Origin of the sequence: Pseudomonas sp. RIT411 (assembly GCF_003057735.2) — a bacterium.
In the GTDB taxonomy this organism is placed as follows: domain Bacteria; phylum Pseudomonadota; class Gammaproteobacteria; order Pseudomonadales; family Pseudomonadaceae; genus Chryseomonas; species Chryseomonas oryzihabitans.
This window is the reverse complement of sequence record NZ_QBIZ02000025.1, coordinates 1-56,812: the sequence shown is the minus strand read 5'-3', so window position 1 is coordinate 56,812 and position 56,812 is coordinate 1. Positions and strand designations below refer to the sequence as shown.

The following is a 56,812-nucleotide window of genomic DNA, read 5'->3' as shown; positions in this document are numbered from 1 at the left end:
CAGCGGGTGGCATCCACGGATTCGTTGACGGCATCGATCACCTGGGCGACATGGATACCGCCCATGTCGCGCGCCAGCTGATAGCCGCCGCCGGGACCGCGTACGCTGTTGACCAGCGAGCCGCGGCGCAGCCGGGCAAACAGCTGCTCCAGATAGGACAGCGAAATACCCTGCCGCTCGGAAATGTCGGCCAGCGACACCGGGCCCCGCTGGGCATGCAGCGCCAGGTCGAGCATGGCGGTTACGGCATAGCGGCCTTTGGTGGTCAGTCTCATGACGAACTCGAGCGGGTTGCATCGGATGACCCCGATTATCGGATTCCCGACAAAAAAGGTCAACTTTAAAACCGACCAAATCACTCAGGCATTATCTATCGGGGGGATAGTCCGCGGATGAGATTCGCCCCGGGCGGCCTTCTGGGTTTCGGTGAGAATGCCGCGCAGGATGTTCATCTCCAGCTTGCTGATGCCGGCCCGGCCATAGAGGCGGCGGAGGCGACTCATCAGGTGACGCGGCTTGGCCGGATCGAGGAAGCCGATCTCCACCAGGGTCTGCTCCAGGTGCTCGTAATAGAGCTCCAGCTCCTCCACCGTCACCGGCTGGGTGTTGAGCATGGCGGTGGCCTCGACCTTGTTCATCTTGGTCGGCTGGTTCTGCGCCGCGAGCCAGGCCATGCGCACCTCGTACACCAGCACCTGGACCGCTGCGGCGAGGTTGAGCGAGCCGAAGGCCGGGTCCGAGGGGATGTGCACATGGTAGTGGCAGCGCTGCAGCTCCTCGTTGGTGAGGCCGGCGTATTCGCGACCGAACACCAGGGCTACCTCGCCACCCTGCTCCACCTGGGCCAGGGAGGTGGTGGCGCATTCGCGCGGATCCAGCAGCGGCCAGGGGATGCGGCGATCGCGGGCGCTGGTGCCCAGCACCAGACTGCAGCCGGCCAGGGCCTCTTCCAGGGTGTCGACGACGATGGCGGCGTCGAGCACGTCGTTGGCCCCGGAGGCGCGGGCATTGGCCTCGCCGCTGGGAAAGTCCTCGGGATCGACCAGATAGAGGCGCGACAGGCCCATGTTCTTCATTGCCCGGGCGGCACCGCCGATGTTGCCGGGATGGCTGGTATTGACCAGAACGACGCGGATGTTGTTCAGCACGTGGCTATCCTCGAGCGGACGCGGGAAATCGGCGCCGTATACTACGCCCACACGCGCCCGCTTGCCACGAATACCCCTTCCAGTGCCGCGAAGTCTGCTATCATTGCCGGCTTTCCTTATACAACCCAGGTGATTTATCCATGCAGCCCATGCTGAACATCGCACTGCGCGCGGCCCGCAGCGCCGGTGAACTGATTTTCCGTTCGATTGAGCGCCTGGACGTGATCGCCGTCGACGAAAAAGGCGCCAACGACTTCGTCTCCGAAGTCGACCGGGCCGCCGAGCAGACCATCCTCGCCACCCTGCGCAAGGCCTACCCCACCCATGGTTTCTACGGTGAGGAATCCGGCTACCTGGCGGGCGAAGGCGAAGGCGCCGACTACGTCTGGATCGTCGACCCGCTGGACGGCACCACCAACTTCCTCCGTGGCGTCCCGCACTTCTCGGTGAGCATCGCCTGCAAGTACAAGGGCCGCCTGGAGCACGCCGTGGTCCTGGATCCGGTGCGTCAGGAAGAATTCACCGCCAGCCGTGGCCGCGGTGCCGCCCTGAACGGTCGCCGCATCCGCGTCACCAACCGGCGCAGCCTGGAAGGTGCCCTGCTGGGTACCGGCTTCCCCTTCCGTGCCAATGACGTCGATCACCTGGACAACTACCTGGGCATGTTCCGCAGCCTGATCGGTCAGACCGCCGGCATCCGCCGCGCCGGCTCCGCCGCCCTGGACCTGGCCTATGTCGCCGCCGGTCGTTTCGACGCCTTCTGGGAAATGGGTCTGTCGGAGTGGGACATGGCCGCAGGCGCCCTGCTGGTGCAGGAAGCCGGTGGCCTGATCGGTGACTTCAACGGCGGCCACGACTTCCTCGAGAAGGGCCACATCGTCGCCGGCAACCCCAAGTGCTTCCGCGGCCTGCTGACCCAGATCCAGCCGCACCTGCCGGCCTCGCTCAAGCGCTGAGTCCGCCTGGCTTACGAAAAAGCCCCTGCCGGCCATGCCGACAGGGGCTTTTTCTTGCGTGCCGCAAAGAGACTTCGCAGCAGGCCGGCGGGGATCACTTGACCACTTTCAGACTCGGCCGCGCCGGTGCCGGCTTGGGCGCCTCGGGCTTGCTGCCGCCAGTGTCCGGACCCTGGTCATCCGGCGGGCTGGGCTCGCTGTCGAAGACCATGCCCTGGCCGTTCTCCCGGGCGTAGATGGCCAGGATGGCGCCGATCGGGACGTAGAGGTTGTAGGCCACGCCGCCGAAGCGGCCATTGAAGCTCACCGCCTCGTTGTCCATGTGCAGGTCGCGCACGGCACTGGGCGAGGCGTTCAGCACGATCTGGCCGTCGTTGGCATAGCCCGGCGGCACGCGCACCTCGGCGTAGTCGGCATTGACCAGCAGATGGGGCGTGCAGTCGTTGTCCACGATCCACTCGTAGAGCGCGCGGACCAGGTAGGGGCGACTGGAATTCATGGGGTTCTCCTCTAGCGCATCTCACGCTCGGTGACCGAAAGACTGGATCGGAAACTGTCGCGCGCGAACATGCGATCCATGTAGTCCTGCAGCGGCTTGGCGGCCCGGGGCAATTCGACGCCCAGGCGCGGCAGGCGCCACAGGAGGGGGAGCAGGCAACAGTCCACCAGGGAAAAGTCGTCGCTCAGGAAAAAGGGTTTTTCCGCGAAGATCGGCGCCACGCCGGTCAGGCTCTCCCGCAATTCCTTGCGTGCAGTGGCGAGGTCGGCGCCCGGCGCGGCCTGCAGGATGGCGTCCACCAGGCTGCACCAGTCACGGCCGATGCGGTGCATCAGCAGTCGCGACTGGCCACGGGTGACCGGATAGGCGGGGAGCAGCGGCGGATGCGGATAGCGTTCCTCGAGGTACTCCATGAGTACCTCGGTGCCATAGAGCACCAAGTCGCGATCCATCAGCGTCGGCACGGTGCCATAGGGATTGTGCTCGGCCAGCTGCCGTGGACACTCGCCCCGGCGTACGGCGATCAGCTCGCACTCGACGTTCTTTTCCGCCAGGATCAGACGGATCCGGTGGCTGTAGTGATCCTCGGGATCATGGAAACAGGTCAGGCGGGTTATGGCGCCCATGGGTCCCTCCCCCGTTGGGGGCGAAGCTGCAAAGAAGGGATTATCTCGCACCTTGCCGCCCGCCACCTAGTCTCATCGCTCACTGTCGGGCAATCGCCGCCAGAATTCGCGCTTGAGCCAGAAGGCCAGGACGGCGAACAGCAGCAGATAGCCCAGCACCCAGGGCGCGAGGCGCCAGGCCAGGCTGCGCTCGGGCGCGGCGGAATAAGCGAGGTAGGCGACCAGATCGTCGACGGTGCGCGCGAACTGCTCGGGCGTCTGGGCGCCGCTGCCGGGTTCCAGGCGCAGCACGCAACGTCCCGCGCTGCAGTCGCGCACCTGGCGGCCGCGCAGGGCGGCCAGGACGTCGGGCATGCGCGTGCCGGGTGCCCTGAGGTTGTCGACCCCGAGCGGCCGCCCGGGCGCCACATAGAATTCCTGCAGAAAGGCGCGCAGCCAGGCCTCGCCGCGCACCGCGGCGATCAGGGTGAGATCCGGCGGCACGCTGCCAAAGGCACGCCGGGCGTCCTCGGGCTTGAGCAGCCCGAGCATGGGCGCGCTGGGGGTGCGCCCGGGCGCCCAGCTGGCGAGGTCGAGGTGAAGATCGGCGGCGACCCGGTCGAAGCGCTGGTACTCCTGGCCATGGCAGGCCAGGCAATAGCGGCCGAAGCTGATGGCACCGGCCCGGGGATCGCCTTCGGTGCCCATGGCCAGACCACTGCACAGCAGCAGGACCAGCAGCAGAACGCGACTCATGACCGGGACTCCGCTGGCGTACGCGGACGACCCAGACTGCTGTACCAGGGCATGCCCAGCAGGCCGATGAAATAGACACCCGCCGCCAGACGCGCCAGCAGCAGGCGCCCATCGGTCAGGGCGACCACGCCCAGCACGCCCAGGGCGACAAAGGCCAGGCAGGCCAGGTACAGCCCCAGTCGCGCCGGCCAGGCCTTGCGGCGGACCGAGCGGACCGGACTGCGATCCAGCCAGGGCAAGACGAACAGCAGGGCGATGGCCAGAGCCGCCAGGCCGAGACCGCCGGCCTTGCTCGGCACCGCGCGCAGCAGCGCATAGAAGGGGGCCAGGTACCAGGGCGGCGCGATGTGCGCGGGGGTCACCAGCGGATCGGCCGGCTGCTGGTTGGCCGGCTCCAGCACCAGACCGCCCAGGTCCGGCGCCAGCAGCACCACGGCGAGAAACACCAGCAGGAAGACCGCCAGGCCGCAGAGGTCCTTGAGCGTCAGATAGGGATGGAAAGGCACCCCGGCGGCACCGCTGACATCGCGCTCGTCACCCTCGGGATTGTTCGAGCCGGTCTGGCGCAGGGCGACGACGTGCAGGCTCACCAGCGCAAGGATCAGCAGTGGCAGCCCGACCACGTGCAGGGCCTGGAAGCGGCGCAGGCTGGCATCGGACAGCACTATCCCGCCGCGCAGCAGGTCGGCCAGGGTCGGGCCGATCAGGGGTACGGCCTCGACGGCACTGAGGGACACCTGGGCGCCCCAGTAGGAAAGTTGTCCCCAGGGCAGCAGATAGCCGAAGAAAGCCTGGGCCAGCAGCAGCAGATAGAGCAGCACGCCGAAGCTCCAGACCAGCTCCCGTGGCGCGCGATAGGAGCCATAGACCAGGCCGCGCAGCATGTGCAGATAGAGGCAGACGAACAGCGCCGAGGCGCCCACCGCGTGCAGATAGCGGATCAGCCAGCCGAAGGGCACCTCGCGCATGAACAGCTGGACCGAGGCGAAGGCACCCTTCACGGTGGGCTCATAGCCGAACAGCAGCCAGAGTCCGGTCAGCACCTGCAGCGCCAGGATGAAGAGCAGCAGCGAGCCGAACAGATAGAAGACGTTGAGATTGCGCGGCACCCGGTAGTCGCCGAGGTGCCGGCGCCAGAAGGCGCCGATCGGCAGCCGTCGCTCCAGCCAGCCGGGCTCCCTGTCCCTCATGCCACGCCCTCCCCGTCGCTGCCGATCACCAGCAGGCTCTCGCCTTTGAAGTGATAGGGAGGCACGGCCAGATTCAGGGGTGCCGGCTGGTCGCGATAGACGCGCCCGGCCAGATCGAAATGGGAGCCATGGCAGGGACAGAGATAGCCCTTGTTCGTCGCGGCCGCCGTGTCCAGGGACGGAATGCAGCCGAGGTGGGTGCAGATGGCGGTGACCACGAAGATGTCCGGTCGCCGCGATCTCAGCCGTGGATCGACGTAGGGCGGCTGGCTGGATTCCTTGGAGTTTGGATCGGCGAGTCCGGCCTGGTCGGCCAACAGCCGGGCCTGGTCGGCCGCGCTGCGGCGCAGCACGCAGACCGGCTGGCCGCGCCACTGCACCGTGAGTTGCTCGCCTTCGCGCAGGGTTTTGAGATCCACCTCGACCGGCGCCGCCGCCACCTCCGCCGAACGACTGGGCCGCAGGGCGCAGACGAAGGGCACGCTACCCGCCACCAGCCCCAGGCCGCCGACGGCGGAGGTGGTGGCGATCAACAGGCGGCGGCGTTGGGCATCGGGGGCGTCGTCGGTCACGTCAGGCTTCCCGGCTCCATCTCCAGCGTCACGCCGAAGCGCTCGCGCACCGAGGCGCGGATGCGCTCGGCCAGGGCCAGGACGTCGCGACTGCGGGCGCCGCCGAAGTTGACCAGCACCAGCGCCTGGGCGGCATGCACCCCCACGGCGCCATCGCGATGACCGCGCCAGCCGGCCTGGTCGATCAGCCAGCCGGCGGCCAGCTTGACGCTGCCATCGGCCTGCGGATAGGTCGGCAGACCTGGATAGCGGCCCTGCAGCGCGGCGGCTTCGGCAGCGGTCACCACCGGATTCTTGAAGAAGCTGCCGGCATTGCCCAGCACCGCCGGGTCGGGCAGTTTGCTCTGGCGGATGCTGCAGATGGCCGCGCTGACGGCCTCGGGGGTCGGCTGCGTGACGCCCGCCTCGGTCAGGGCCTGGCGCACCGGACCGTAGTCCAGCACTAGCTGCGGGCGCCGACTGAGATGGAAGCGCACCCGCAGCACGATCCAGCGTCCGGCCTCGGCCTTGAAGCGACTCTCGCGGTAGGCGAAGGCGCAATCGGCCGGGCTGAGGTCATGGAGTTCGCCGCTGTGGCGATCGAGCGCCGTGACGCCCGCACATCTGTCCTTCAATTCGACGCCATAGGCGCCGATGTTCTGGATCGGCGAGGCGCCCACGGTGCCCGGGATCAGGCTGAGATTTTCCAGGCCGTACCAGCCGTTGGCCAGGGTGGCCATGACGAAGGGGTGCCAGGGCTCGCCGGCTTCGGCTTCCACCAGCAGGGCATCGCCCTCCTCCGCCAGCAGACGGATGCCGCGCGAGGTCAGCCGCAGCACCAGGCCCTCGACCCGTTCGGGCAGGACCAGGTTGCTGCCACCGCCCAGCACCCGCAGGGGCACGCCCAGCTGTCGGGCCAGCGCCAGGGCTGCGCGGACCTCGACGTCACTGGCGGCTTCCAGATAGCGGTCGGCTTCTGCCACCAGGCCAAAGGTATTGAGGCCCTGCAGCGGGACCTGCTGTTGCAGCTCAGCGACCATGACGGGCAGCCACCTCGGCGACCAGGCCATCGCAGGCGCTTTCCAGCAGGTCGAGGACCCGCTCGAAGCCGGCTGCGCCGCCGTAATAGGGATCGGGCACCTCGTCCACCGCCAGGCCCTGGCGCGCCAGGAAGAGTTCGGGCACGGCGCCCTCGTCCGGACGCAACTGTTCCAGCCAGGCGAGGTTGTCCTGGTCCATGGCCAGGATCAGGTCGAAGCGCTGGAAATCGTCCTCAGCGACCTGGCGCGCGCGCAGGTCGGCGATGTCATAGCCGCGACCGGCCGCGGCCTGGATGGCCCGGGAATCCGGTGCCTTGCCGACATGCCAGTCGCCGGTGCCGGCCGAGTCCAGCTCCACAGCCTCGGCAAGGCCGGCGGCGTCCAGCTTGGCCCTGAGGATGCCTTCGGCGGTGGGCGAGCGGCAGATGTTGCCCATGCAGACGAACAGGATGCGCAGGGTCATCTAGGCTCCCAGCAGGCGACGGACGCGTTCGAGATCTTCCAGGGTATCCACGCCGGCCTGGGGCGCTTCCAGGGCATCGGCGACATGGATGCGCACGCCGTGCCAGAGAGCGCGCAATTGCTCCAGGGCTTCGGTCTCTTCTAGGGCGCAGGGGCCCCAGCTGACGAAATCGGCAAGGAAGCCGGCGCGGTAGGCGTAGATGCCGATGTGGCGACGATAGGGAAAGCCCTGGGGCAGCTGCGCGCGATCGCTGGCGAAGGCGTTGCGCGCCCAGGGCAGCGGTGCCCGGCTGAAGGTCAGTGCCAGGCCGTTCACGTCGGTGCTCACCTTGACCACATTGGGATTGAACAGGCTATCGACGTCACTGATCGGCTCAGCCAGGGTGGCTACCCCGGCTTCGGGATGGGCGGCGAGGTTGGCCGCCACCTGGTCGATCACCGCCGGCGGAATCAGCGGCTCGTCGCCCTGGACGTTGACCACCAGGGCGTCGCTGGCCAGGCCGAGCAGCTCGGCCACCTCGGCCAGGCGATCGGTGCCCGAGGCATGGTCGGCGCGGGTCAGCAGGACCCGGGCGCCAAAGCCTTCGCAGGCACGCTGGATGTCGTCGTGGTCGGTCGCCACCACCACCTGCTCGGCGCCGCTGCGGCGGGCCTGCTCCCAGACGTGCTGGATCATCGGCTTGCCGGCGATGTCGAGCAGCGGCTTGTTGGGCAGCCGGGTGCTGGCCAGTCGTGCCGGAATGACGACGGTGAAGGCGGCGCTCATTTATCCAGACGCTCGTCCGTGGTGATGATGCGCGCCTCGCTTTCCAGCATCACCGGGATGCCGTCGCGAATCGGGAAGGCCAGGCCGGCGGCCTTGCTGATGAGCTCGGTCTTGTCGTCGCTCAAGATCAGCGGGCTCTTGGTCAGGGGGCAGGCGAGGATGTCCAGCAGCTTGAGATCCATGGGCAGAGGCTCCGTCAGTGAGAGTGTTCGGGCAGGAGTCGGTCGAGACGCCCGCCCAGCCAGGCGACGAAGGCGGCCGAGGGCTGGGCGTCCACCGCCAGGTACCACCAGTCGGCGGCGGCGAAGGACCGGCACTTGACCGCGTCCTTCTCGGTCATCACCAGCGGCAGCGCGGGGGTGAAAGTCAGGTCCGCGGCGCTGTAGGTGGCGTGATCGGCGAAGGCATGGGGCAACGGCTGCCAGTGTAGTCCTTCGAGGGTGGCGAAGAAACGCCCGGGGTTGCCGATGCCGGCCAGGGCGTGCAGGCGCTGCCCCGGCGGAAAGAAATCCAGCGGTCGCGTCTCGCCGCTGCGCAGATTGACCAGGGCACTGGGCTGCAGGGTCAAGCCGAAGCCGTCGGCCGGATCGACCGCGGCGCCGTTGTGGATCACGGCGTCCACCTCGGCCAGGCGCTCCAGGGGTTCGCGCAGGGGGCCGGCCGGCAGGCAGCGACCGTTGCCGAAGCCGCGCGCCGCATCGACCATCACCAGCTCCAGGTCGCGGGCCAGGCGATAGTGCTGCAGGCCGTCGTCGCTGAGGATGACGTCGAGCGATTCTTCGGCGAGCAGGCGTTCGACGGCGCGACCGCGGTCGGGATCCGTCACCAGCGCCACCCCGGTGCGCTGCACGATCAGCAGCGGCTCGTCGCCGGCGACGGCGGCGGTGTCGCTGGCCCGCACCCGCCAGGGCAGACTCGGCGGCGTGGCGCCATAGCCGCGGCTGACCACCCCGACCTTGAGCCCACGGGCGCGCAGGTGGCCGATCAGCCAGAGGATCATGGGCGTCTTGCCGGTACCGCCCACGGTGAGATTGCCCACCACGATGACCGGTACCGGCGCGCGATGGATGCTGCCCTGCCCCGCCAGGAAACGCTGGCGCTTGCGCCGGGCGACCCGGCGATAGAGGGCTTCGAGCGGCGCCAGCAGGCCCAGGGCCGGATGCCCCTGGTACCAGGCGCGGACCAGGCGCTCGCCCAGGCTCACGGCCGTTTCGCCTGGGCCTCGAGGGTGGTGATGCGCAACTGGCTGAAACCCAGCTTGCCGGCGGCGTCCATGGCCATGACCACCGCCTGGTGGGTGGCGCGGCCATCGGCGGTGATCACCAGCGGCAGGCTGTTGTCGCCGCCGGATTCCCGCTGCAGCGCGGTGGTCAGGCCGGTCAGGTCATTGCGCGCCAGGGTCTGGCCGTTGAGCGCCATCTGGCCTTCGGCGGTGATGCTGATTTCCAGGAGCTTGCCCTGATTGGCGGCCGCGGCGGCGCTATCGGCCTCGGGCAATTCGATCTTCAGCTGGCTGGGCTTGCTGAAGGTGGCGGTCACCACGAAGAACAGCAGCAGGACGAAGATGACGTCGATGAAGGACGCCAGGTTGATATAGACCTCTTCGCGAGCGGCGCCCCCGGCGCGGCGACGGAATTTCACGCCGGAACTCCTTCGCGGACGTCCACCTCGCGATCGCCGTGAAGGATGTCCACCAGCTTGACCGCTTCCTGCTCCATGCCCACCACCAGCTCATCGACCCGGCGCAGCAGGTAGCGATGGAAGAACACCGCGGGAATCGCCACCAGCAGGCCGGTGGCGGTGGTGACCAGGGCCTTGGAGATGCCACCGGCGAGGATGGGCGCATTGGCCATGCCGTCGTTCATGAAGGCGCTGAAGATGTCGATCATGCCGAACACCGTACCCAGCAGCCCCATCAGGGGCGCCAGGGCGGCGATGCTGCCGAGGGTGTTGAGGTAGCGCTCGAGGTCGTGCACCACGCGGCTGCCGGCTTCCTCGATGGCTTCCTTCATGATGTCGCGGCCATGGCGGGAATTGGCCAGGCCCGCGGCGAGGATGTCGCCCAAGGGCGATCCGGCGCGCAATTCGCGCAGCCGCTCGGCATTGAGCTGCTTGTCCTGGATCCAGCGCCAGACCTGGGCGAGCAGCGTCGGCGGTGCGACCCGGCTGCGCCTGAGGGTCCACAGCCGCTCGGCGATGATGGCCGTGGCCAGGATGGAACTGAGAATGATCGGCAGCATCATCCAGCCGCCCGCTTTGACCATTTCGAACACGAGACCGTTACCCCTGCCGCAAAATGCGGCCACTCTAGCACGAACGCCGGAGAGCCTGTTCAAGGGCTCGCGAGCTAGAGACAAACAAGGCGACAAGACCTGAGGAAGCGGAGTTTACGAATGGTAAATGAGCATTCCGAAGGTCTTTTCAACGCGGTTTGGCCGACGCGCAGCAGCCTTTGAATAGGCTATCAGGGTGTCGGTGGGCCTATCCGCCACCAATGCCGCACCTGGCGTTGCCCGCTTGGTACCTCCCAGCGACCCAGGGTCCAGCTCAGGGCGCCCCGCTCGGCGGTGTCGTAGGGCAGCACGCCGCGCTCGCGATAGCGCGCCAGTACCTGGGGATGGGGATGGCCATAGCGATTGTTCAGCCCCCGAGAGATGAGCACGCCACGTGGCTGGACGGCGTCGATGAAGGCGGCGCTGGAGCCGCTGCGACTGCCGTGGTGCGGCGCGACCAGCCATTCCGCCGCCACGGGCACACCGCTGGCCAGCAGTTCGGCTTCACGGCGGGCGTCGATGTCGCCGGTCAGCAACAGGCGCTCGCCCCTGGCCTCGACGCTGAGCACGCAGGAGGACGCGTTGGAATCCGCAGCGGGATGCCACCAGGTGATGAATGCGACCTCGTTCCAGCGCCACTCGGCCCCATCCGTGCAGTCCCGGGCGTGCAGTTCCGGCGTGAGGCGTCCCGCCTCGCCACTGAGCACCTGTCCTGGCGGCAGTTCCCTGGCCAGGGCCGGCGCACCACCGGCGTGGTCGGCATCGGCATGACTGAGCAGCATGACGTCCAGGCTGCCGATGCCGAAGGCCTTCAGGTTGGGCAGGACGACCCGGGCGCCGCTGTCGTAGCTGCCCTGGCGCGGACCGGCATCATAGAGCAGTGCATGGTCACGGGTGCGCACCAGCACTGCCAGGCCCTGCCCCACGTCCAGCACGGTGATCCGTGCCAGGCCCTCCGCGGGTAGCGGTGGCGGGGGAAACAGCCCCGGCAGCATCAGCAGCGCGCCGAAGACTCGCAGCGGCACCCCCGCGGGCAGCAGGGCCAGCAGCGCGCCCAGCCCCGCCAGCCATAGCGCCCAAGTCGGTGCCAATACCGGTTGCCAGGCCGCCCCCAGGTGCGCCAAGCCGCCCAGCAGCCAAAGCAGTCCCTGCAGCAGGCCACCCGCCAGCAGCAAGGCCGGAGTTCCCAGCGGCGACCAGAGCAGGGACAGCAGCGTCCCCGCCAGGGCCAGGGGCACGATGGCCAGGTCCATCAGCGGCACGGCCAGGGCATTGGCCAGCGGGCCGCTCGGACTCAGGGGCAGGCCCAGCGCCAGCAGCAGCGGCGCCAGGCCCACGGCCATGCACCACTGGGCGCGTCCGAGGGTGAGCCACCAGGGCAAGCGGCCCAGGCGGCCAGCAAAGCTCCACAGCAGCAACAGCACGGCGCCAAAGGACAGCCAGAAGCCGGGCAGCAGACTGACCAGCGGATTGGCGGCCAGCACCAGCACCAGGGCCAGCAGCACGGCATCCGCCAGCCGCACCTGCTGGCGCCCGAGTTGCCAGACCAGGCCCAGGGTGACCATGACGCAGGCCCGCTGCACCGGCACCTCGAAGCCGGCCAGCAGTCCGTAGCCCAGCGCGGTGGCGATGGTCAGCACCGCCGCGGACAGGCGCCAGGGCAGCCGGCGCGGCCAGCAGCCATGCCGCGCCAGGAGGACCACTCCGGCGTAGACGCCCAGGGCGATCAGGCCGATGTGCTGCCCGGAGATGACCATCAGGTGCACGGTGCCGGTGTCCTGGAACAGCTGCCACTGGGCATCGGTGATGCCCGAGCCGTCGCCCACCACCAGGGCGGCGAGCAGCCCACCCTGCCCGGCCGGATCGCGCCTCTGCAGGTATTGCCGGATGCCGTCGCGCCAGGTCGCCAGGCCACTGGCGGCGGCCAGGCGCTGGCCATCCTTGACGCTGCCGGTGGCGCCTATGCCCTGGGCCAGCAGCCAGGCTTCGCGGTCCTGGCCGAGGGGGTTGACCAGGCCCGCCGGGCCGCGCAACTCCGCGGCCAGGCGCCAGCGTTCGCCGGCCAGCGGGCGCGGCCCGCCGTGCCAGCTCAGGCGGATCCGCGCCGGCAGCTCAAGCGCGCGGCGACTGGTCGCCCCGGCGAGCACGAAACTCACCGAATCGGCGTCCACCGTGGGCAGCCCGCTGATCTGGCCGTCGATCCACAGCACCCGCTGTTCCAGCGCCGGATCCAGGCGATCGTCCAGCGCCCAGTGGCCATTGAGCAGCGCCCAGGCCAGACCCAGCCCGAGGGCACCGAGCGCCAGGAGGCGGGTGAACAGCAGCACCAGGGCCACGGCCGCGAGGGCCGCCAGCAGCGGTAGCGACGGCAGCGTGGCGAAGGCGCGCAGGAGCAGCACGCCCAGGGCAAAGGACAGCAGAGCGGCGCGCATCAGGACTCCATCCATGGAGAGCCGAAAGGGCTTCAGAAGCGCGGATTAGAGCAGTTTGGACACCACAGGACCAGGGGCATGGCGCCACCTGGCCCGGCAGGAATCAGTCGTAGCGCAGGGCTTCGGCCGGTGAGGTGCGCGAGGCGCGCCAGGCGGGATAGAGGGTCGCCAGGAAACTCATGCTCAGGGCGGCCACGGCGATCAGCACCACGTCTTCCAGCTCCAGCCGCGACGGCAGGTTGCTGATGAAGTACATGTCGCCGCCAAACAGCTTGTGGCCGACCAGGCGCTCCAGGGCGGCGATCCAGCTGCTGACGTTGAGCGCCGCGATGACGCCCAGCACGCCGCCGATCAGGGTACCGACCAGGCCGATCACCGTGCCCTGCACCATGAACACCGCCATGATCTGCCCGGGCGTGGCGCCCAGGGTGCGCAGGATGGCGATGTCGGCCTTCTTGTCGGCCACCACCATGATCAGGGTGGCGATGATGTTGAAGGCGGCCACGGCGACGATCAGCAAGAGCAGCAGGCCGATCATGGTCTTTTCCATCTGCATGGCCTGGAACAGGCTGCCCTGGGAGATCGTCCAGTCGCGCGCCTGGTAGCCGTCGCCGAGGGCCTTGGCCACGTCACGGGAAATGCGCGGCGCCTGGAACAGATCGTCCAGCGCCAGGCGGATGCTTTCCACCTGGCCCGGCTGCCAGCCCTTGAGCGGCGCGGCATCGGCGACGTTGATCAGCGCCAGGGAGGCATCCAGTTCGGCGCCGACCTTGAAGGTGCCGACCACGGTGAAGCGCCGCAGCCGCGGGGTGATGCTGCCGGTGGCGCCGACCTCGGGGATGATCACCGTGACCTGGCTGCCCAGCTCCAGCTGGAAGCGCCGCGCGGCGATCTCGCCCAGCACGATGCCGAATTCGCCAGGCTTGAGGGCGTCGAGACTGCCCTGGGTCATGCGGTCGCCGACGATGGACACGCGTTTTTCCTGGGCGGGATCGATGCCGTCCACCAGCAGCGGCTGCATGCGCCCCCGTACCGAGAGCATGCCCTGCAACTGGGTATAGGGCACCGCCGCCAGCACATGGGGCTGCTGCTCGGCCTTGGCCGCCAGCGGGCGCCAGTCGTCCAGCGGCTGGGCCGCGCTGATGAAGGCATGGGGCACCATGCCGAGGATGCGGCCACGCATTTCCTCCTGGAAGCCGTTCATCACCGACAGCACCAGGATCATGGCCAGCACGCCCAGCGCCAGGCCGAACATGGAGACCAGCGAGAAGAAGGAGATGAACGACTTGCGCCGCTTGGCGCGGGTGTATCTCAGGCCGATGAACAGCGAAAGCGGTCTGAACATGGCGACCTCAGACCTGCCGGGCCGGCGTGGCGTCGACCAGATGGCCTTCGTCCAGGCGCAGCATCCGGTCCATCTGGCCGGCCAGCACCTGGTCGTGGGTCACCACCAGGAAGGCGGTGCGCAGCGAGGTGGACAGCTCCAGCATCAGATCCTGGATGCCGTGGGCGGTGTGCTGGTCGAGGTTGCCGGTGGGTTCGTCGAGCAGCACCAGCTTGGGCTGGTTGACCAGCGCCCGGGCGATGGCCACGCGCTGGCGCTCGCCACCGGACAGCTCGGCCGGCTTGTGGCCCAGGCGATGGCCGAGACCGACCCGCTCCAGCAGCTTGGCGGCGCGCTCGCGGGCCTCGCCGATGGAGGCCTTGCCGATCAACAGAGGCATGCAGACGTTTTCCAGGGCGCTGAATTCGGGCAGCAGGTGGTGGAACTGGTAGACGAAGCCCATGGCGCGATTGCGCAGGAGGCCGCGGGCCTTCTCGTTGAGCGCCGACAGCTCCTCGCCGTCGAGCCAGACACTGCCGCTGCTGGGGGTATCCAGGCCGCCGAGCAGGTTCAACAGGGTGGTCTTGCCCGACCCCGAACTGCCGACGATGGACACCCGCTCGCCCGGTTGCAGGGTCAGCTGGACGTTGCTCAGCACCTCGACGGTCTGGGGGCCTTCCTCGTAGCGCTTGCCCAGGTCCTGGCAACGCAAAACGGCTCGATCATTCATAACGCAGGGCCTCGGCGGGTTGGGTACGGGCGGCGCTCCAGGAGGGATAGAGCGTGGCCAGGAAGCTCAGGGCAAAGGACGCGCCGCAGACCAGCAGGACGTCGTGCAGCTGCAGCTGCGCCGGCAGGTAGTCGATGAAATACACCTCGGCGTTGAGGAACTGGTGGCCGGTGACCCGCTGCACCCAGGCCAGGGCGGCGCTGACGTTGAGTGCGGCGAGCACGCCCAGCAGGCAGCCGATGGCGGTGCCGATGACGCCGATGAAGGTCCCCTGGACCATGAATACCGCCATGATCTGCCGGGGCGTGGCGCCCAGGGTGCGCAGGATGGCGATGTCGGATTTCTTGTCGGTCACCACCATCACCAGGGTGGAGACGATGTTGAAGGCGGCCACGGCGACGATCAGCAGCAGGAGCAGGCCGATCATGGTCTTTTCCATGCCGATAGCCTGGTAGAGATTGCCGTGGGTGCGGGTCCAGTCGCGGGCGTACCAGTCGTTGCCCGGCAGCTGGCGAGCGATGTTCCAGGACACGTCGGGCGCCTGGAACAGGTCGTGCAACTTGAGGCGCACGCCCTGCACCGCGTTCGCCGGCCAGCGCTGCAGCCGCGCGGCGTCCTCGATGTCGATCAGGCCCACCGAGCCGTCCAGCTCGCCGGCGCCGACGCTGAAGATGCCCACCACGGTGAATCTCTTCATGCGCGGAAACATGCCGGCCGGGGTCACGGCCACTTCCGGGGCGATATAGGTGAGCTTGTCGCCGACCTTGACGCCCAGTTTCTCGGCGGCCAGGGAGCCGATGATGATGCCGAATTCGCCCGGCTTGAGGTCGTCGAGCCGGCCCTCGCGCATGAAGCTGGGGATGATCGAGACCTTGGGCTCCTCGGCCGGATCGATGGCGTTGAGCAATACCGTCTGCACCGCCTTGTCGTGGGCCAGCATGCCCTGCAACTGGGTGAAGGGCGCCACCGCGGCCACCTGGCTGTTCTGCAGCGCCAATTCGCGCACGCTGCGCCAGTCGTTGACCGGCTGGTAGGACTCCACCGTCGCATGGGGAATCATGCCGAGGACGCGATCGCGCATCTCGCGGTCGAAGCCGTTCATGACCGACAGCACCACGATCATCACGACCACGCCGAGGGCCAGGCCGATCATGGAGGTGAGCGAGATGAAGGAGACGAAATGGTTGCGGCGCTTGGCGCGGACGTAACGCAGGCCAAGGTAGATCGGCAGGGGTCTGAACATAGGCTCGCTTGCACGGCGGAAAGACGTAGGCGCCCTGCGGGTTGGACGGCGACACCGTGCCGGCTCGCCGGCTACACTCGGGGCCATCACCCACGGAGCGGCCCGACATGACCACCCCAGACGCGCGTGAACGGCGGGAATACTATCGCATCACCGACCGTATCGCACTGCAAATCAGCCCTGCCGACGGGGTCCCCGGCGAGACCGCGCCGCTGTTCGCACTCCTGAGCGAACTGCATCAGCTGGAATTCGAATCCCGTCATCTGCTGCGCAATCTGGACGAGCGCGACCGCGCCGTCACCGCCTGCCTGCGCCTGGTGCACAAGCGCCTGGACCTGCTCGGCCAGGCCTTTACCTGGAATCTCCTGCACGACAGCGGCGCCACCCGCGACGTGGTGCTGTCCGAAGGCGGCCTGGCCTTCGTCGATGCCGAGCCCTATGCCCTGGGCACCCGCCTAGACCTGCGCATGGCACTGCCGCCCCAGGGCCTGGGCCTGCAGGTGCTGGCCGAGGTGACCGGCTGCCAGGCCGTCAAGGGCGGGTACGAGATCGGCACCAGTTTCATCGACCTGGAAGACGCCCAGCGCCAGCTGCTGGCGCGCCACGTCTTGCGTCAGCAGGCCCGGGTGCGCCGCGCCGACCGAGGAGACGAGGCGTGAAACGCCCCTGGCTGGCGCTCCTGCTGCTCGGCGCCGCCCTGCCCGGCTTGGCCGAGACCCTGCAGATCCCGCTGGGCCAGCAGGGCGATGGCAGTACCCCGCTACCCCTGCGCGGCGACAGCCGCAGCCAGGTCCTGGAACGCTTCGGCCTGCCCGATCAGGAGCACCCGCCGGTCGGTCGGCCGCCCATCCGCCGCTGGGACTACAGAGATTTCAGCGTCTATTTCGAAAACGACCGGGTGCTGGACGCGGTACGCGAACCGCGGCGCCCGGTCCCCTCACCCTAGCGCCAAGGAGCCCTCATGACCCTTATTTACGGACACCGCGGCGCCCGCGGCGAAGCCCCGGAAAACACCCTGGCTGGTTTCGAGCTGTGCCTGGAACTGGGCGTCACGCGCTGCGAGCTGGACCTGCACCTCTCCCGGGACGGCGAGCTGGTGGTGATCCACGACCCGACCCTGAAACGCACCACCGGGCGTGGCGGCAAGGTCAGCGAAAAGGCGGTCGCCGATCTGGTCGCCCTGGATGCCCGCCAGGGCGGACCGGTGTGGCCGCGCCCCTGCCCCATCCCGACCCTGCGCGAGCTGTTCGAGAAGTGTTCCTTCGAACACTGGCAGCTGGAGGTGAAGAGCGCCTCGCGAGTGCGGGCGGCGCAGACCGTGAGAGCCATCGCCCAGCTGGTCGAGGAATTCGGCCTGCAGGACAAGGTGACTGTGACCAGCTCCTCGCGCGAAGTCCTGCGCGCCCTGCAGCGCGACACCCCACAGCTGGCGCGTGGACTGGTGGCGGAATACGCCTGGCTGGATCCGCTCAAGGTGGCCGCTCACTACGACTGCCACCTGCTGGCGCTGAACTGGACGCTGTGCACCCCGGAACGGCTGCTCAAGGCTCAGCGTCAGGGCCTGCACGTCTCGGTCTGGACGGTGAACGACGCCAGCCTGATGCGCCGCCTGGCCGACTTCGGCGCGGACAGCCTGATCACCGATTTTCCGAGTCTGGCGCGACGGACGCTGGGGTAGGCTCCTGCCTGCCCGAGCAGTCGCGGCCATGGGGTCCGTCGCTGCGGCCGCCTCTGCGGGGCTCTGATGCTTCACTGATCGCGGCCATGGGCCGCTCCTACAGGCTCGATGTAACCGTAGGAGCGGCCCATGGCCGCGATAAAGACCGCGCTCCTACCTCTAGGCAAACACCCGTAGGAGCGGCCGCAGCGGCGGACCGCCTGGGCAGTGATGCGAGCCGACTCCGTAGCGTGGAAAACGGCGCAGCCTTTTCCACTGGAGACTGCTACGGGGAGCACCCTCACCCCAGCCCTCTCCCGAGGGGAGAGGGGGCTAGCCGAGCGGACATTCGCCTCCGTCCGCTCAACCTGGGCCGACTCAGAACAACCGATTCAAGCCGTCGAAGGCCGCTACCCGGTAGGCCTCGGCCATGGTCGGGTAGTTGAAGGTGGTGTTGACGAAATAGCGGATGCTGTTCGCCTCGCCTTCCTGGTTCATGATCGCCTGGCCGATGTGCAGGATCTCCGAGGCCTGGTCACCGAAGCAGTGCACGCCCAGCACCTGCAGGGTCTCGCGGTGGAAGAGGATCTTCAGCATGCCCACCGGTTCGCCGGAGATCTGCGCCCGCGCCATGCTCTTGAAGAAGGCCTTGCCGACCTCGTAGGGCACCCGCTCCTGGGTCAGCTCGCGCTCGGTCTTGCCCAGCGAACTGATCTCGGGAATGGTGTAGATGCCGGTGGGGATGTCGTTGACCACCCGCCCGTTGTTGTCGTGCAGGATATTGTCCGAGGCCGAACGCCCCTGGTCGTAGGCGGCACTGGCCAGACTCGGCCAGCCGATGACGTCGCCCGCCGCGTAGATGTTGGCGACCGAGGTCCGGTAGTTCTCGTCGACGGTGACCTGGCCCCGGCTGTTGACCGAGATGCCCACGTTCTGCAGGCCCAGCTGATCGGTGTTGCCGGTCCGGCCGTTACACCACAGCAGGGCATCGGCGCGCAGCTTCTTGCCGGACTTCAGGTGCAGGACGACGCCGTTTTCCTGGCCTTCGATGCGCTCGTATTCCTCGTTGTGACGAATGAGCACATTGTTGTTCTGCAGGTGATAGCTCAGGGCGTCCGAGATCTCGTCGTCGAGGAAGCTGAGCAGCTGGTCGCGGTTGTCGATCAGGTCCACCAGCACGCCGAGGCCGCTGAAGATGGAGGCGTACTCGCTGCCGATCACCCCGGCGCCATAGATGATCAGCCGGCGCGGGGTATGGGTCAGCGACAGGATGGTGTCGCTGTCGTAGATGCGCGGATGGCTGAAGTCCACGTCCACCGGGCGATAGGGTCGCGAGCCGGTGGCGATGACGACCTGCTTGGCCACCAGGCGCTCCAGGTCGCCACGCAGGTTGACGATCTCGATGGTGTTCTCGTCGGCGAAGCTGGCGGTACCGAAGAACAGGTCGACGCGATTGCGCGCGTAGTAGCTGGTGCGGGACGACACCTGGCGGGCGATCACCCGCTCGGCGCTGCGCAGCACGTCGGGAAAGGAGAACCAGCGCGGCTCGCCGATGGAGCGGAACATCTCGTTGGTGTTGAACTGGATGATCTGCTTGACCGAATGGCGCAGCGCCTTGGAGGGAATGGTGCCCAGGTGGGTGCAGTTGCCGCCGACCACCTGGCGATTGTCCACCACCGCCACGCGACGGCCATTCTTGGCGGCGTTCATCGCCGCGCCCTCGCCTGCCGGTCCCGAACCCAGTACCACCACGTCGTAGCTATAGACCGCCATGCTTTCTCCTCAGAAGGTTAGCCGTCCGCAGGCGACGGCTGGAGCCGGACCGCCTCGCGAGAGGTCGGATCCGGCGCGAGATCGCCCCAGGGGGCTGCGACCTCTTGTCACGGGTCGCTATTGTGGCGCAAAACCCGGTCAAAACGAAAACGGGAGCCACGCGGGCTCCCGTTTTTTCTTGCAAGTCAGCCTTGCCTAGGACGCAAGACTCAGGCCGGGAAGGCCGGCGGATTGACACCCGCCATCTCTTCCAGCACCCGCACGACCTGGCAGCTGTAGCCGAACTCGTTGTCGTACCAGACATAGAGGACGACACGGTTATCGCTGACGATGGTGGCACCGGCATCGACCACACCCGCATGACGGGAGCCGACGAAGTCGCTGGACACCACTTCCGGCGAGTTCACGAAGTCGATCTGCTTGTGCAGCGGCGAATGCAGCGCCATCTCGCGCAGGTACTCGTTGATCTCGTCCTTGCTGGTGGCGTTTTCCAGGTTCAGGTTGAGGATCGCCATGGAGACGTTGGGCGTCGGCACGCGGATGGCGTTGCCGGTTAGCTTGCCAGCCAGTTCCGGCAGCGCCTTGGCCACGGCCTTGGCGGCGCCGGTCTCGGTGATGACCATGTTCAGCGCGGCGCTGCGGCCACGGCGATCGCCCTTGTGGAAGTTGTCGATCAGGTTTTGGTCGTTGGTGTACGAATGCACGGTCTCGACGTGACCGTTGACGATGCCGTACTTGTCGTTGACCGCCTTGAGGATCGGCACGATGGCGTTGGTGGTGCAGGAGGCCGCGGTGACGATGGTGTCTTCGGCGGTGATGGTGTCATGGTTGATGCCATGCACGATGTTCTTCAGGCTGCCCTTGCCGGGTGCGGTCAGCACCACGCGGGAGACGCCCTTGCACTTGAGGTGCTGGCCCAGGCCTTCGGCATCGCGCCACTTTCCGGTGTTGTCGACCACGATGGCATCCTGGATGCCGTACTGGGTGTAGTCGACGGTGGTGGGATCGTTGGAGTAGATCACCTTGATCAGGGTGCCGTTGGCACACAGGGTGCTATTGGCTTCGTCGACGGTGATGGTGCCGTCGAAGGAACCGTGCACGGAGTCGCGACGCAGCAGGCTGGCACGCTTGACCAGATCATTGTCGGCGCCCTTGCGCACGACGATGGCGCGCAGGCGCAGGCCGTCGCCGCTACCCTGGTGCTCGATGAGGATGCGCGCCAGCAGGCGGCCGATGCGACCGAAGCCGTAGAGGACGACGTCCTTGCCCTTGCGCTGCTCGACGCCCTGCTTGCCGACCACGGCGGACAGCTCGCTGCGCAGGAAGTCCTTGAGGTCGCGACCGGCGCCTTCGGCCTTGAATTTCAGGCTCAAGCGGGCGAGGTCGATGGAGGCGGCGCCCAGTTCCAGCTCGCTCAGGGCCTTCACCAGCGGGTAGGTGTCCTGCACGGACAGCTCGACGTTGTCGATCTGGCGGGCGAACCGGTGGGCCTTGAGAATGGAGATCACTGAACGGTTGACCAAACCGCGACCGTAAATGGAGGTCACAACATTGTTGTTACGGTACAGCTGACCAATCAGGGGAATCATGGCCTCGGCGAGCGCTTCGCGATCGATCCATTCTTCAAGGCACTGCTCAGGCTTCTGACTCACGACAAATCCTTCCCTATGTAGGAGCTGAAAAAAGGAACTACATTATGACCGCGCTGCCTGTCCCAGGCAATCTACGCGCGTCGCTGCACTGACAGCGTGAAAGCCCGGTCGTTACAATCCCAACCCTCCCGAAATCCACCGGAGTTCCGCCCGCGTGTCAGTTTTGCGTACCCCGTCAATTCCTGAAACCGCCGGCCGCCAGCAGTGGGGCAATCTGCCCGGCGCCGCGCTAGCCCTCGCCATCGCTGAAGCCGCCAAGGCCGCGACCCGCCGCTTCACCCTGCTGATCACCCAGGACAGCCAGACCGCTGATCGCCTGGAGCAGGAACTGCGCTTCTTCGCCCCTGAACTTCCGGTACTGAATTTTCCCGATTGGGAGACGCTGCCCTACGATGTCTTCTCGCCCCACCAGGACATCATCTCCCAGCGTGTCGCCACCCTTTATCGGCTGCCGGAGCTGTCCCACGGCATTTTGGTAGTCCCTCTGGCGACTGCCCTACACCGCCTGGCGCCCACGCGCTTCCTGCTCGGCAGCAGCCTGGTGCTGGACGTCGGCCAGCGGCTGGACGTGGAAGCCACCCGCGCGCGCCTGGAAGCGGCCGGCTATAGATATGTGGATACGGTGTACGAACACGGCGAATTCGCCGTGCGCGGCGCCCTGATCGATCTCTTTCCCATGGGCAGCAACCTGCCTTACCGGATCGACCTGTTCGACGACGAGATCGAGACGCTGCGTACCTTCGATCCGGAAACGCAGAGATCCATCGACAAGGTCGACAGCATCCGTCTCCTGCCGGCGCGGGAATTCCCGCTGCATAAAGAGGCGGTGACCGGTTTTCGTGCGCGGTTCCGCGAAAGATTCGACGTGGACTATCGCCGCTGCCCCATCTATCAGGATCTGGCCAGCGGCATTACCCCGGCAGGCATCGAGTACTACCTGCCGCTGTTCTTCGACGAGACCTCGACCCTCTTCGACTATCTGCCGGCCAACACCCAGGTGTTTTCCCTGCCGGGTATCGAACAGGCCGCCGAGCAATTCTGGACCGATGTCCGTAATCGCTACGAAGACCGCCGGGTCGATCCGGAGCGGCCGCTGCTGCCGCCGGCCGATGTCTTCCTGCCGGTGGAAGACTGCTTCGCCCGGCTGAAGGCCTGGCCGCGGGTGGTCATCGGCGCGGACGACCTGGAAGCCGGCGTGGGCCGCGAGCGCTTCGCCGCACGCGCCCTGCCGGACCTGGCCATCGACGCCAAGGCCAGCCAGCCGCTGGCGTCCCTCGAGCACTTCATCACCGATTTCCCCGGTCGCGTGCTGTTCACCGCGGAAAGCGCCGGTCGCCGCGAGGTGCTGCTGGAGCTGCTCGCCCGACTGAACCTGCGCCCTGGCCAGGTCGACGGCTGGGCAGCCTTCCAGGCCAGCGCCGAGCGCATCGCCATCGCCCTGGCGCCGCTGGACGAAGGCCTGGTGCTGGATGACGCCGGGGTCGCCCTGATTCCGGAGAATCCGCTGTTCGGCCAGCGCATCATGCAGCGCCGCCGGCGCGAGAAAGGCCGTGACGCCGGCGAGAACGTCATCAAGAACCTCACCGAGCTGCGCGAAGGCGCGCCGGTGGTGCACATCGACCATGGCGTCGGCCGCTACATGGGCCTGATCACCCTGGAGCTGGACGACCAGCCCCAGGAATTCCTGCTGCTCGAATACGCCGACGACGCCAAGCTCTATGTGCCGGTGGCCAACCTGCACCTGATCGCCCGCTACTCGGGCACCGACGACGCCCTGGCGCCGCTGCACAAGCTGGGGTCCGAGACCTGGCAGAAGGCCAAGCGCAAGGCCGCCGAACAGGTGCGCGACGTGGCTGCCGAACTGCTCGACATCTATGCCCGGCGTGCCGCGCGCAAGGGCTATGCCTTCAAGGACCCGGCGGCGGACTACGCCACCTTCTCCGCCGGCTTCCCCTTCGAGGAAACGCCGGACCAGCAGGCCGCCATCGAGGCGGTGCACAAGGACATGCTGGCGGGCACGCCCATGGATCGCCTGGTCTGCGGCGACGTGGGCTTCGGCAAGACCGAGGTGGCCATGCGCGCGGCCTTCATCGCCGTGCACGGTGGCCGCCAGGTGGCGGTGCTGGTACCCACTACCCTCCTCGCCCAGCAGCACTACAACAGCTTCCGCGATCGCTTCGCCGACTGGCCGGTACGTGTCGAGGTGATGAGCCGCTTCAAGTCGGCCCAGGAAGTCGCCGCCGCCGCACGCGAGCTGGCCGAGGGCAAGATCGACATCATCATCGGCACCCACAAGCTGTTGCAGGGCGACGTGAAGTTCAAGGACCTGGGCCTGGCCATCATCGACGAAGAGCACCGCTTCGGGGTACGCCAGAAGGAGCAGCTCAAGTCGCTGCGCAGCGAGGTGGACATCCTCACCCTCACCGCCACGCCGATCCCGCGCACCCTGAACATGGCCGTGGCCGGCATGCGTGACCTGTCCATCATCGCCACCCCGCCCGCGCGGCGCCTCTCGGTGCGCACCTTCGTCATGGAGGAGCAGAACGCGGTGATCAAGGAAGCCCTGCTGCGCGAACTGCTGCGCGGCGGCCAGGTGTACTTCCTGCACAACGAGGTCAAGACCATCGAGAAGCGGGCCCGCGAACTGGCCGAGCTGGTGCCGGAGGCCCGCGTCGGCATCGGCCACGGACAGATGCGCGAACGCGATCTCGAACAGGTGATGAGCGATTTCTACCACAAGAGATTCAACGTGCTGGTGGCCTCGACCATCATCGAGACCGGCATCGACGTGCCCAATGCCAACACCATCATCATCGAGCGCGCCGACAAGTTCGGCCTGGCCCAGCTGCACCAGCTGCGCGGCCGGGTCGGCCGTAGTCACCACCAGGCCTATGCCTATCTGCTCACCCCGCCGCGCAAGGGCATGACGCCGGACGCCGAGAAGCGCCTGGAAGCCATCGCCGGTGCCCAGGATCTGGGGGCCGGCTTCATCCTGGCGACCCACGACCTGGAGATCCGCGGCGCCGGCGAACTGCTCGGCGAAGGCCAGAGCGGCCAGATCCAGGCGGTCGGCTTCACCCTCTACATGGAAATGCTGGAGCGCGCGGTCAAGGCCATCCGCAAGGGCGAGCAGCCCAACCTGGAACAACCCCTGGGCGGCGGTCCGGACATCAACATGCGCGTGCCCGCGCTGATCCCGGAAGACTACCTGCCCGACGTCCATGCGCGGCTGATCCTCTACAAGCGCATCGCCTCGGCGGCGGACGAAGACGCCCTCAAGGAATTGCAGGTGGAGATGATCGACCGCTTCGGGCTCCTGCCGGAACCGACCAAGAACCTGGTGCGCCTGACGCTGCTCAAGCTGCGTGCGGAAGGCCTGGGCATCGTCAAGGTGGATGCCGGGCCTCAGGGCGGACGGCTGGAATTCGCCGCCGACACCCAGGTGGATCCGCTGGTGCTGGTGAAGATGATCCAGGCGCAGCCGAAGAAGTACCGGCTGGAAGGCGCGACCCTGTTCAAGTTCCAGGTACCCATGGAGCGGGCGGAGGAGCGCTTCAACGTCCTGGAAGCCCTGTTCGACCGCCTGACGCCCGCCGCCAGCTGATCGAAGAGCCGCTCCCGGTCAATCCCGGGAGCGGCTTGAGCGCTATCAGTCCGCCAGCACCTCGGCCAGCACCTGCCGCACCTCGTCGATGCCGCTGGCCAGGACGGCTTCGATCTCGGCCATGGTGATTTCCCGCTGCACCTTGCCGGCCGCCGGATTCACCACCAGCGCCAGGCAGGCGTAGGGCAGGCCCAATTCGCGGGCCAGGGCCGCCTCCGGCATCCCGGTCATGCCGACGATGTCGCAGCCGTCGCGCTCCAGCCGGACGATCTCCCCCGCCGTCTCCAGGCGCGGCCCCTGAGTCGCGGCATAGACGCCATGGTCGCTGTGCGGCAGCTGCAGCCTGCGCAGTGCCCCGAGCAGACGCTGCCGCAGGGGCTCATCGTAGGGAAAGCTGAAGTCGATGTGGGTGACGTGCTCGAGGTCCGCGCCTTCGAAGAAGGTATGGCCGCGCCCCCAGGTGTAGTCCACCAGTTGATGGGGCACGCACAGATGACCGCTGCCCATGGCGGCATGGATACCGCCCACGGCGTTCACCGCGACGATGGCCTCGGCACCGGCCTCCTCGAGCGCCCAGAGATTGGCGCGGTAGTTGACCTGATGCGGCGGAATGCGATGGGGATGGCCATGGCGCGCCAGGAACAGCACCGGGCGCCCGGCATAGTGGCCGCGCTGCACGGGCGCCGAGGGCGCGCCCCAGGGCGTCTCGAAGGTCTGAGCCTGGTCCAGCTCCAGACCCGCGAGCGCGGTGAGGCCGGTACCGCCGATGATGGCGTAGGTAGTCATGGGAATGTCCTTTAGATGAGGTCAGCCTGGCGCAACCGCCGCAGGGCAAAACTCCACTGCGGTTGCTGCCGGTAATCGAGATCGACGTGGCGGCGGGCCCTCATGCTGGCCAGCCGCGGCGCGGGCGAGACGCCCAGCTGCTGCACCCGCGTCAGGGCCAGCTCAGCCGCTGCGCGGTCATTGCACACCAGCCCCATGTCGCAGCCGGCGCTGAGCGCGGCCTCGACGCGCTGGCCGGCATCGCCCGCCACGTGGGCGCCCGCCATCGACAGGTCGTCACTGAAGATCACGCCCTGGTAATCCAGTTCGCCGCGCAGGATGTCCTGCAGCCAGCGCCGGGAAAAGCCGGCCGGCTGGGGATCCACCGCGGGATAGATGACATGAGCGGGCATCACCGCACCCAGGGTCGGCAACAGGGCCTGGAAGGGGCGCAGGTCGGTGTGCAGCAGGGTGTCCAGATCGCGCTCGTCGGTGGGAATGGCATAGTGGGAATCGGCTTCGGCCCAGCCATGCCCGGGGAAATGCTTCCCGGTCGCGGCCATACCGGCGTCGCCCATGCCGGCGATGAAGGCACCACCCAGCTCGATCACCTGCTCGGCCTTGCCGAACGAACGTGCGCCTATGACCTGACTGCGCCCATGGTCGACGTCCAGCACCGGGGCGAAGCTGAAGTCCAGCCCCACCGCCAGGATCTCGGTCGCCATCAGCCAGCCGCAGAGGCGGGCCAGTTCCGCGCTGTCCGCGCGACCGCCCAGTTGCCCCATGGCCGGCAGCCGCACCACGTCACGGCGCAGGCGCTGCACGCGACCGCCTTCCTGGTCCACGGCCAGCAGTAGTTCCGGCCGCAGGGCGCGGATGGCACGGCATAGCTCGCGAACCTGGCCCGGGGTTTCGATGTTGCGGGCGAACAGGATCAGTCCGCCCACCTCCGGCTGACGCAGCAGCTGGCGATCCTCGGCGGTGAGCCAGGTGCCAGCGATATCGACCATCAGGGAGCCTTGCATGGGTACCTCGTCCGAATGCTCCGGCGCACGGCGCCGTGAAAGGGACGCAAGCTTACCCCAGCCACCCTTGATGCCGCAGCCTAGTAGGTCTCGGCCGTCTCCACGGCGACCGGCCGCCGCGGCCGATACTGGGCCTGGGCCAGTTCCGGTGCGTGCATCGCCGTGGGCGCCCGCATGCCGGTGGCGAGAAAGGGCACCATCAGCCGCAGCACCTGATCGGTATGGGTATCGACGCCGAAGTCGTTCTCGCCGATCGCCCGCAGCGCCTTGATGCCGGACATGCTGAACACCGCTGCGCCGAGCATGAAGTGGGCGCGCCAGAACAGCTCCAGGGGCGGAATCTCGGGAACGGCCCGATTCACCAGCAGCAGGAAGCGGCGGAAGGCACGGCCATAGGTCTGCTCCAGGTATTTGCGCAGGTGGCCCTGGCTCTGGCTGAACGCCAGTCCCAGCAGCCGCATGAACACCGAGAGGTCATTGCCATGCCGTGGCTTGATGGCCAGGGAGTGATCCACCAGCAGATTCAGCAGCGCCTCCAGGCTCACCTCCTCGCCATTCCTGGGCTGCCACTGATCCAGATCCCGCTCCAGATTGAAGCAGAAGGGATCGAGAAAGCGCGAGAACACCGCCTGGATCAGGGCCTTCTTGGAACCGAAGTGATAGTTGACCGCCGCCAGGTTGACCCCGGCTCTGGTGGTGATGAGTCGCAGCGAGGTCTCGGCAAAGCCGCGCTCGGCGAACAGTTGCTCGGCCGCATCCAGAATGCGCTCCACGGTATCCGACTGCGCCATGACCTTCCCCGGTAGATGAATTCCGTTTGAAACATATGTTTCAAACGCTATCGAAGTCAATCGCGGTTCGGCCGGCGAGCGGCCAGCTGATGGCCTGGAAGCCGCGTCTTTCCACCCTCTGCGGGCGTTTGGTCACGATCGCGGCCTGTCGTCCGAAGTCGAGGTCGGCGGCCTTGCCTACCACCCGGAGTTACTGTATATAATCACAGCATCATTAGACGACGCGACGTGCATCATGCTGAAACTGACACCGCGACAAGCCGAGATCCTGGCCTTCATCAAGCGTTGCCTCGAAGCCAATGGCTTTCCGCCTACCCGCGCGGAGATCGCGCAGGAGCTTGGTTTCAAATCGCCGAATGCGGCCGAGGAGCACCTCAAGGCGCTGGCCCGCAAGGGTGCCATCGAGATGACGCCGGGCGCCTCCCGGGGCATCCGCATCCCGGGTCTGGATACCTCACGCAAGGCCGACGAGAGCCTGCCGGTCATCGGTCGGGTCGCTGCGGGCGCCCCCATCCTGGCCGAGCAGAACGTCGAGGAAAATTGCGCCATCAACCCGGCCTTCTTCCAGCCGCGTGCCGACTACCTGCTCAAGGTCAAGGGCATGAGCATGAGAGACGTCGGCATCCTCGATGGCGACCTGCTGGCCGTCCATGTGACCCGCGAAGTGCACAACGGCCAGATCGTCGTGGCCCGGGTGGGCGACGAAGTCACCGTGAAGAGATTCAAGCGCTCGGGCAACCAGGTCACCCTGCTGGCGGAAAATCCCGAGTTCTCCCCTATCGAAGTCGATCTTTCCACCCAGGAATTCGCCATCGAAGGGTTAAGCGTTGGCGTCATCCGCCGCTAACGTCTAAGGCTGGCCTTCGGGCCAGCCGTTATCACGCCTTTATGCCTTACGCCGAAGTCTTGATCGGGGGTATCTGTTCGCGCTCCGGAAAGCGCTCAAGACCAGGCTGAGCACAGTGACGTCATGTATCCGTGGTACATGATCTCGAGTGGATTTGATCGAGTCGCCTCCAGGAGGTCGCCATGCAATTTCCCCTGATGTTCGATGCGCCGCGCTCGTCGGTTCAAGAGCTGGATCTGGCACCGGAGTTCCTGCTGCAGGAGCTGACCGCCTTTCTGCCCAAGCCCGGCAAGCAGGCCCGGGAACTGCCCGCCGCTCCACTGCCGGACACCTTCAGCGAGATGTCCCTGCACGGCAGCCAGGAACAGTGTCTGCAGTTGCTGGCGCCCATCCTGCGCCAGTTGAGCGACAAGGACGATGCCCGCTGGCTGACCCTGGTCACCCCGCCGTCGCTGCTCAGCAACGCCTGGTTGCGCAGCACCCATCTGAATCCGGAGCGTGTGCTTCTGCTACAGACGCCGAGCGCTGCCAAGACGCTGCAATTGGCCTGCGAGGTGCTGCGCAAGGGGCAGAGCCATACTGTGATCAGCTGGTTGCACGACCTGAGCGATGCGGGCAAGCAGCAGCTGGCACGTGCCGCGGCCCAGGGCAACAGCCAGAGTCTGAACGTCAGATTCGCGTAGGAAGCAGGCGGCGGGACGGGATGTAGCGGCGGCATTCCAGGACGGAATGCCGGATCTGGAAAAGAATCAGTGCAGGACGCGCGGTTGATCGTCGCGCTGGAGGCTATCGCCTTCGGCCAGGCGCCCGGCCATCTGCACACCCAGGTTGAACATGGCCTTGGCCACCTCTATCTGCTGTCCATGCAGGAAATCCTTGGCATCGCTGGAAAACTCCAGGGTAACGAGGGCTTCCTCGTCGTCCGCACGGCGCAACACGATGCGACCATCGGAGAGTTCAACGATTTCCAGGTAGGCAGTAGTCATTCAGTATCTCCACAGCTAAGCGGACAGTGTAACAGCGTGGGGTCTGAGAGGCTGACTTGCCTGAGCCTTTTTCGACGGTCTGCAAGGCCATCGTCCTGACGGCCTCTATGGCATTGTAGTGAGAACTACCCTACCACTCGGTCATGGCGCCACGGAATCTGAGCGCCGTCTGCTTGAGGCTTTCACGCCAGGCTTCCACCTCCTCGAGACCCAGCTCCGGCTCGGCCGGCTCCAGGCTGACCGCCTCGATCAAGGGCAGCGTCGGATCCTGCTTGGGTCGCCGGGGTGCCTGGGGCGGCTGCAGCAGCCGCTGGTACTCGGCGATCAGTCGCGCCAGCCAGGTCTCGGGGTTGCCGGCCAACTCGATCAGTTCGCCCATTTCCGCGCTGGGCGCTTCGTTGAGCGCCTCGGGGGCGAGCAGAACCGCCAGCGAGGTGGCCTCCATGGTGGGGTGGCGGTAGAAGCCCGCCACTTCCTGGCAGAGTCCCAGCAAGGCGCCGTGCAGGTGGAACAGGCACGCTTCCCGCTCGGCCATGATCCGGCCCTGGCTTTGCGCGGCGGGCGCAGCCTGGGCCAGGCGCCAGCTTTCCAGGGCCAGACCGGCAAAGTACAGCTTCTGGTTGGTGCGGGTATAACGCTCGTTGGCCATGCCCTTCTCCTGGAGCCGGCTCACGCCGGCCTCCTGTCTGCAGTTGGCGCCAGAGACGCTAGCGCTTTTCTTCCACCTGCCACTTTTTGCCGTCGTAGAAGGCCTTCCAGCCGGTGGGCTTGCCCTCGACCTCGGTCTGCACGTACTGCTCCTTGGTCTTGCGGCTGAAGCGGATCACCGCCGGACGGCCTTCAGAGTCCTTCACCGGGGCACTGAGCAGATAATGGTACTTGGGATCGATCTCGTCGCGATGGGGCAGCAATTCGCTGACCAACGGCGCACGGGTCTCGCGATTCTTCGGGAAGCCGCTGGCGGCCAGGAACAGCCCCGAGGCGCCATCGCGCAGCACATAGGTGTCGTCGACCTTTTCGCAGCGCAGCTCCGGCATGGGCACGGCGTCCATCTTCGGCGGAGCCGGCTCGCCGTTCTTGAGCAGCTTGCGGGTGTTCTTGCAGGCCGGATTGGTGCAGCCGAAGAACTTGCCGAAGCGCCCGGTCTTGAGTTGCATCTCGCTGCCGCACTTGTCGCATTCCAGCGACGGGCCCTCGTAGCCCTTGATGCGATAGCTGCCCTCTTCGATCTCGTAGCCCGGGCAGTCCGGGTTGTTGCCGCAGACGTGCAGCTTGCGGTGCTCGTCGATCAGGTAGGCATCCATCGCCGTACTGCAGATGGGGCAACGGTGCTTGCCGCGCAGGACCAGGGACTCGGATTCGCCCTCGTCGTCTTCGGCGATCTCGTCGCCCGGCACCAGGTTGATGGTGGCCTTGCAGCGTTCCTTGGGCGGCAGGGCATAGCCCGAGCAGCCTAGGAACACCCCGGTGGACGCGGTGCGGATCATCATCGGCCGGCCGCAGACCTGGCAGGGAATATCGGTCAGGGTGGGCTGGTTGGCCCTCATGCCCTTCTCGCCGGCCTCGGCGGTCTCCAGCTTCTGCTTGAAGTCGCCATAGAATTCGTCGAGCAGGTTCTTCCAGTCCCGCTCGCCCTGGGCAACGTTGTCCAGGTTGCCTTCCATGTTGGCGGTGAAGCTGAAGTCCATCAGGTTGGCAAAGCTTTCGTTGAGGCGATCGGTGACGATGTCGCCCATCTTCTCGGCATAGAAACGGCGGTTGTGCACCGTCACGTAGCCACGATCCTGGATGGTGGAAATGATGGCCGCGTAGGTGGAGGGTCGGCCGATGCCGCGCTTCTCCAGTTCCTTGACCAGGCTGGCTTCCGAGAAGCGGGCCGGCGGCTTGGTGAAGTGCTGGCTCGGGTCGAGCTTGACCAGGCCGAGGTCCTCGCCCTGCTTCATCTCGGGCAGGACGTCGTCGTCGCCCGGCTTGCTCTGCTGCGGCAGGACGCGGGTGTAGCCGTCGAACTTGAGGATGCGGCCGCGGGCACGCAGCTCGAAGTCACCCGCCGCGGCGGTCACCGTGGTGGACAGGTACTCGGCCGGCGGCATCTGGCAGGCCAGGAACTGGCGCCAGATCAGTTCGTACAGGCGCTCGGCGTCACGTTCCATGCCCGACAGGCTGTTGGGCTTGACGTTGACGTCGGACGGGCGGATGGCCTCGTGCGCCTCCTGGGCGCCTTCGCGGCTGCCGTAGACATTGGCCTTTTCCGGCAGGTACTGCTTGCCGAATTCGCTCTCGATATAGCCGCGGGCCATGGCGATGGCATCGCCCGACAGGTTGGTCGAGTCGGTACGCATGTAGGTGATGTAGCCGGCCTCGTAGAGACGCTGGGCCATCATCATGGTCTTCTTCACCCCGAAGCCCAGGCGATTGCTCGCCGCCTGCTGCAGGGTGGAGGTGATGAAGGGTGCCGAGGGCCGGCTACTGGTCGGCTTGTCTTCGCGCTTGGCGATGCGATAGGCGGCCTTTTCCAGCTTGGCCAGGGCGGCCTTGGCCTGGGCTTCGTTCAGCGGCTTGAAGGCTTCGCCCTTCTCGCGCACCACTTCGAAGCGCACCTGGGCCTTTTTCGGCGTGGCCAGTTCGGCATGGATCTCCCAGTATTCCTCGGGGACGAAGGCGCGGATCTCGCGTTCGCGCTCCACCACCAGCTTGACCGCGACGGACTGCACCCGACCGGCGGACAGGCCGCGGGCGATCTTCGACCACAGCAGCGGCGAGACCATGTAGCCGACCACGCGGTCGAGGAAGCGCCGCGCCTGCTGGGCGTTGACGCGATTGATGTCCAGCTCGCCGGGCTGGGAGAAGGCTTCCTGAATGGCCTTCTTGGTGATCTCGTTGAAGACCACGCGCTTGTAGCGCGAGTCGTCACCACCGATGGCTTCCCGCAGGTGCCAGGCGATGGCCTCCCCTTCGCGGTCCAAGTCGGTTGCGAGATAGACGGTGTCGGCGTCCTTGGCCAGGCGGCGCAGCTCCTCGATCACCTTTTCCTTGCCGGGCAGGATCTCGTAGTGGGCCTTCCAGCCGTGCTCGGGATCGACGCCCATGCGGGCGAACAGCTGGCGCCGGGCCTTTTCCTTGGGTGACAGCGCGGGCGCCTCGGCGGCGGTCTTGCGCGTCTTGGCGGCGGGCTCCTTGGCGGTGCCGGCGCCGCTGGTGGGAAGGTCGCGGATGTGGCCGATGCTCGACTTCACCACGTACTGGTTGCCCAGGTACTTGTTGATGGTCTTGGCCTTGGCCGGGGATTCCACGATGACCAGCGATTTACCCATGGGAGAGTCAGATTCCTGCTTGAAAGCGATGAGCGAGCGAAAGGCGAGCGCCGGAACGGCGAATGGAGGACCAGAACGTCTTCAGTCTGGTGCGCCGGGGGCGGTCGGCCAACGCGGCACCGCTATATATAGTGGCGATGTCGGCAAGGTCAAGGCTGCGGCGTGGCATCCAGACCCAAGGGATCGGCTTCGACGCTGATCAGCGCGAAGCGCGGCACCTGCTCGCCATCGACCTGGACGCTCTCGCGAAACATGCTCAGAGGCCGGGCCCAGAGTCCGTATTCGCCGTACAGCGCCTGATAGATGACCAGCTCTTCCTCGGTCTCCGAATGCCGGGCCACGCCCAGTACCCGATACTGCTGCCCCTTGTAGTGCCGGTAGAGTCCCGTCTGCAATGCCATGTTCCACCTCGAAAAAAGAAAACCGGGGCAGCCCTGGGGGCGCCCCGGTCGGATGACGCACGCTGCGGCGGATCAGCGCAGGCGTTCGAACACCGTGGTGATGCCCTGGCCGAGACCCACGCACATGGTGGCCAGGCCGAAGGTGCCGTCATTCTGTTTCATGACATTTAACAGCGTGCCTGAAATTCTGGCGCCAGAGCAACCGAAGGGGTGACCCAGGGCGATGGCACCACCATGCAGATTGACCTTTTCCTCCATCTTGTCGAGCACCTTGAGGTCCTTGAGCACCGGCAGGGCCTGGGCCGCGAAGGCTTCGTTGAGTTCGATGAAATCGATGTCGGCGATGGTCAGACCGGCGCGCTTGAGCGCCTTCTGCGAAGCCGGGACCGGACCGTAGCCCATGATCGCCGGATCGACACCGGCCACGGCCATGGCGCGGATCCTGGCCAGCGGCTGCAGGCCGAGGTCCTGGGCGCGCTGGGCCGACATGACCAGCATGCAGGAGGCGCCGTCGGTGATCTGCGAGGAGGTACCGGCGGTCACGGTACCGCCCTTGGGGTTGAAGGCCGGCTTCAGCGCCGCCAGGCCTTCGAGGGTGGTTTCCGGACGGATGGTCTCGTCATGGCTGAAGACCTTGAGGAAACCGTTCTCGTCGTGACCTTCCAGGGGAATGATCTCGTCCTTGAATTTGCCTTCCTGGGTGGCCTTCCAGGCCAGCTGGTGCGAGCGATAGCCGAACTGGTCCTGGGCCTCGCGGGTGATGCCGTGCATCTTGCCCAGCATCTCGGCGGTCAGGCCCATCATGCCGGAGGCCTTGGCGGCGTGCAGCGACAGCTGGGGATTCGGGTCGACGCCGTGCATCATGCCGACGTGGCCCATGTGCTCCACCCCGCCGACGACGAAGACGTCGCCGTTGCCGGTCTGGATCGCCTGGGCGGCGGTGTGCAGGGCGCTCATGGATGAACCGCACAGGCGGCTCACCGTCTGGGCGCCGCTGGTGTGCGGGATGCGGGTCAGCAGCGACGCCATGCGGGCGATGTTCCAGCCCTGCTCCAGGGTCTGGTTGACGCAGCCCCAGATCACGTCTTCCACCTCGGCCGGATTGACCTGGGGATTGCGGTCGAGGACCGCGTCGATCAGCCGCGCGGACAGGGTCTCGGCGCGGGTGTTGCGGTGCATGCCGCCCTTGGAACGACCCATGGGCGTGCGGGCGAAGTCGACGATGACGACGTCTCTCGGATTCAGACTCATTTCTTTACTCCAGGCTCAACCGAAGAAGCGTTGGCCAGCGGCGGCCATTTCGCGGAGTTTGGGGGTCGGGTGGTACAGCGGCCCGAGGTCGGCGTACTTGTCGGCCATGGCGACGAATTCGGCCACGCCCAGGCTGTCGATGTAGCGCAGCGCACCGCCGCGGAAGGGCGGGAAGCCGATGCCGTAGATCAGGCCCATGTCGGCCTCGGCGGCGCTCTCGACGATGCCGTCCTCCAGGCAGCGAACGGCTTCCAGGCACAGCGGCACCATCATCCGCTCGACGATCTCCTCGTCGGTGAATTCACGCTGCTCGTAGGTGACCGGTGCCAGCACCTCGGCCACGGCCGGGTCGGCGACCTTCTTCGGCTTGCCCTTCTTGTCGGTCTCGTAGACATAGAAGCCCTTGCCGTTCTTCTGGCCGAAGCGCTGGGCTTCGTAGAGGGCGTCCACCGCGGTCTTGCGGCTTTCCTTCATGCGCTCGGGGAAACCCTCGGCCATGACGTCGCGGGCGTGGTGGGCGGTGTCCATGCCGACCACGTCCATCAGGTAGGCCGGACCCATGGGCCAGCCGAACTTCTCCATCAGCCGGTCGACGCGCTGGAAATCGGCCCCCTGGGCCAGCAGCGCGGCGAAGCCGCCGAAGTACGGGAAGAGGATGCGATTGACCAGGAAGCCGGGGCAGTCGTTGACCACGATGGGGTTCTTGCCCATCTGGCGGGCATAGGCCACGGTGGTGGCGATGGCCTTCTCGCTGGTCTTCTCGCCGCGGATCACCTCGACCAGGGGCATCATGTGCACCGGGTTGAAGAAGTGCATGCCGCAGAAGTTTTCCGGACGCTTGAGCGCCTGGGCCAGCAGGCTGATGGAAATGGTGGAGGTGTTGGAGGTGAGGATGGCGTCCTCGCGCACCTCGCCTTCCACCTCGGCCAGCACGGCCTGCTTGACCTTGGGATTCTCGACCACGGCTTCGACCACCAGGTCGACGCTCTTGAAGTCGCCATAGGACAGCGTCGGGCGGATGCGATTGAGCGCCTCGGCCATCTTCGCCGGCTCCAGGCGGCCCTTCTCGACGCGCTTGTTGAGCAGCTTGCTGGCTTCGCTCAGCCCCAGCTCCAGGGCTTCGTCGCGAATGTCCTTCATCAGGATCGGGGTGCCCTTGAGCGCGGACTGGTAGGCGATGCCGCCACCCATGATGCCGGCGCCCAGCACGCTGGTCAGCTTGACCGGCGCGGCCTGCTTCTCCAACACCTTGGCCTTGCGCTTGAGCGCCTGGTCATTGAGGAACAGGCCGACCAGGCTGTCGGAGACCGAGGTCTGGGCCATCTTGGCGAAACCGGCGCCTTCGACTTCCAGTGCCTTGTCGCGGCCGTAGTTGGCGGACTTCTGGATGGCCTTGATGGCTTCCAGCGGTGCTGGATAGTGCGGACCGGCTTGGCTGGCGACGAAGCCCTTGGCCGATTCGAAGGCCATCATGGCTTCGATGGCATTGAGCTGCAGCTTTTCCAGCTTGGGCTTGCGCTTGGCGCGATAGTCCAGCTCGCCGGCGGCGGCGCGGCGGACCAGGTCCAGGGCGGCGTCGAACAGGTGCTCGGGGGCGACCACGGCATCGGCCACGCCGACCTTGAGAGCGGTGGCGGCGTCGTTTTCCTTGCCGGACGCGATCCACTCGATGGCGTTGTCGCTGCCGATCAGGCGCGGCAGGCGGACGGTACCACCCCAGCCCGGATAGATGCCCAGCTTGACTTCCGGCAGGCCGATGCGCGCTGCGGTACTCAGCACCCGGTAGTCGGCGGCCAGGGTCATCTCGCAGCCGCCACCCAGGGCGATGCCGCCCACGGCGGCCACGGTGGGCACCGGCAGGTCTTCGAAATCGTTGAAGATGCGGTTGATCTCGGCGATGCCGGCCTGCAGCTCTTCGGTCGGCCGACCGAACATCTCGACGAATTCGGTGATGTCGGCGCCGACGATGAAGACGTCCTTGCCGCTGGTGACGATGACGCCGCGCAGGCCGGCGTGGGCTTTCAGGGCATCCACGGCCTGGCGGAATTCGCGCAGGGTGATGGCGCTGAACTTGTTGACCGATTCGCCTTGGAGGTCGAAGCGAAGTTCGGCGATGCCGTCCTCCACGTCGCGCACCGAAAGGGCTTTGCCTTCGAAAATCATCAGCGGGTCTCCCTTGAGTCCTGGTCGCGAAGCGGGCGGCGGCTTGGGTGGAAGCCGAGAATCGCCAGCCCCGATATTGTTCTGTGGAGGGCACCGGCCGGGCCGGGGCGAAAATTCATACAACCGTTTGAACGGCTCGCACAACCTTCTGGCAAAAGCGGGCGCTTGTCAATTGGGACGCACGGGGAAAGCGTGAGCGGGGGTTCGCGTGGCGGGCGCTTGAGCTTGGCGCGCTTCTGTGCAAGATAGCCGTGGAGCTATCCCCGACTCCTGGAGTCGAAACTACAAGTGGGCTAGAGCCTGCGAATCGAGCGCCAGCCACGGTACGGTCTGGCGCCCCATCATGAAGGAGAGATGTGTATGGCCTACCAACACATATTGGTTGCCGTCGACCTGACCGAAGATTGCCAGCCGGTGATCCGCCGTGCGGTTGCCCTGGGTCAGTGCTGTGGCAGCAAGGTGTCGCTGGTGCACGTGGTCGAGCCCATGGCCATGGCCTTTGGCGGTGACGTGCCCATGGACCTGTCGTCGCTGCAGCAGCAGCAGATCGAGCAGGCCCGCGAGCGACTGGACGGTTTCACCACCCAGTATGCGGAGCTGGCCGGCAATTGCGTGCTGGCCTATGGGCAGCCGCGCCAGGAAATCCACCGCATGGCCAAGGAACAGGGCTGCGACCTGATCGTGGTCGGCAGCCACGGTCGTCACGGCCTGGCGCTGCTGCTGGGCTCGACGTCCAACGACCTGCTGCACGGCGCGCCCTGCGATACCCTGGCGGTAGCCTTGAAGAAAGATAAGGCCTGATCCCGCGGCCGGGCTGGATTATTCCAGTTCGGCCCAGCGTTCGATGAGGCGATCCAGTTCGGCCTGCAGCGCATCCATTCGGGCGAGCTTGGCCTGGGTGACCTCGTTCGGCAGCTGGTAGAAGCCCGGATCGGCAATCGCGGTCTGCAGGGCCTCCAATTCGATCTCCGCGGTTTCGATGGCGCCTGGCAGGGCGTCCAGCTCACGCTGTTCCTTGTAGCTGAGCTTGCGCTTGGCCGGCGCGGCGGCAGCGGCCACGGGTGCCGCAGCGGGCACGGGTTCGGCCTTGGCCGGCGCCGGCTTGCTGTCCTCCCGGGTCTGCACGCCGAGCAGACGCGGCGAGCCGCCCTGGCGCAGCCAGTCCTGGTAGCCACCGACGTATTCGCGGACCCGCCCTTCCCCCTCGAACACCAGGGTGCTGGTCACCACGTTGTCGAGGAAGGCCCGGTCGTGGCTGACCATCAGCACGGTGCCCTCGAAACTCAGCAGCACCTCCTCCAGCAGCTCCAGGGTCTCGACGTCGAGGTCGTTGGTGGGTTCGTCCAGCACCAGCAGGTTGGCCGGCTTGCTGAACAGCTTGGCCAGCAGCAGGCGCGCGCGTTCGCCACCGGACAGCGCCTTGACCGGCGTGCGGGCACGCTGGGGGCTGAACAGGAAGTCGCCCAGGTAGCTCAGCACATGCCGATCCTGGCCGTTGATGGTGATGAATTCGCGACCCTCGGCGAGGTTGTCGATCACCGTCTTTTCCGGTTCCAGTTGCAGGCGCAGCTGGTCGAAATAGGCGATCTCCAGCTTGGTGCCGTACTGGATCTTGCCGGCGGTGGGCTGGAGGTCACCCAGCAGCAGCTTGAGCAGGGTGGTCTTGCCCGAGCCGTTGGGGCCGAGCAGGCCGATGCGATCGCCGCGCTGGATCAGCAGGGTCAGGTCGCGGATTAGCGGCTCGCCGCCGGGATGGGCATAGCTCATGTGCTCGGCGAGGATGACCTGCTTGCCGGACTTGTCGGCGGTTTCCAGCAGCAGATTCGCCTTGCCCTGACGCTCACGGCGCTCGCTGCGCTCGTTGCGCATGGCCTTGAGCGCACGGACCCGACCTTCGTTGCGGGTACGGCGGGCCTTGATGCCCTGGCGGATCCAGACTTCTTCCTGGGCCAGGCGCTTGTCGAACAGGGCATTGGCGGTCTCTTCGGCCGCCAGTTGCTGCTCCTTGTGCACCAGGAAGCTGGCGTAGTCGCCCTGCCAGTCGATCAGGTTGCCGCGATCCAGTTCGAGGATGCGGGTGGCCAGGGCCTGGAGGAAGGCACGGTCGTGGGTGATGAACAGCACGGCGCCCGGATAGCCGCGCAGGGCGTCTTCCAGCCAGGCGATGGCGCCGATGTCCAAGTGGTTGGTGGGTTCGTCGAGCAGCAGCAGATCCGGCTCGGCCACCAGCGCCTGGGCCAGCAGCACGCGCCGCCGCCAGCCGCCGGACAGTTCGGCGAGGGTCTTTTCCGCCGGCAGCTGCAGCCGGCTCAGGGTGCTTTCCACCAGTTGCTGCAGGCGCCAGCCGTCACGGGCCTCCAGCTCCTGCTGGACGTGCATGAGCCGCTCCATATCCAGTTCGCCGCTGGTGTCCTGGGTCAGGTGATGGTACTCGGCGAGCAATTCGCCGACGCCGGCCAGGCCCGCGGCCACCACGTCGAACACCGAGCGGTCGTCGGCGCGCGGCAATTCCTGCGGCAGTTCGCCGATCTTCAGCGCCGGGGCGCGCCAGACCTCGCCGTCATCGGCCTGCTGCTCGCCCTTGACGATGCGCAGGAGGCTGGATTTGCCGGTGCCGTTGCGGCCGATGATGCATACCCGCTCGCCCCGCTCGATCTGCCAGGACACCCCGTCCAGCAAGGGGGTGACGCCAAAGGCCAGGGATACGTTGGTGAACTTGAGCAGCGCCATGGGTTTCTCCGCGAAAAAGGCCAGCCAGTCTAGCAGAGACGCCCACCCCGGCGCCGGTCGACACGAGCCGGCGAAACGCCCGGACCGCCCGACGGCAGGCCATGGCCGACGCTTTCGCCGCCTGGCGCCGGCACGTAAGCTAGACTGCCCCGTGACGGTCGGCCGCTTGCCTTGCGCAGTGCGCGCCGCCCCCTCCGCATCCAGCTTTTACGGAATTCCCATGCGCGGTCGCCTGTTCGTCATCCTGCCCCTGCTCCTCGCTCCCCTGATCGGCTCCACCACCTCGCAAGCCGCTCCCCTGGAGCAGCAGCGGCAACTCTACGACCAGGCCAAGGCGGCGCTGGACCGCGGCGATGCCAGTGTCTACCTGGCCAATCGCGGTGAATTGCGCACCTATCCGCTGGAGCCTTACCTGGCCTATGACGAGCTGATCAAGCGCGTTCCCGGGGCCAGCGATGCCGAGATCGAGACCTTTCTCGCCGAGCACGGCGATCTGCCGCAGTCCAACTGGCTGCGCCTGCGCTGGCTGCGCAGCCTGGCCGATCGCGGCGACTGGAATCGCTTCGAGAAATACTATTCGCCGGACTTCAACTTCACCGAGCTGGACTGCCTGCACGGCCAGTACCTGATCGCCCAGGGCAATGCCAGCGAGGGCTTCAAACTGGCGGAGAAATACTGGCTGGTGGGCAAGGCCCAGCCGACCACCTGCGACGGCCTGTTCCAGGCCTGGGCGGCGCGCGGGCAACTCACCGAGGAGCGCGTCTGGGAGCGTGCCAAGCTGGCCGCCGACAAGGGCGAGTACGGCCTGGTGCGCACCCTGTCCGCCCAGTTGCCGACGCTGTCCGGCCAGGCCCAGCGGCTGATCGACGTGGCCCAGAAGCCGCAGCAGATCGCCAATGTCCAGGCCTTCGCCCCGGCCAGCGAGAGTCTCGCCGACGTGGTCGGCCTGGGCCTGCGCAAGCTGGCGCGCCAGGACCCGGAACAAGCCATGAGCCTGCTCGAACTCTATAGCCAGCGCATGCCCTTCACCCGCGACGAAAAGGTCGCCATCGCCCGCCAGATCGGCCTGACCCTGGCGAAGAATTTCGATCCCCGCGCCCTGCCGCTGATGGAGCGCTATGACCCCGAGCTGCGGGACGACGACGTCAGCGAATGGCGCGCCCGCCTGCTGCTGCGCCTGGGTCGCTGGAGCGATGCCCATGCGCTGATCGAGCGCTTTCCACCGAGCCTGGCCAAGGCCAATCGCTGGGAATACTGGCGCGCCCGCACCCTGGAGCTGATGCAGCCGCAGAGTCCGGCGGTGCTCCGGGAATACGCCGAGGTCAGTCGCGAGCGCGACTACTATGGCTTCCTTGCCGCCGACCGCAGCAAGGCGCCCTATCAGCTCAACAACAAGCCGCTGATGCTCAGCGACGCCCTCAAGCGCAAGGTGCGCAACACCCCCGGCGTACAGCGGGCCCTGGAATTCATCGCCCGTGGCGAGCCGATCAATGCTCGCCGCGAGTGGTTCTATGTCAGCCGTCACTTCAACCGTGACGAACTGGTGGCCCAGGCCCGCATGGCCTACGACATGCAGTGGTACTTCCCGGCGATTCGCACCATCAGCCTGGCCAAGTACTGGGACGACCTGGACATCCGCTTCCCCATCGCCTATCGCGAAAGCTTCGTGCGCGAGGCCCAGACCCGCGGTCTGCACAGCAGCTGGGTGTTCGCCATCACCCGCCAGGAGAGCGGCTTCATGGCCGATGCGCGCTCCGGGGTGGGTGCCATGGGGTTGATGCAGCTGATGCCGGCCACCGCCAGCCATACCGCCAGCAAGTTCGCCATTCCCCTGGCCTCGCCGCAACAGGCGCTGACCCCGGAGAAGAACATCCAGCTGGGCACCGCCTATCTGTCCATGGTCCATGCCCAGTTCAACGGCAACCGGGTGCTGGCCTCGGCGGCCTACAACGCCGGTCCCGGCCGGGTGAAGCGCTGGCTGACGGGCGCTCGCCACCTGGCCTTCGATGTCTGGGTGGAGACCATTCCCTTCGACGAGACGCGCCAGTACGTGCAGAACGTGCTGGCCTATGCGGTGATCTACGGGCAGAAGCTCAATTCGCCGCAACCCCTGGTGGACTGGAACGAGCGCTTCTTCGACGAGACCTGAGTGCTCGCCGACCCATCCTGACACCACCGCAGCGGACCCGCACGCCGGGTCGCGTCCGCTGCCTAACCCCTTCCCAGAGCCGTCGCGCCACGCCGCAGCTGCATCCTGCCAGGCCCGCGGCCTCGTGGCGGCTGCGCAAAACAGCGCCACCCCCTATACTGCAGCCCCTTTTTTTCCGCTATTGAACCGGAGAAACCCATGCTCAAGCGTTCGCTGGCCCTGGCAGCAGGCCTGGCCCTGTCCCTGACTTCCCTGCTCTCCCACGCCGCCGACGAACTGCGCGTCTCGGCCATTCCCGACGAGGCGCCCACCGAGCTGATCCGCAAGTTCAAGCCGCTGGGTGAATACTTGGAGCAGCGTCTGGGCATGCCGGTGAAATTCGTCCCGGTGTCCGACTATGCCGGCGTGGTGGAAGCCATGGCCTCGGATCGCCTGGACCTGGCCTGGTTCGGCGGCTTCACCTTCGTCCAGGCGCAGCGCAAGGCGCCGATGACCCCCCTGGTGCAGCGCGCAGAAGATCAGCAGTTCACCAGCAAGTTCATCACCGCCGACCCGGCCGTGAAGACCCTGCAGGACCTCAAGGGCAAGACCTTCGCCTTCGGTTCGGTCTCTTCCACCTCGGGCAGCCTGATGCCGCGCTACTTCATGCAGCAGGACGGCATCGTTCCCGAGCAGTTCTTCTCGCGGGTGGCCTATTCCGGCGCCCATGACGCCACCGTCGCCTGGGTCGCCGCGGGCAAGGCCGATGCCGGCGTGCTCAACGCCTCGGTGTGGAAGAAGCTGGTCGACGCCGGCAAGGTCGACACCAGCAAGGTCCGGGTCATCTCCACCACCCCGGCCTACTACGACTACAACTGGACGGTGCGCGGCAATCTGGATCCGCAACTGGCGGCCAAGATCAAGCAGGCCTTCCTCGACCTGGATCCGGCCAAGCCAGCCGACAAGGCGATCCTCGACCTGCAGGCGGCCAGCCGCTTCGTGCCGACCTCGCCGGACAACTACAAGAGCATCGAGGCTTCCGCCCTGGCGGCCGGCCTGCTCAAGTGAGTCTCGCCCTCAGGGGCGTGACGCTGGTACACGCCGACGGGTCGCCCGCCCTGGCCGATCTCGACCTCAACCTGCAACAGGGTGAGCAGGTCGCGCTGATCGGTCCGTCCGGGGCGGGCAAGACCAGCCTGCTGCGCCTGCTGGCCACCGGGCTGCGGCCGCTCGCGGGTGAGCTGGAGCTGCTCGGCCAGCAGCCCTGGAGCCTGGGCAACCGGGCGCGGCGTCAGTTGCGCGCCCGTATCGGCCTGATCCACCAGGCGCCGCCCTTGCCGGCGCGCCAGCGCGTCATCACTGCGGTGCTGGCCGGACGTCTCGGCCAGTGGTCGCTGGCGCGCAGCCTGGTCAGCCTGGTGCATCCGCTGGATCGCGCCGGCGCCGCGGCGGCCCTGGCGCCGCTGGATCTCGCCGATCGCCTCTACTCCTCCTGCGATCAGCTGTCCGGTGGCCAGTTGCAGCGCATCGGCATCGCCCGGGCGCTCTACCAGCAGCCGCAGCTGCTGCTCGCCGACGAACCCGTGTCGGCCATGGACCCGGTGCTGGCCGCCCATACCCTGGAGGTGCTGAGCGACGCCGCGGCGCGCCAGGGCACCACCCTGGTCACCAGCCTGCACAACGTCGAACTGGCGTTGCAGCGCTTTCCGCGCATCCTCGGTCTGCGGGCCGGGCGGCTGCTGTGGGACAAGCCCGCCAGCGCGGTCACCCCGACCGACCTCGCCGACCTTTATGCCAATGAAGGCCTGAGCACCACCCTCAAGCCTGCCGCCCCGGCCCCAGCCGAGACACCGCTCGACCTGCCGCGATGCTGACCTCGCCCCGCCAGGACCCGGCCGCCCGGTCCCGACTGCTGCTCACCCTGCTGGCCCTGCTGCTGGCCTGGCCGACGCTGCGCCTGGCGGAATTCGATCTGCTGGGTCTCTTCACCGGCGACAACGCCCGCACCATGGGCAACTTTCTCGCCGGCTTCTGGCCGCCCGCCCATGACGCCGACTTTCTCGCCGTGCTCGGGCGCGCCACCCTGGAAACCCTGGCCATCGCCACCCTGGGCATGGCCCTGGCGGCGCTGATCGCCCTGCCCGCCGCCCTGCTCGCCACCCGTGTCCTGTCGATCTCCGCCCTGCCCCGCGGCGGACGTCCAGGCCGCCTGCCGCGCCTGCTCCGCGGACTGGTGCGCGGGGTGCTGATCGTCCTGCGCAGCGTGCCGGAGATCGTCTGGGCGCTGCTGTTCGTCCGCGCCGTAGGCCTGGGTCCCACCGCCGGGGTGCTGGCCATCGCCATCACCTACGGCGGCATGCTGGGCAAGGTCTATGCGGAAATCTTCGAATCGGTCGATCCCCGCCCGGCGCGGGCCCTGCTGCTACAGGGCGCCAGTCGCCTGCAGGCCTTCGTCTATGGCGTGCTGCCCAACGCCGCGGGCGAGATGATTTCCTACAGCGTCTATCGCTGGGAGTGCGCCGTTCGCGCCTCGGTGGTGATGGGCTTCGTCGGCGCCGGCGGGCTCGGCCAGCAGGTCGATCTGTCGCTGCGCATGTTCGCCGGTGGCGAGGTGGCCAGCCTGCTGCTGACCTTCCTGGTGCTGGTGCTCCTGGCCGATGTGCTCAGTCGCCTGCTGCGCCAGGTGGAGCGTGGTCAGGGCCGGGGCCGGGGCGCTCTGACGGTGCTGGCCATGGGCGCCGCCCTGGTGGCGTCCGCCAGCTACCTGGGCACCGCCTTCGGCGAATTGCTGAGCGCTCGCGCCCTGGCGCAGATGGGCAGCTTCCTGGCTGACTTTCTCCAGCCGGACTTTTCCCTCGCCCAGCTGTCGGCCGTGGCCCATGGCGCCTTAGAAACCCTGGCCATGTCGGCCCTGGGTACCCTGCTCGCCGGGCTGCTCGGCATCCTGCTAGCGCTGCCGGCGGCCGGTCGCCTTGGCCTGGGCGCCCTGGCGCTGGCACGGCTGCTGCTCAATGCCCTGCGCGCCGTGCCAGAACTGGTCTGGGCGGCGCTGATGGTGCTGGCCGCCGGCCTGGGACCCAACGCCGGCACCCTGGCGCTGGCCCTGCACACCGCCGGGGTGCTCGGTCGGCTGTTCGCCGAAGCCCTGGAAAACACCCCCAAGGCGCCGGCCGAAGCCATTCGCCTGGCCGGCGGTGGCGCGCTGGCGGCCTTTCTCTACGGCACCCTGCCGGCGGTCTGGCCGCAGTTGCTGGCCTATCTGCTCTATCGCTGGGAAAACAATATCCGCATGGCCAGCATCCTCGGCTTCGTCGGCGCCGGTGGCCTGGGGCAGCAGCTGTACTTCAGCCTGAGCCTGTTCCAGCAGGCCCAGGCCGCCACAGTGATCCTCGGCATGCTGGTGCTGGTGCTGGGCGTGGATCTGCTGAGCAATTGGGCCCGGCAGCGCTGGGTCGTCCGTTAACGAATCTCCGGCAGCAGCAGCGCTGGCAATTGCGCGAGAAAAGCGGCTTCATCGTCGAGCTGGCGCAGATCCAGCCAGAGCGCATCGGCGTCGATGCGCCCCACCACCGGGATGGGTAGCTGGCGCAGGCCTTCTTCCAGTTGCCGCAAGGCGCGCCCACGCAGGCGCTTGCTGACCTGGGGGCGACAGCACAGCGCTGCCCCAGGCAGGCGGGCCACCGGCTGGGCGCCACTGCCGATCATGCCCAGCGCCGGCTCCACGCTGACCGCATAGGTCGTGCCCAGCACGGCGGCGAAGGCCGGCAGCAGCCGCTCGGCCTGGGTGGTGATGGCCTCGGCCGGGCGCGACAGCAGGCGCAGGCTGGGCAACCGCTCGGCCAGTCGATCCGGATCGCGATAGAGCGCCAGGGTCGCCTCCAGGGCGGCCAGGGTCAGCTTGTCGACCCGCAACGCCCGCTTGAGCGGATTCTTCTTGATGCGCTCGATGAGGTCGCGGCGACCGACGATGAGGCCGCACTGGGGGCCGCCGAGCAGCTTGTCGCCACTGAAGGTCACCAGGTCGGCGCCGTCGCGCAGGGCCTGCTGCACCGTGGGTTCGGCGGGCAGTCCCCAACGGGTCAGGTCCACCAGGGTGCCGCTGCCCAGGTCTTCCAGCAGCGGCACGTTATGGGCGCGGGCGATGGCGGCCAGCTCCGCCGTAGCCACGCTGGCGGTAAAGCCCTGGACGCTGTAGTTGCTGGTGTGCACCCGCATCAGCAGCGCGGTGCGCGGGCCGATGGCGGCTTCGTAATCGCGGGCATGGGTACGGTTGGTGGTGCCCACCTCCACCAGCTTGACCCCGGCGCGGACCATGATGTCGGGGATGCGGAAGGCGCCACCGATCTCGATCAGCTCGCCGCGGGACAGCACCCCTTCCTTGCGTGCGCCTATGGCATGCAGGGCCAGCAGGACCGCCGCGGCGTTGTTGTTGACCACCGTCACCGCCTCGGCGCCGGTGAGTTCGCGCACCAGGTCGGCGACCAGGTCGTCGCGATCGCCGCGTTTGCCAGTGGCCAGGTCGAATTCCAGATTCATCGGCTGACGCGCGGCCTCGGCTACCGCGGCGATGGCCTCTTCCGCCAACAGCGCCCGCCCCAGGTTGGTGTGCAGCACCGTGCCGGTGAGGTTGAACACCCGCCGCACCCGCGGCTGGCTGTGCAACGCCAGGCGCTCGCCCAGGCGCCCGGCCAGCACGCCCTCCTCCACCTCCACCGCGGTCAGGGTGCCGGCCCTCAGGGCCTCGCGCAGATCGTCCAGCAGCAAGCGATAGCCGCCAAGGACCTGCTCGCGACCGTGGCGTTCCTCCAGCGGACGCGAAGCGGGATGGCGCAGCAGGCGGTCGATGGACGGCAGGCGGATGGCGGTCATGGGAGCCTCTTGGGTCGAGTCGACCCCCAGTGTAGCCCGAACCCGCGGCGGGTCGACCAGGGGCGCCGGACTGCCGCAGGCTCGTCCCGCCCTGGGAGAGAGCGGCCCGAACCCGGACCCGGGGCGTCCGGAAATGACCCCCGGGTTCCCGGTTTGCTGCGTGCCAGAGCCCGTCCTAGGATGGTTTTGCGGGCTCTTCCCAGCCACCTGCCGCGGTCCTGGCGTGGAGGGCCCTGGCCACCACGTCCACCTCACGACAATAACAAAGGTGCCGTCATGTCCAAGAAATCCTCCCTCTGGGCCAGCGATGGCCTACTCGACAACAGCGACATCGTCAGCCTCGGCAACTTCACCTACCTGCACACGCTGAAGAGCGCCGCGGCCACGCCGCTGGCGCAGACCCACACGGCCAGCACCCCCACCGTCAGCGAATTCCTCAACGGCGCCATCAGCGAGTACGTACTGGGTGGCACGCCCGACGGCATGCGGCCGTTCCTGGTCGATGGCCATCAGCTGACGCTGCACAACTCGCTCAACGGCGCCACGGCCCACACCTGGATCACCGCCGAGAACCAGGTGCTCATCACCTATGCCGGCACCACCAGAGGCGAGAATCTGCTGATCGATCCCCTCTCTACCGCCGGTGGCCTGCTGAGCGATCTGCAGATCCTCGGCCAGCAGGTCTCCAGCGCCCAGCGGCAGTCGCTGGACTTCGCCCACCAGGTGATCGAGGCGGCGGCCAAGCAGGGTTATGGCACCCAGGACATCTTCGTCACCGGCCACTCCCTGGGTGGCATCTCGGCGGCCTACGTCGCCCAGCAGACCGGTCTCGGCGGCATCAGCTTCGAGGCCTCGGGCATTCCCCGCGATGCTCAGGCCGTGGGCCATGGGGGCAATTTCGTCAATGTGGTCACCCTCGGCGATCCGGTGGCCAACTACAGCTCCGACATCCGCGGCGAACAGCCCTTCGCGCCCAGCTTCGTCAGCCAGGCCGAGGGTGGCGGCAGCCTGCCGCACTATGGCTCGCTGTTCCTGATCGGTGCCCAGGCCGACCAGCACGACCTGACCCAGGCGGCGGCCAAGGTCGGCCACCTGTTCAACGGCGACAACGGTGGCCAGGTCAATCCGCTAGGGGCGGCCCTGCATCCGCTCAGCGTGGCCGCCGGAATCGCCGAAGCGGCGCGCCTGATCGCCGAATTCCATCTGCCGGCCGCCGAATACACCAACCTCGGGGTGACCCCTACCGGTGGTTTTCTGGACACCCTGCCGGCGCAGATCGGCACGGCCCATGGCCCGGTGCTGATGGTCGGCAACTACAGCGTGGCGGAATTGCAGGCCTTCGCCGAGACCCACGCCACCTTCGGCTAGCCGGCTCGCGGCGGCCTTGTTTCGCCGCCGCGAGAGAACTCCCTCCTGCCGTTCGGGTCTGCCCTCCTATCGTCCGGGACCCCGTGGGTCCCGCCCGCCTTTAGCCCAGGAGAACCCCATGACCGCAGACGGTCCCCAGCGCATGACCGATGAAGAAGCCCAGGAATTCGCCACCGAGGTGTTCAACCTCGCGCGCACCGGCAATGCCGAGGTGCTGGCCCTGGTGTTGGAAAAGGGGCTGACGCCCAATCTGCGCAATCACAAGGGCGACAGCCTGCTGATGCTGGCCAGCTACCACGGTCACCTGGAGGCCAGTCGTGTCCTGCTGGAGCACCGGGCCGATCCGAACCTCGCCAACGACATGGGCCAGTCGCCCCTGGCCGGGGCGGCCTTCAAGAACAACCTGCCGATGGCCGAACTGCTGGTGGAGCACGGCGCCGCCGTGGAGGGCGCCATGCCCGACGGCAAGACCGCACTGATGATGGCGGCCATGTTCAATCACGTGCAGATGGTGGAATTGCTGGTCGCCCGCGGCGCCGACCCCAAGGCCCGGGACGCCGCCGGCAACACGGCGCTGAGCGTGGCCCGCGCCATGGGCGCCCAGGACACCCCTGCCGTGCTGGAGCGACTGGGCGGCGTCTGATCAGCGCTTCTGGTAGCGATAGAACAGATTGGGTTCGCTGACCACATAGAGGTTGCCGGCGGTATCCAGGGTGACGCCCTCGGGCTGGCGGATCCGCCGTGACAGGCCGCCGAAGGGCGCCACCAGGGAACGGGTATCCAGGGTATGGCCCTGGTCATCGAGCTCGATCAGCACCCGCGACTCGTCGCTGAGCAGCAGCAGGTGGCCGGTGCGGCGATCGACATGGACCGCGGACAGGTCGCCGGTGCTGGGCGCCTGGTCCAGCCAGGCCTGGCGATCGATGATGCGCAGGGCGAAGTCGCCGTCGAAGCTCCTGAGCAGGCCCCGGATTTCATAGAGCTTGCGCGGCGAGTGCTCCTTGACCACGAACAGGCGATCGCGGGCGGCGTCGTAGTCCAGGCCTTCGAAGCCCTGGTTGGCGCGGGGGAAGAGATCCAGGGTCAGGCTGCGATAGTCCTTGCGCCGGAGCACGTCGTCGCCTTCGGGGATGCCTACCAGGGTCAGGGCGTTGGCGCCCTCTTCCGCCAGTAGCAGGCGGTCGTTGCCCAGATAGGTCACGCCTTCGACGTCGTCGAAGCCTTCCAGGCGATGGCGTTGCAGCAGCTCGCCGTCACGGCTCAGGGCCAGCAACTCCGGCGGATTGTTGACCACCGCCCAGAGCCGATCCCGCTCCGGGTCATAGCTGAGGTCGGACAGATTCTCGGTGACCCCGGCCACCGGCTTGGCTTCCACCGCCACCCGGTAGCGACCCAGTTCCAGGGAGGTTCGGGGTTCGCTCTGCCACTGCTGGCCGAGCCAGAACAGCAACTGGCTGTCCAGATGGCTGCTGCGCAGGCCCTGGGTCACCCCCAGTGCCAGCAGCAGGGCCAGGGCCAGCAGCCAGCCGGTCCGTCCGATCCTGATCCGTCGTACCCACGCCGTCATCGCCTTGCCCCGTCATTGTTGTACGGGGCGGAGTATCCGGGGCTGTCTTTATGGTTGTGTGACAGTGCTAGCGCCGGGGCTGAACGGGGTTACCCTCCCAGCGCGAGCGACCCGGCAGGGTTTCGCCCTTCATCACCAGCGACAGCGGACCCAGTTCCACGTCGTCGCCGACGCGGGCGCCATAGAGCACCACGCTGCGCGGCCCCAGGTTGACCCCGGCCCCCAGCTCGACTTCGCCGACCTTCATCACCCGGTCTTCGAACAGGTGGGTCTGGGGCCCGGCCAGGGCGTTGAGTTCGCTGTGGTCACCGAGGCGCACGCAGTCGAATTCGGTGAGGTCGGTGGTATCCAGGTAGGTGCCGCGACCCAGGCGGGCGCCGAGCAGGCGCAGCGCCAGCGGCAGCCAGGGCGTGCCGCGCAGGGTGCCGAGCAGATTGGGCACCGCCAGGGTTTCGTAGAGGCTGGTGATGGCTTCGCTGCGCCAGACGAAAAAGGTCCACATGGGCGCCGAACGCGGACGATAACGGCCTACCACCAGCCACTTGAGCCCCAGCACGACCAGGAAGCTGGCCAGGGCGAAGGCGCTGCCGGCCAGCAGGGTCTCGCCGAGCAGCTGCAGCCAGGCGCCCTGCTGCCACAGCGGCACCAGGGCCTCGGCGATGGCGCAGCCGGCGGCCACGGTGAAGCCGGTGGGCAGCACGATGCGCAGGGCCTCGATCAGGCCACGCGCCACCCGGCGCCAGGGGGCCGGGCGGAAGGTCAGGCTTTCCGGGTAGCCGGTGAGGGTTTCCCGCGCCGGCAGCCGGACCGCCGGCGAGCCGAGCCAGGTTTCGCCCTGGCGCAGGGGCACACCCTCGTCGAGTCGACCCAGGACACCGATCAGGGCGTCTTCCGGGATATGGCAGCCGTCGGCGACATAGGCGCCGTTGCCGACGAAACTGCGCCGGGCGATGGAGGTGCGTCTGAGGGTCATCCAGCCCTGGGCGACCTGTTCGTCACCGAGCATCACGGCATCGGCGATAAAGGTCTCGGCGCCCAGTTCCAGCAGCGAGGAGACCGGACCCTGGGCGGTGGATATCTCGGCATCGCGACCGACCCGGGCACCCAGCAGGCGATACCAGAGCGCCGAATAGACGGTGGCATAGAGGCCTTGCAAGCTTTGCAGCGCCGACTCCTGGATCAGGTTGGCCAGCCACTTGCGCCAGTAGAAGAGGCTGTCGATCGACCACTGGCCTTCTTCCAGCCGCGGCAGGATCAGCCGCCGCGCCAGGGCGCAGCCGAGCAGGGTCAGGGCGACGCTGACCACGCCCAGCGGCAGGGCCAGTACGCCGTATTGCAGGGCATCGAGCAGCAGCGAAGAGGTGTGCCACCAGGGTAGTCCACCAAAGCTTTCCAGTTCGTCGATCAGCAGCGCCAGGGGAAACAGCGGCATGAAGAACAGCACCGAGACCACCAGGCCGCTGAGGGCATAGAGACCTTTCAGCACGGCACGCTGAACACCGGACACCGGGGCCGGCGGCAGCATGCGGGCACCGGCGGCACCCTGATCGCGGGCCGGCGCGCCGCCCCAGTGGCGGCCGGCCGGGATGCGCTGACCGCTGCGCAGGGCAGATTGGGCCTGCAGGCGGGCACCGTCACCGAGGGCGGTGTCGCCTTCGAGGATGGCATAGGAGCCGACCTGGGCTTCGCGCCCCAGGGTCACGGCGCCGAGCAGCAATTCGCCGCGCAGCACCCGGGCATTTTCGAAATTGACGCCGTTGCCCAGGCTGGCGCCCTGCCCCAGGGTCAGCAACTCGGGGACGCGCAGGGTCAGGGTGCCGACGAAGGCTTCGGCGCCGACGCGTGCGCCAAGCAGGCGCAGCCAACCCCGCGCCAGGGGCGAGCCGCTGAGCAGGTAGGCCGGCGCCAGAGCGAGAAAGCGCTCACCCAGCCACCAGCGGTAGTAGGTCAGACCCCAGAGCGGATAGCGACCGGGCTGCAGGCGGCCGGTGAGGCGCTTGCCCACCACGGCCACGGCGAATTCCAGGCCGATGGCCAGGACGAACAGACTGAGGGCGGTCAGCATCGCCAGGGGCAGCGCGGTACCGGAATGGATCAGCAGCGGGAAAGCCAGGAAGGGCGCCAGCCAGCGGCCCAGGCGCAGGGTCAGCAGCGGCGGCAGGGCTACCGCCTGGGCCAGGCCACAGCGCCAGCGCCGCCAGCGGCTGGGTGGCGCCCAGGCCTCGGTGGCCGTCGTTGCGCCCGCTTCGGCGGCGTCGGCCTCCAGGGCCTCGGCGATGGCGCCCAGGGTGCGGCCGGCATAGACCGCCTTGACCGTGGCGCTGGCATAGCGCGGATCCTGGCGCAGGCGCGAGACCAGCCGGGCGGCGAACAGCGAGTGCCCGCCCAGGTCGTCGAAGAAATCCATCTCGGCGTGCAGCGGCTGACCGGGGAAGAGTTCGGCGGTGGCCGCCAGCAGCGCACCCAGGGCGCCGCTGGCCGGAGCGACCGGCGCCACCGCAGCGATGGCCAGGGGCCGGGCCCGCAGTTGCTTGCGATCGATCTTGCCGGAATTCAGCCGTGGCATCTCGCCGAGCCATTCGAAGCGGCTGGGCACCATGTACAGCGGCAGGCAGCCGGCCAGCTCGGTGCGCAGCAGGTCGCTGCGTGGCAGCGGGCCGCCATCGCCGACCAGGAAGGCCACCAGTTGCTCCACGCCGGCCTCTTCGCGCAGCACCACGGCCACGGTCCCGACCCCGGGTTGCCGGGCCAGGGTGGCTTCGATCTCGCCCAGCTCGACGCGATAGCCACGGATCTTCACCTGGTCATCGACCCGGCCCAGGCAGTGCACCTGGCCGTGTTCGTCGACCCGCGCCAGGTCACCGGTGCGATAGAGCTTGAGGTCGTGGCTGCCGGTGCTCCAGGGATTGGGCAGGAATTTCTCGGCGGTCAGCTCCGGGCGGCCCAGGTAGCCATCGGCCACACCGGGACCGGTGATGCAGAGTTCGCCCACCTGGTCGCGCGGCAGCAGCGCCAGTGGCTGGCTGGCATCGGCAGGCACCACCAGCAGGCTGTAGTTGGGCAGCGGCCGGCCGATGGTCACCGGCTCGCCCGGTTGCAGCTGCGCCAGACTCGCCGAGACGGTGGCCTCGCTGGGGCCATAGGTGTTGAACAGCCGCCGCTGCGGCCGGCTCCAGCGCGCCACCAGGGGCTCGGGGCACATCTCGCCGCCCAGGTTGATCAGGCGCAGGCTGGGGACGTCTTCCGGCAGCAGCGCCAGCAGGGTCGGCACCACGTGCAGCACGCTGATGCGATTGGCGCTCAGGGCGCGGGCCAGGGCCTCGGGATCGGCGGTGATCTCGCGCGGGGCCAGCCAGAGGGTGGCGCCCACCAGGTAGCTGATCCAGATTTCTTCGAAGGACATGTCGAAGGCCACCGAGAAACCCTGGTAGACCCGATCGCCGGCTTCGATACCGAGCAGCGAATTCTCGCTGCGCAGGAAGTGGCAGATGCTGTCCTGGCGGATGCCGATGCCCTTGGGCTTGCCGGTGGAGCCGGAGGTGTAGATCAGGTAGGCCAGATTGTCCGGAGAGACCAGGCCGCGCCGGCGCAGGGTTTCGCCGCTGCCCAGGGCGACGCTCAGCGCGTCGGGGGTCCAGCAGTGCAACCCGGGGCGCGCCAGCAGATCGGCGAAGGGCGCCCCGGTGATCACGCCTACCGCCTGGGCGTCTTCCAGGCACAGGGCCACGCGGTCGGCCGGGGTTTCGGCATCGCAGGGCAGCCAGGCGGCGCCGGTCTTGGCGATGGCCAGCTGCATCACCAGCAGCTCGATGCCGCGCGGCAGCCAGAGGCCGACCACGCGGCCGGGCCCGGCGCCGGCGGCCAGCAGCCGCGAGGCGGCGCGGTCGGCCCAGGTGTTCAGTTCGCCGTAGCTCAGGCTGCGCTCGCCTTCGAGCAGGGCGGGTCGCTCCGGCGCCCGCGCCGCGGTGGCCTCGAACAGATCGGCGAGGACTTCATCGCGGCACAGATCGGGGCGGATGGGGCCTTCGACCAGACTGAGGGAGAGTTCGGCAAGCGCTTCCATGGGGGACAGCCTCTGGGTGTTTAGCGCAGTTTGTATCTCCCGGGTTACGCGCTCCTTAAGGGGCGCTTAGGGTTTGCTTAAGGCTGGCGGCCCCTCGCGCTGGGGGCGCCGGAATGGCTCTAGGCTGCGGCCTTCGCGAGACTCGCCACTGATCGGGGATGGACGGCGGGTCGCTGGCGAGGCCAAAAAAAACGCCTCCCGAAGGAGGCGTTTTCCGTCACCGCATGGCGATCAGCGCAGATCGAAACGATCCAGCTCCATCACCTTGGTCCAGACCTTGACGAAGTCCTTGACGAACTTCTCCTGGGCGTCGGCACTGCCGTAGACCTCGCTCAGGGCGCGCAGCTGGGCGTGGGAGCCGAACACCAGATCGACCCGGGTACCGGTCCACTTCACGGCCCCGGTCTTGCGATCGCGACCTTCGAAGGTGGCCTTGTCCGGACCGGTGGCCTTCCATTCGGTGGCCATGTCCAGCAGGTTGACGAAGAAGTCGTTGGTCAGGGTCTGCGGCCGCTGGGTGAAGACGCCGTGCTTGGCGCCGCCCACGTTGATGTCCAGCACGCGCAGGCCACCCAGCAGCACCGTCAGTTCCGGCGCGGTCAGATTCAGCAGATGCGCCTTGTCCACCAGCAGGAATTCCGGCTTGACCTTGAACTCCCCGCCCACGTAGTTGCGGAAGCCATCGGCCCAGGGCTCCAGGTGCCCGAAGGATTGCACATCGGTCTGTTCCTGGGAGGCATCCACGCGGCCCGGGGTGAAGGGCACGCTGATCGAATGGCCCGCCGCCTGGGCGGCCTTTTCTACCCCGACGCTACCGGCCAGCACGATCAGGTCGGCGATGGACACCTGCTTGCCCTGCCCTTGGAAGTCGCGCTGGATACCCTCCAGCACACCCAGCACCTTGGCCAGTTGCGCCGGCTGGTTGACGGCCCAATCCTTTTGCGGCGCCAGGCGCAGCCGGCCACCGTTGGCCCCGCCGCGCTTGTCGGAACCGCGGAAGGTGGAAGCCGCCGCCCAGGCGGTGCCGACCAGTTCGGACACACTCAGGCCGGACGCGGCCAGCTTGTCCTTGAGCGCCTTGACCTCGGCCTCGCCCAGGGGCGCGCCTTCAGCCTTGGGCAGCGGGTCCTGCCAAAGCAGCTCCTCGGCCGGGGTTTCCGGGCCCAGGTAACGGGCCAGCGGCCCCATGTCCCTGTGGGTCAGCTTGAACCAGGCACGGGCGAAGGCATCGGCCAGCTGGTCCGGATTTTCCAGGAAGCGGCGGGAGATCTTCTCGTAGGCCGGATCGAAGCGCAGCGCCAGGTCCGAGGTCAGCATGGTCGGCTGGTGACGCTTGCTGGGATCGTGGGCATCGGGCACGGCATTGGCACCAGCGCCGTCCTTGGGCCGCCACTGGTGGGCACCGGCCGGGCTCTTGAACAGCTCCCACTCGAACTTGAACATGTTCTCGAAGTATTCGTTGCTCCAGCGGGTCGGCGTGGAGGTCCAGGTCACTTCGAGGCCGCTGGTGATGGTGTCGGCGCCCTTGCCGGTGCCATAGCTGTTCTGCCAGCCGAAGCCCTGCTGTTCCAGGTCGGCCGCTTCCGGCTCGGCACCGACGCTGGTGGCCGGGCCCGCACCGTGGGTCTTGCCGAAGGCGTGGCCACCGGCGATCAAGGCGACGGTTTCCTCGTCGTTCATGGCCATGCGGCCAAAGGTTTCGCGAATGTCGTGGGCCGAGGCCACCGGATCGGGATTGCCGTTGGGACCTTCGGGGTTCACGTAGATCAGGCCCATCTGCACGGCAGCCAGCGGGTTCTCCAGCATGCGGCTGGAACCCAGGTTGCGGCTCTGCTCGACCGGATGCTGCTCGGGCTGTGCGGTCAGCACGCCGTCACCGGGCTGCTCCATCTGCTTGTGCTCGCCGTAGCGGACATCGCCCCCCAGCCAGACGGTCTCCGAGCCCCAGAACACCGCGTCGTCCGGTTCCCAGACGTCCTGGCGACCGCCGGAAAAGCCGAAGGTCTTGAAGCCCATGGATTCCAGGGCAACGTTGCCGGTGAGCACGATGAGGTCGGCCCAGGAGATCTTGCGGCCATACTTCTGCTTGACCGGCCAGATCAGCCGGCGCGCCTTGTCCAGGCTGACGTTGTCCGGCCAGCTGTTGAGCGGCGCGAAGCGCTGCTGACCCTGACCGGCGCCGCCGCGGCCGTCACCGACGCGATAGGTGCCGGCGCTGTGCCAGGCCATCCGCACGAACAGCGGGCCATAGTGACCGAAGTCGGCCGGCCACCAGTCCTGGGAATCGGTCATCACGGCGCGCAGGTCGGCCTTTACCGCTTCCAGGTCGAGGCTCTTGAATTCGGTGGCGTAGTCGAACTCTTCGCCCATGGGATCGGAGAGCGAGGAATGCTGGTGCAGGAAGTTGAGATTGAGCTGGTTCGGCCACCAATCCTTGTTGGTGGTACCGCCGCCGGCGGCGTGATTGAACGGGCACTTGGATTCGGTCGACATCTTCTTGGCTACCTCAGGGTCTTGTTCATCCGGTTGTCAGCCGCGACAGCAGCACGGCCTGCAGAAGGCGTGGTTCCGGTCGCGTCGGCCTAGGGGCTCGACAGACACCGATGCCGGCGTCGAGCCAGCTCCGGAGAGAGCCCCACCATGGGCGAAGCGGACGTTGCGGTCATTGTTATCCCCTCATCAGATGGGCACACCGACGAAGCGGCGCAATCTCCATACTAGACGGCTTCGCCGCCCGGTGTGATAGAAGGTTTTGTGCCCCTCGATAGACTGGCTCTGCAAGATGACCCGCAGGTGACAGGGCATCCTCGAGCGACTCTTGGCGCGATAAGCAACGTTGGCGACCGCTTCGCCGAGGTTCGCGCGGCTTGGCTTCACGAAGCGCAACCGGGGAGCGTGCGCCTACAGAGGCCCGGGCGGAGCAGCGCGCCATATGCGGAAACAGAAGGAACGGCGACCGCCCTGCCCCGGGCGGTCGCCATGCCCGGTCTAGCCCGGGGCGAAGAGCAGGTTGGGCGCGTGGCGCTCGTAGCCCTCTTCCGCCAGGCGCACGTCCAGCGCCAGGCTTGCGAGGTCGGCGGACAGAGGTTCGCTGCGGGCGTCGTGGTCGCGATAGAGGTGCTTGAGGTAGGTCTTGCAGTGGGCACAGGTCTCGGCGCGCAGCGGGGCCTTCTGGGCGCTGGCGTCGTCGGTGCTCAGGGAGTAGTAGCCCAGCCCCTTGCCCGTCTCGCAGTGGCTGCACTTGACCCGCACGAAGTGCCATTCGCAGGCGCACAGCGAACAGGTGAGGTACCTCAGGCCATTGGCCTTGCCCAGGTGATGGATGACGCCGGCCATGGGCGGCGCGCCGCAGCAGGGGCAGGCCGTCTGGCTGCCCTGTTCGCGCAGGGCGCTGAAGTCGCTGCGCTGCAGCCAGTGGGTCCAGGCCACCTGCAGGGCGGCGCCGAGGAAGGGCACCACGCCGGCCGGCACCAGCTCGTAGCTGCCCGCCAGCAGGGCGATGGCCCAGGCCTTGCGCTGGCCGGTGTCGGCCTGGCGCAATTCGTCCAGGGCGGCCTGCACCGGTGCCTGAGAGAGCGTGAGGGTCTCCAGCAGGGCATCCAGGGCGGGCAGCCAGTCGCCTTCGCGGACCAGGGTGTCGTAGCCCAGGGGCGGCAGACCGTGCTGCAGACTCCGAGCGCTGCGCGCCTCGTCCAACGGCAGGGGCGCGAGGCGGTCGAAGACGCCTTGCTGGGCCTCGCACACCTCGGCCATCAGCAACAGGTAGTCGCCCAGGGCATTGCCGGTGGCCAGCAGGCGCAGGCGGTCGGCGCGATAGCCGAACAGCTCGCCACCGGGCAGCAGGATGAAATCGGGATTGACGGCCGCGGCTTCGATTTCGCCG

The 56,812-nt window shown here is 67.5% G+C and carries 49 protein-coding genes and 1 pseudogene (1 of these 50 cut by a window edge); 15 read left to right on the top strand and 35 right to left on the bottom strand.

The features are described from left to right. Both iscR and trmJ read right to left on the bottom strand, forming a co-directional pair. On the bottom strand, positions 1-275 hold the 5' portion of the coding sequence (gene iscR, locus DBY63_RS22945) for a Fe-S cluster assembly transcriptional regulator IscR (RefSeq protein ID WP_108582910.1). 223 nt of this gene lie to the left of the window's left edge; 275 of the gene's 498 nt are visible here — the first part of the coding sequence; the start codon lies at positions 273-275; the stop codon falls past the left edge of the window. An 84-nt stretch (positions 276-359) separates the two neighbouring features. Further along, on the bottom strand, positions 360-1,148 hold the full coding sequence (trmJ, locus tag DBY63_RS22940; RefSeq protein WP_042138184.1) for a tRNA (cytosine(32)/uridine(32)-2'-O)-methyltransferase TrmJ: 789 nt from the start codon (positions 1,146-1,148) through the stop codon (positions 360-362). Positions 1,149-1,288: 140 nt separating this feature from the next. Here trmJ and suhB point away from each other — a divergent pair, with 140 nt between their 5' ends. After that, positions 1,289-2,104, top strand: coding sequence for an inositol-phosphate phosphatase (suhB, locus tag DBY63_RS22935; protein ID WP_027598347.1), 816 nt, complete (start codon positions 1,289-1,291; stop codon positions 2,102-2,104). A 94-nt stretch (positions 2,105-2,198) separates the two neighbouring features. Here the strand turns inward: suhB and DBY63_RS22930 are convergent, their stop codons facing one another. The 16 genes from DBY63_RS22930 to DBY63_RS22855 form a co-directional block, all read right to left on the bottom strand. After that, positions 2,199-2,603, bottom strand: a complete 405-nt coding sequence (locus DBY63_RS22930) for a ClpXP protease specificity-enhancing factor (RefSeq protein WP_007162414.1) — start codon at positions 2,601-2,603, stop codon at positions 2,199-2,201. 11 nt (positions 2,604-2,614) lie between these two features. Next, positions 2,615-3,229: a glutathione S-transferase N-terminal domain-containing protein gene (locus DBY63_RS22925; protein ID WP_027598348.1), complete on the bottom strand. Its 615-nt coding sequence runs from the start codon at positions 3,227-3,229 to the stop codon at positions 2,615-2,617. 72 nt (positions 3,230-3,301) lie between these two features. Then, positions 3,302-3,964, bottom strand: a complete 663-nt coding sequence (locus DBY63_RS22920) for a cytochrome c1 (RefSeq protein WP_108582909.1) — start codon at positions 3,962-3,964, stop codon at positions 3,302-3,304. Beyond that, positions 3,961-5,154: a cytochrome bc complex cytochrome b subunit gene (locus DBY63_RS22915; protein ID WP_108582908.1), complete on the bottom strand. Its 1,194-nt coding sequence runs from the start codon at positions 5,152-5,154 to the stop codon at positions 3,961-3,963. Before DBY63_RS22915 ends, DBY63_RS22920 begins: the two co-directional genes overlap by 4 nt. Next, the gene (gene petA / locus DBY63_RS22910) at positions 5,151-5,726 is read right to left on the bottom strand and encodes a ubiquinol-cytochrome c reductase iron-sulfur subunit (protein WP_108582907.1); all 576 of its coding nucleotides are present in this window, start codon (positions 5,724-5,726) and stop codon (positions 5,151-5,153) included. The genes DBY63_RS22915 and petA overlap by 4 nt, the downstream gene beginning before the upstream one ends. Next, positions 5,723-6,745: a UDP-N-acetylmuramate dehydrogenase gene (gene murB, locus DBY63_RS22905; protein ID WP_077172280.1), complete on the bottom strand. Its 1,023-nt coding sequence runs from the start codon at positions 6,743-6,745 to the stop codon at positions 5,723-5,725. Before murB ends, petA begins: the two co-directional genes overlap by 4 nt. Next, on the bottom strand, positions 6,735-7,202 hold the full coding sequence (locus tag DBY63_RS22900) for a low molecular weight protein-tyrosine-phosphatase (protein WP_177411492.1): 468 nt from the start codon (positions 7,200-7,202) through the stop codon (positions 6,735-6,737). The genes murB and DBY63_RS22900 overlap by 11 nt, the downstream gene beginning before the upstream one ends. Before the next feature lie 6 nt (positions 7,203-7,208). After that, complete coding sequence (gene kdsB / locus DBY63_RS22895) at positions 7,209-7,973, bottom strand: 3-deoxy-manno-octulosonate cytidylyltransferase (RefSeq protein ID WP_074584753.1); 765 nt, start codon at positions 7,971-7,973, stop codon at positions 7,209-7,211. Continuing rightward, complete coding sequence (locus tag DBY63_RS22890) at positions 7,970-8,155, bottom strand: Trm112 family protein (RefSeq protein ID WP_007162406.1); 186 nt, start codon at positions 8,153-8,155, stop codon at positions 7,970-7,972. Before DBY63_RS22890 ends, kdsB begins: the two co-directional genes overlap by 4 nt. Before the next feature lie 14 nt (positions 8,156-8,169). Continuing rightward, positions 8,170-9,177, bottom strand: a complete 1,008-nt coding sequence (gene lpxK, locus DBY63_RS22885; RefSeq protein ID WP_108582905.1) for a tetraacyldisaccharide 4'-kinase — start codon at positions 9,175-9,177, stop codon at positions 8,170-8,172. Next, positions 9,174-9,614 carry a biopolymer transporter ExbD gene (locus DBY63_RS22880; RefSeq protein ID WP_108582904.1) on the bottom strand — a complete coding sequence of 147 codons (441 nt, stop codon included), beginning with the start codon at positions 9,612-9,614 and terminating at the stop codon, positions 9,174-9,176. Before DBY63_RS22880 ends, lpxK begins: the two co-directional genes overlap by 4 nt. After that, positions 9,611-10,246: a MotA/TolQ/ExbB proton channel family protein gene (locus tag DBY63_RS22875; protein WP_027598356.1), complete on the bottom strand. Its 636-nt coding sequence runs from the start codon at positions 10,244-10,246 to the stop codon at positions 9,611-9,613. The genes DBY63_RS22880 and DBY63_RS22875 overlap by 4 nt, the downstream gene beginning before the upstream one ends. A 191-nt stretch (positions 10,247-10,437) precedes the next feature. Further along, positions 10,438-12,678 carry a DNA internalization-related competence protein ComEC/Rec2 gene (locus DBY63_RS22870; protein WP_108582903.1) on the bottom strand — a complete coding sequence of 747 codons (2,241 nt, stop codon included), beginning with the start codon at positions 12,676-12,678 and terminating at the stop codon, positions 10,438-10,440. Positions 12,679-12,781: 103 nt separating this feature from the next. After that, positions 12,782-14,023: a lipoprotein-releasing ABC transporter permease subunit gene (locus tag DBY63_RS22865; protein WP_044342598.1), complete on the bottom strand. Its 1,242-nt coding sequence runs from the start codon at positions 14,021-14,023 to the stop codon at positions 12,782-12,784. 7 nt (positions 14,024-14,030) lie between these two features. Then, a complete protein-coding gene (lolD, locus tag DBY63_RS22860; protein ID WP_026083696.1) occupies positions 14,031-14,732 on the bottom strand; it encodes a lipoprotein-releasing ABC transporter ATP-binding protein LolD in 702 nt (233 codons plus the stop codon). Continuing rightward, the gene (locus DBY63_RS22855) at positions 14,725-15,975 is read right to left on the bottom strand and encodes a lipoprotein-releasing ABC transporter permease subunit (protein WP_027598359.1); all 1,251 of its coding nucleotides are present in this window, start codon (positions 15,973-15,975) and stop codon (positions 14,725-14,727) included. The genes lolD and DBY63_RS22855 overlap by 8 nt, the downstream gene beginning before the upstream one ends. A gap of 107 nt (positions 15,976-16,082) precedes the next feature. Between DBY63_RS22855 and DBY63_RS22850 the strand changes: the two genes are divergently transcribed. From DBY63_RS22850 to DBY63_RS22840, 3 genes are read left to right on the top strand one after another with little or no spacing between them, the layout of a single operon-like run. Beyond that, positions 16,083-16,634, top strand: a complete 552-nt coding sequence (locus tag DBY63_RS22850) for a PilZ domain-containing protein (RefSeq protein ID WP_027598360.1) — start codon at positions 16,083-16,085, stop codon at positions 16,632-16,634. Next, on the top strand, positions 16,631-16,921 hold the full coding sequence (locus DBY63_RS22845) for a phosphodiesterase (RefSeq protein WP_108582902.1): 291 nt from the start codon (positions 16,631-16,633) through the stop codon (positions 16,919-16,921). Before DBY63_RS22850 ends, DBY63_RS22845 begins: the two co-directional genes overlap by 4 nt. Positions 16,922-16,936: 15 nt before the next feature. Further along, entirely contained in the window at positions 16,937-17,653 is a 717-nt protein-coding gene (locus DBY63_RS22840; protein ID WP_027601465.1) for a glycerophosphodiester phosphodiesterase, read from the top strand. Between the two features lie 357 nt (positions 17,654-18,010). Here DBY63_RS22840 and sthA read toward each other — a convergent pair whose 3' ends face one another. Both sthA and DBY63_RS22830 read right to left on the bottom strand, forming a co-directional pair. Further along, entirely contained in the window at positions 18,011-19,405 is a 1,395-nt protein-coding gene (sthA, locus tag DBY63_RS22835; RefSeq protein WP_027598363.1) for a Si-specific NAD(P)(+) transhydrogenase, read from the bottom strand. A gap of 209 nt (positions 19,406-19,614) precedes the next feature. Beyond that, positions 19,615-21,057: a glyceraldehyde-3-phosphate dehydrogenase gene (locus tag DBY63_RS22830; protein ID WP_007162394.1), complete on the bottom strand. Its 1,443-nt coding sequence runs from the start codon at positions 21,055-21,057 to the stop codon at positions 19,615-19,617. A gap of 154 nt (positions 21,058-21,211) precedes the next feature. Between DBY63_RS22830 and mfd the strand changes: the two genes are divergently transcribed. Further along, positions 21,212-24,661, top strand: coding sequence for a transcription-repair coupling factor (mfd, locus tag DBY63_RS22825; RefSeq protein WP_108582901.1), 3,450 nt, complete (start codon positions 21,212-21,214; stop codon positions 24,659-24,661). Between the two features lie 45 nt (positions 24,662-24,706). Here the strand turns inward: mfd and DBY63_RS22820 are convergent, their stop codons facing one another. The 3 genes from DBY63_RS22820 to DBY63_RS22810 form a co-directional block, all read right to left on the bottom strand. Further along, positions 24,707-25,447: an S-methyl-5'-thioinosine phosphorylase gene (locus tag DBY63_RS22820; protein WP_108582900.1), complete on the bottom strand. Its 741-nt coding sequence runs from the start codon at positions 25,445-25,447 to the stop codon at positions 24,707-24,709. Between the two features lie 11 nt (positions 25,448-25,458). Continuing rightward, positions 25,459-26,451 (bottom strand): beta-N-acetylhexosaminidase, encoded by a 993-nt coding sequence (nagZ, locus tag DBY63_RS22815; protein WP_108582899.1) that lies wholly within the window; start codon positions 26,449-26,451, stop codon positions 25,459-25,461. 80 nt (positions 26,452-26,531) lie between these two features. Then, on the bottom strand, positions 26,532-27,242 hold the full coding sequence (locus tag DBY63_RS22810; protein ID WP_007162390.1) for a TetR/AcrR family transcriptional regulator: 711 nt from the start codon (positions 27,240-27,242) through the stop codon (positions 26,532-26,534). A gap of 235 nt (positions 27,243-27,477) precedes the next feature. On the opposite strand from DBY63_RS22810, the gene lexA reads away from it, so the two are divergent. Together lexA and sulA are read left to right on the top strand one after the other, a co-directional pair. Further along, on the top strand, positions 27,478-28,089 hold the full coding sequence (gene lexA / locus DBY63_RS22805; RefSeq protein ID WP_007162389.1) for a transcriptional repressor LexA: 612 nt from the start codon (positions 27,478-27,480) through the stop codon (positions 28,087-28,089). Between the two features lie 182 nt (positions 28,090-28,271). After that, the gene (gene sulA, locus DBY63_RS22800; RefSeq protein ID WP_027598368.1) at positions 28,272-28,772 is read left to right on the top strand and encodes an SOS-induced cell division inhibitor SulA; all 501 of its coding nucleotides are present in this window, start codon (positions 28,272-28,274) and stop codon (positions 28,770-28,772) included. 66 nt (positions 28,773-28,838) lie between these two features. On the opposite strand, the gene DBY63_RS22795 is transcribed toward sulA, so the two are convergent. From DBY63_RS22795 to fadB, 6 genes are all read right to left on the bottom strand, one after another. Further along, a complete protein-coding gene (locus tag DBY63_RS22795; RefSeq protein WP_007162387.1) occupies positions 28,839-29,075 on the bottom strand; it encodes a hypothetical protein in 237 nt (78 codons plus the stop codon). Between the two features lie 130 nt (positions 29,076-29,205). Further along, positions 29,206-29,724, bottom strand: coding sequence for a DUF6586 family protein (locus tag DBY63_RS22790; protein ID WP_108582898.1), 519 nt, complete (start codon positions 29,722-29,724; stop codon positions 29,206-29,208). A gap of 58 nt (positions 29,725-29,782) precedes the next feature. After that, positions 29,783-32,389 (bottom strand): type I DNA topoisomerase, encoded by a 2,607-nt coding sequence (topA, locus tag DBY63_RS22785; protein ID WP_108582897.1) that lies wholly within the window; start codon positions 32,387-32,389, stop codon positions 29,783-29,785. A gap of 149 nt (positions 32,390-32,538) precedes the next feature. Continuing rightward, a complete protein-coding gene (locus DBY63_RS22780; protein WP_027598370.1) occupies positions 32,539-32,790 on the bottom strand; it encodes a DUF1653 domain-containing protein in 252 nt (83 codons plus the stop codon). A gap of 72 nt (positions 32,791-32,862) precedes the next feature. Further along, entirely contained in the window at positions 32,863-34,041 is a 1,179-nt protein-coding gene (gene fadA / locus DBY63_RS22775; RefSeq protein WP_007162383.1) for an acetyl-CoA C-acyltransferase FadA, read from the bottom strand. 15 nt (positions 34,042-34,056) lie between these two features. Then, entirely contained in the window at positions 34,057-36,204 is a 2,148-nt protein-coding gene (gene fadB, locus DBY63_RS22770) for a fatty acid oxidation complex subunit alpha FadB (protein ID WP_108582896.1), read from the bottom strand. 360 nt (positions 36,205-36,564) lie between these two features. Here fadB and DBY63_RS22765 point away from each other — a divergent pair, with 360 nt between their 5' ends. Further along, positions 36,565-37,005, top strand: coding sequence for a universal stress protein (locus tag DBY63_RS22765; RefSeq protein WP_007162381.1), 441 nt, complete (start codon positions 36,565-36,567; stop codon positions 37,003-37,005). 18 nt (positions 37,006-37,023) lie between these two features. Here DBY63_RS22765 and DBY63_RS22760 read toward each other — a convergent pair whose 3' ends face one another. Then, the gene (locus DBY63_RS22760; RefSeq protein WP_007162380.1) at positions 37,024-38,934 is read right to left on the bottom strand and encodes an ATP-binding cassette domain-containing protein; all 1,911 of its coding nucleotides are present in this window, start codon (positions 38,932-38,934) and stop codon (positions 37,024-37,026) included. Between the two features lie 220 nt (positions 38,935-39,154). Here DBY63_RS22760 and DBY63_RS22755 point away from each other — a divergent pair, with 220 nt between their 5' ends. The 5 genes and pseudogenes from DBY63_RS22755 (at position 39,155) to phnE (ending at position 44,525) form a co-directional block, all read left to right on the top strand. Then, positions 39,155-41,083 carry a transglycosylase SLT domain-containing protein gene (locus DBY63_RS22755; protein ID WP_108582895.1) on the top strand — a complete coding sequence of 643 codons (1,929 nt, stop codon included), beginning with the start codon at positions 39,155-39,157 and terminating at the stop codon, positions 41,081-41,083. A gap of 198 nt (positions 41,084-41,281) precedes the next feature. Continuing rightward, positions 41,282-42,130 (top strand): putative selenate ABC transporter substrate-binding protein, encoded by an 849-nt coding sequence (locus DBY63_RS22750; protein WP_007162378.1) that lies wholly within the window; start codon positions 41,282-41,284, stop codon positions 42,128-42,130. Further along, positions 42,127-42,936 carry an ATP-binding cassette domain-containing protein gene (locus DBY63_RS22745; RefSeq protein WP_042138135.1) on the top strand — a complete coding sequence of 270 codons (810 nt, stop codon included), beginning with the start codon at positions 42,127-42,129 and terminating at the stop codon, positions 42,934-42,936. The genes DBY63_RS22750 and DBY63_RS22745 overlap by 4 nt, the downstream gene beginning before the upstream one ends. Further along, positions 42,930-43,733, top strand: a pseudogene (locus DBY63_RS25335) (ABC transporter permease); the annotation flags it as partial. The gene DBY63_RS22745 and the pseudogene DBY63_RS25335, both read left to right, overlap by 7 nt. A 60-nt stretch (positions 43,734-43,793) precedes the next feature. Further along, entirely contained in the window at positions 43,794-44,525 is a 732-nt protein-coding gene (gene phnE, locus DBY63_RS25330) for a phosphonate ABC transporter, permease protein PhnE (RefSeq protein WP_223855474.1), read from the top strand. On the opposite strand, the gene selA is transcribed toward phnE, so the two are convergent. Then, positions 44,522-45,931 (bottom strand): L-seryl-tRNA(Sec) selenium transferase, encoded by a 1,410-nt coding sequence (selA, locus tag DBY63_RS22735; RefSeq protein ID WP_108582894.1) that lies wholly within the window; start codon positions 45,929-45,931, stop codon positions 44,522-44,524. The two genes, phnE and selA, sit on opposite strands and share 4 nt — an antisense overlap. Before the next feature lie 276 nt (positions 45,932-46,207). Between selA and DBY63_RS22730 the strand changes: the two genes are divergently transcribed. Together DBY63_RS22730 and DBY63_RS22725 are read left to right on the top strand one after the other, a co-directional pair. Then, entirely contained in the window at positions 46,208-47,299 is a 1,092-nt protein-coding gene (locus tag DBY63_RS22730) for a hypothetical protein (RefSeq protein ID WP_007162374.1), read from the top strand. A gap of 118 nt (positions 47,300-47,417) precedes the next feature. Then, the gene (locus DBY63_RS22725) at positions 47,418-47,942 is read left to right on the top strand and encodes an ankyrin repeat domain-containing protein (protein WP_108582893.1); all 525 of its coding nucleotides are present in this window, start codon (positions 47,418-47,420) and stop codon (positions 47,940-47,942) included. Here the strand turns inward: DBY63_RS22725 and DBY63_RS22720 are convergent, their stop codons facing one another. The 4 genes from DBY63_RS22720 to fdhE all read right to left on the bottom strand — a co-directional run. Further along, positions 47,943-48,866, bottom strand: coding sequence for an SdiA-regulated domain-containing protein (locus DBY63_RS22720; protein ID WP_108582892.1), 924 nt, complete (start codon positions 48,864-48,866; stop codon positions 47,943-47,945). 67 nt (positions 48,867-48,933) lie between these two features. Then, positions 48,934-52,929 (bottom strand): Pls/PosA family non-ribosomal peptide synthetase, encoded by a 3,996-nt coding sequence (locus tag DBY63_RS22715; protein ID WP_108582891.1) that lies wholly within the window; start codon positions 52,927-52,929, stop codon positions 48,934-48,936. A gap of 231 nt (positions 52,930-53,160) precedes the next feature. Further along, positions 53,161-55,422, bottom strand: coding sequence for a catalase/peroxidase HPI (gene katG / locus DBY63_RS22710; protein WP_027598381.1), 2,262 nt, complete (start codon positions 55,420-55,422; stop codon positions 53,161-53,163). Positions 55,423-55,917: 495 nt separating this feature from the next. Continuing rightward, the coding region (fdhE, locus tag DBY63_RS22705) for a formate dehydrogenase accessory protein FdhE (protein WP_112298124.1) at positions 55,918-56,812 on the bottom strand (895 nt) is incomplete at its 5' end.

Excerpts from the sequence above, each read along its gene's own strand:
- DBY63_RS22765 (WP_007162381.1), top strand. The coding sequence starts at position 36,565 with ATGGCCTACCAACACATATTGGTTGCCGTCGACCTGACCGAAGATTGC.
- nagZ (WP_108582899.1), bottom strand. The coding sequence starts at position 26,451 with ATGCAAGGCTCCCTGATGGTCGATATCGCTGGCACCTGGCTCACCGCC.
- DBY63_RS22915 (WP_108582908.1), bottom strand. The coding sequence starts at position 5,154 with ATGAGGGACAGGGAGCCCGGCTGGCTGGAGCGACGGCTGCCGATCGGC.
- DBY63_RS22755 (WP_108582895.1), top strand. The coding sequence starts at position 39,155 with ATGCGCGGTCGCCTGTTCGTCATCCTGCCCCTGCTCCTCGCTCCCCTG.
- DBY63_RS22850 (WP_027598360.1), top strand. The coding sequence starts at position 16,083 with ATGACCACCCCAGACGCGCGTGAACGGCGGGAATACTATCGCATCACC.
- DBY63_RS22890 (WP_007162406.1), bottom strand. The coding sequence starts at position 8,155 with ATGGATCTCAAGCTGCTGGACATCCTCGCCTGCCCCCTGACCAAGAGC.
- DBY63_RS22925 (WP_027598348.1), bottom strand. The coding sequence starts at position 3,229 with ATGGGCGCCATAACCCGCCTGACCTGTTTCCATGATCCCGAGGATCAC.
- DBY63_RS22730 (WP_007162374.1), top strand. The coding sequence starts at position 46,208 with ATGTCCAAGAAATCCTCCCTCTGGGCCAGCGATGGCCTACTCGACAAC.
- sulA (WP_027598368.1), top strand. The coding sequence starts at position 28,272 with ATGCAATTTCCCCTGATGTTCGATGCGCCGCGCTCGTCGGTTCAAGAG.
- DBY63_RS22795 (WP_007162387.1), bottom strand. The coding sequence starts at position 29,075 with ATGACTACTGCCTACCTGGAAATCGTTGAACTCTCCGATGGTCGCATC.
- DBY63_RS22820 (WP_108582900.1), bottom strand. The coding sequence starts at position 25,447 with ATGACTACCTACGCCATCATCGGCGGTACCGGCCTCACCGCGCTCGCG.
- DBY63_RS22870 (WP_108582903.1), bottom strand. The coding sequence starts at position 12,678 with ATGCGCGCCGCTCTGCTGTCCTTTGCCCTGGGCGTGCTGCTCCTGCGC.
- topA (WP_108582897.1), bottom strand. The coding sequence starts at position 32,389 with ATGGGTAAATCGCTGGTCATCGTGGAATCCCCGGCCAAGGCCAAGACC.
- selA (WP_108582894.1), bottom strand. The coding sequence starts at position 45,931 with ATGACCGCCATCCGCCTGCCGTCCATCGACCGCCTGCTGCGCCATCCC.
- DBY63_RS22920 (WP_108582909.1), bottom strand. The coding sequence starts at position 3,964 with ATGAGTCGCGTTCTGCTGCTGGTCCTGCTGCTGTGCAGTGGTCTGGCC.
- DBY63_RS22865 (WP_044342598.1), bottom strand. The coding sequence starts at position 14,023 with ATGTTCAGACCGCTTTCGCTGTTCATCGGCCTGAGATACACCCGCGCC.
- lexA (WP_007162389.1), top strand. The coding sequence starts at position 27,478 with ATGCTGAAACTGACACCGCGACAAGCCGAGATCCTGGCCTTCATCAAG.
- DBY63_RS22780 (WP_027598370.1), bottom strand. The coding sequence starts at position 32,790 with ATGGCATTGCAGACGGGACTCTACCGGCACTACAAGGGGCAGCAGTAT.
- kdsB (WP_074584753.1), bottom strand. The coding sequence starts at position 7,973 with ATGAGCGCCGCCTTCACCGTCGTCATTCCGGCACGACTGGCCAGCACC.
- sthA (WP_027598363.1), bottom strand. The coding sequence starts at position 19,405 with ATGGCGGTCTATAGCTACGACGTGGTGGTACTGGGTTCGGGACCGGCA.
- DBY63_RS22840 (WP_027601465.1), top strand. The coding sequence starts at position 16,937 with ATGACCCTTATTTACGGACACCGCGGCGCCCGCGGCGAAGCCCCGGAA.
- DBY63_RS22725 (WP_108582893.1), top strand. The coding sequence starts at position 47,418 with ATGACCGCAGACGGTCCCCAGCGCATGACCGATGAAGAAGCCCAGGAA.
- DBY63_RS22810 (WP_007162390.1), bottom strand. The coding sequence starts at position 27,242 with ATGGCGCAGTCGGATACCGTGGAGCGCATTCTGGATGCGGCCGAGCAA.
- DBY63_RS22760 (WP_007162380.1), bottom strand. The coding sequence starts at position 38,934 with ATGGCGCTGCTCAAGTTCACCAACGTATCCCTGGCCTTTGGCGTCACC.
- katG (WP_027598381.1), bottom strand. The coding sequence starts at position 55,422 with ATGTCGACCGAATCCAAGTGCCCGTTCAATCACGCCGCCGGCGGCGGT.
- fadA (WP_007162383.1), bottom strand. The coding sequence starts at position 34,041 with ATGAGTCTGAATCCGAGAGACGTCGTCATCGTCGACTTCGCCCGCACG.
- DBY63_RS22720 (WP_108582892.1), bottom strand. The coding sequence starts at position 48,866 with ATGACGGCGTGGGTACGACGGATCAGGATCGGACGGACCGGCTGGCTG.
- murB (WP_077172280.1), bottom strand. The coding sequence starts at position 6,745 with ATGGTCGCTGAGCTGCAACAGCAGGTCCCGCTGCAGGGCCTCAATACC.
- DBY63_RS22750 (WP_007162378.1), top strand. The coding sequence starts at position 41,282 with ATGCTCAAGCGTTCGCTGGCCCTGGCAGCAGGCCTGGCCCTGTCCCTG.
- DBY63_RS22790 (WP_108582898.1), bottom strand. The coding sequence starts at position 29,724 with ATGGCCAACGAGCGTTATACCCGCACCAACCAGAAGCTGTACTTTGCC.
- phnE (WP_223855474.1), top strand. The coding sequence starts at position 43,794 with ATGGGCGCCGCCCTGGTGGCGTCCGCCAGCTACCTGGGCACCGCCTTC.
- fadB (WP_108582896.1), bottom strand. The coding sequence starts at position 36,204 with ATGATTTTCGAAGGCAAAGCCCTTTCGGTGCGCGACGTGGAGGACGGC.
- DBY63_RS22855 (WP_027598359.1), bottom strand. The coding sequence starts at position 15,975 with ATGTTCAGACCCCTGCCGATCTACCTTGGCCTGCGTTACGTCCGCGCC.
- suhB (WP_027598347.1), top strand. The coding sequence starts at position 1,289 with ATGCAGCCCATGCTGAACATCGCACTGCGCGCGGCCCGCAGCGCCGGT.
- lolD (WP_026083696.1), bottom strand. The coding sequence starts at position 14,732 with ATGAATGATCGAGCCGTTTTGCGTTGCCAGGACCTGGGCAAGCGCTAC.
- DBY63_RS22930 (WP_007162414.1), bottom strand. The coding sequence starts at position 2,603 with ATGAATTCCAGTCGCCCCTACCTGGTCCGCGCGCTCTACGAGTGGATC.
- DBY63_RS22715 (WP_108582891.1), bottom strand. The coding sequence starts at position 52,929 with ATGGAAGCGCTTGCCGAACTCTCCCTCAGTCTGGTCGAAGGCCCCATC.